Source organism: Capnocytophaga sp. oral taxon 878, assembly GCF_002999135.1.
Lineage (GTDB): Bacteria > Bacteroidota > Bacteroidia > Flavobacteriales > Flavobacteriaceae > Capnocytophaga.
Genome location: NZ_CP027229.1, coordinates 346,029 through 403,699, shown reverse-complemented (window position 1 = coordinate 403,699; position 57,671 = coordinate 346,029). Strand labels below are relative to the sequence as shown.

Annotated in this window: 47 protein-coding genes and 3 tRNA genes (2 of these 50 cut by a window edge); 27 read left to right on the top strand and 23 right to left on the bottom strand. The window is 36.7% G+C overall.

Features of this window, described 5'->3' with window-relative positions; translation table 11 throughout:
• The 7 genes from fumC to C4H12_RS01695 form a co-directional block, all read left to right on the top strand.
• Positions 1–390 carry the final stretch of a class II fumarate hydratase gene (gene fumC, locus C4H12_RS01725; RefSeq protein ID WP_106097388.1) on the top strand. The gene continues 1,008 nt to the left of window position 1, outside the view, so 390 of the gene's 1,398 nt are visible here — the last part of the coding sequence; the start codon falls outside the window, past its left edge; it ends in the stop codon at positions 388–390.
• A 60-nt stretch (positions 391–450) separates the two neighbouring features.
• On the top strand, positions 451–1,962 hold the full coding sequence (locus C4H12_RS01720) for a sulfatase (protein WP_106097387.1): 1,512 nt from the start codon (positions 451–453) through the stop codon (positions 1,960–1,962).
• A 74-nt stretch (positions 1,963–2,036) separates the two neighbouring features.
• The gene (locus tag C4H12_RS01715) at positions 2,037–4,763 is read left to right on the top strand and encodes a putative LPS assembly protein LptD (RefSeq protein ID WP_106097386.1); all 2,727 of its coding nucleotides are present in this window, start codon (positions 2,037–2,039) and stop codon (positions 4,761–4,763) included.
• Between the two features lie 18 nt (positions 4,764–4,781).
• Positions 4,782–6,773 (top strand): NAD-dependent DNA ligase LigA, encoded by a 1,992-nt coding sequence (ligA, locus tag C4H12_RS01710; protein WP_106097385.1) that lies wholly within the window; start codon positions 4,782–4,784, stop codon positions 6,771–6,773.
• A 74-nt stretch (positions 6,774–6,847) separates the two neighbouring features.
• Positions 6,848–7,969, top strand: coding sequence for an N-acetylmuramoyl-L-alanine amidase (locus C4H12_RS01705; RefSeq protein WP_106097384.1), 1,122 nt, complete (start codon positions 6,848–6,850; stop codon positions 7,967–7,969).
• A gap of 18 nt (positions 7,970–7,987) precedes the next feature.
• On the top strand, positions 7,988–8,938 hold the full coding sequence (locus tag C4H12_RS01700) for an MlaD family protein (RefSeq protein ID WP_106097383.1): 951 nt from the start codon (positions 7,988–7,990) through the stop codon (positions 8,936–8,938).
• Positions 8,939–8,954: 16 nt separating this feature from the next.
• Positions 8,955–10,268, top strand: coding sequence for a (Fe-S)-binding protein (locus tag C4H12_RS01695; protein ID WP_106097382.1), 1,314 nt, complete (start codon positions 8,955–8,957; stop codon positions 10,266–10,268).
• 77 nt (positions 10,269–10,345) lie between these two features.
• Here the strand turns inward: C4H12_RS01695 and C4H12_RS01690 are convergent, their stop codons facing one another.
• Positions 10,346–11,278, bottom strand: a complete 933-nt coding sequence (locus C4H12_RS01690) for a malate dehydrogenase (RefSeq protein ID WP_106097381.1) — start codon at positions 11,276–11,278, stop codon at positions 10,346–10,348.
• A gap of 741 nt (positions 11,279–12,019) precedes the next feature.
• On the opposite strand from C4H12_RS01690, the gene C4H12_RS01685 reads away from it, so the two are divergent.
• The 15 genes from C4H12_RS01685 to ybeY all read left to right on the top strand — a co-directional run bounded on the left by C4H12_RS01685 (position 12,020) and on the right by ybeY (position 27,671).
• Positions 12,020–12,358: a hypothetical protein gene (locus C4H12_RS01685; protein WP_106097380.1), complete on the top strand. Its 339-nt coding sequence runs from the start codon at positions 12,020–12,022 to the stop codon at positions 12,356–12,358.
• Between the two features lie 82 nt (positions 12,359–12,440).
• Positions 12,441–13,229, top strand: a complete 789-nt coding sequence (locus tag C4H12_RS01680; protein ID WP_217352118.1) for an ADP-ribosylglycohydrolase family protein — start codon at positions 12,441–12,443, stop codon at positions 13,227–13,229.
• A 159-nt stretch (positions 13,230–13,388) separates the two neighbouring features.
• A complete protein-coding gene (locus C4H12_RS01675; protein ID WP_106097379.1) occupies positions 13,389–14,072 on the top strand; it encodes a cell division ATP-binding protein FtsE in 684 nt (227 codons plus the stop codon).
• Between the two features lie 46 nt (positions 14,073–14,118).
• Positions 14,119–15,078 carry a D-2-hydroxyacid dehydrogenase gene (locus C4H12_RS01670; protein WP_106097378.1) on the top strand — a complete coding sequence of 320 codons (960 nt, stop codon included), beginning with the start codon at positions 14,119–14,121 and terminating at the stop codon, positions 15,076–15,078.
• 6 nt (positions 15,079–15,084) lie between these two features.
• Entirely contained in the window at positions 15,085–15,477 is a 393-nt protein-coding gene (locus tag C4H12_RS01665) for a DUF937 domain-containing protein (RefSeq protein ID WP_106097377.1), read from the top strand.
• A gap of 388 nt (positions 15,478–15,865) precedes the next feature.
• Positions 15,866–16,279, top strand: coding sequence for a nucleoside deaminase (locus C4H12_RS01660; RefSeq protein WP_106097376.1), 414 nt, complete (start codon positions 15,866–15,868; stop codon positions 16,277–16,279).
• Positions 16,276–18,189, top strand: a complete 1,914-nt coding sequence (locus tag C4H12_RS01655; RefSeq protein ID WP_106097375.1) for a hypothetical protein — start codon at positions 16,276–16,278, stop codon at positions 18,187–18,189. Before C4H12_RS01660 ends, C4H12_RS01655 begins: the two co-directional genes overlap by 4 nt.
• 573 nt (positions 18,190–18,762) lie before the next feature.
• A complete protein-coding gene (gene rsfS / locus C4H12_RS01650; RefSeq protein ID WP_106097374.1) occupies positions 18,763–19,134 on the top strand; it encodes a ribosome silencing factor in 372 nt (123 codons plus the stop codon).
• Between the two features lie 2 nt (positions 19,135–19,136).
• Positions 19,137–21,128: an ATP-dependent zinc metalloprotease FtsH gene (gene ftsH / locus C4H12_RS01645; protein WP_106097373.1), complete on the top strand. Its 1,992-nt coding sequence runs from the start codon at positions 19,137–19,139 to the stop codon at positions 21,126–21,128.
• Positions 21,128–22,108, top strand: a complete 981-nt coding sequence (locus tag C4H12_RS01640) for a polyprenyl synthetase family protein (protein ID WP_106097372.1) — start codon at positions 21,128–21,130, stop codon at positions 22,106–22,108. Before ftsH ends, C4H12_RS01640 begins: the two co-directional genes overlap by 1 nt.
• Before the next feature lie 147 nt (positions 22,109–22,255).
• Positions 22,256–22,891, top strand: a complete 636-nt coding sequence (locus C4H12_RS01635) for an HmuY family protein (protein WP_106097371.1) — start codon at positions 22,256–22,258, stop codon at positions 22,889–22,891.
• Between the two features lie 208 nt (positions 22,892–23,099).
• Positions 23,100–24,296: an HmuY family protein gene (locus tag C4H12_RS01630; RefSeq protein WP_106097370.1), complete on the top strand. Its 1,197-nt coding sequence runs from the start codon at positions 23,100–23,102 to the stop codon at positions 24,294–24,296.
• 8 nt (positions 24,297–24,304) lie between these two features.
• The gene (locus C4H12_RS01625; protein WP_106097369.1) at positions 24,305–24,919 is read left to right on the top strand and encodes an HmuY family protein; all 615 of its coding nucleotides are present in this window, start codon (positions 24,305–24,307) and stop codon (positions 24,917–24,919) included.
• A gap of 69 nt (positions 24,920–24,988) precedes the next feature.
• Positions 24,989–26,929: a TonB-dependent siderophore receptor gene (locus tag C4H12_RS01620; protein WP_106097368.1), complete on the top strand. Its 1,941-nt coding sequence runs from the start codon at positions 24,989–24,991 to the stop codon at positions 26,927–26,929.
• A gap of 310 nt (positions 26,930–27,239) precedes the next feature.
• Positions 27,240–27,671, top strand: a complete 432-nt coding sequence (ybeY, locus tag C4H12_RS01615) for an rRNA maturation RNase YbeY (RefSeq protein ID WP_106097367.1) — start codon at positions 27,240–27,242, stop codon at positions 27,669–27,671.
• Here the strand turns inward: ybeY and C4H12_RS01610 are convergent.
• From C4H12_RS01610 to C4H12_RS01595, 4 genes are read right to left on the bottom strand one after another with little or no spacing between them, the layout of a single operon-like run.
• On the bottom strand, positions 27,646–29,067 hold the full coding sequence (locus tag C4H12_RS01610) for an oligosaccharide flippase family protein (RefSeq protein ID WP_106097366.1): 1,422 nt from the start codon (positions 29,065–29,067) through the stop codon (positions 27,646–27,648). The genes ybeY and C4H12_RS01610 overlap by 26 nt on opposite strands.
• 12 nt (positions 29,068–29,079) lie before the next feature.
• Positions 29,080–30,444 (bottom strand): DNA repair protein RadA, encoded by a 1,365-nt coding sequence (gene radA, locus C4H12_RS01605; protein WP_106097365.1) that lies wholly within the window; start codon positions 30,442–30,444, stop codon positions 29,080–29,082.
• A gap of 41 nt (positions 30,445–30,485) precedes the next feature.
• Entirely contained in the window at positions 30,486–31,364 is an 879-nt protein-coding gene (gene rfbA, locus C4H12_RS01600; protein ID WP_106097364.1) for a glucose-1-phosphate thymidylyltransferase RfbA, read from the bottom strand.
• 11 nt (positions 31,365–31,375) lie between these two features.
• Positions 31,376–32,482, bottom strand: a complete 1,107-nt coding sequence (locus C4H12_RS01595; RefSeq protein ID WP_254424790.1) for a metallophosphoesterase — start codon at positions 32,480–32,482, stop codon at positions 31,376–31,378.
• A gap of 409 nt (positions 32,483–32,891) precedes the next feature.
• Between C4H12_RS01595 and lysA the strand changes: the two genes are divergently transcribed.
• A complete protein-coding gene (gene lysA, locus C4H12_RS01590; protein WP_106097362.1) occupies positions 32,892–34,088 on the top strand; it encodes a diaminopimelate decarboxylase in 1,197 nt (398 codons plus the stop codon).
• 83 nt (positions 34,089–34,171) lie between these two features.
• Here the strand turns inward: lysA and C4H12_RS01585 are convergent, their stop codons facing one another.
• The gene (locus C4H12_RS01585) at positions 34,172–34,654 is read right to left on the bottom strand and encodes an ABC transporter ATPase (protein ID WP_106097361.1); all 483 of its coding nucleotides are present in this window, start codon (positions 34,652–34,654) and stop codon (positions 34,172–34,174) included.
• 1 nt (position 34,655) lies between these two features.
• Positions 34,656–35,111, bottom strand: a complete 456-nt coding sequence (smpB, locus tag C4H12_RS01580; protein WP_106097360.1) for an SsrA-binding protein SmpB — start codon at positions 35,109–35,111, stop codon at positions 34,656–34,658.
• A gap of 79 nt (positions 35,112–35,190) precedes the next feature.
• On the opposite strand from smpB, the gene C4H12_RS01575 reads away from it, so the two are divergent.
• The gene (locus tag C4H12_RS01575; protein ID WP_106097359.1) at positions 35,191–35,802 is read left to right on the top strand and encodes a M15 family metallopeptidase; all 612 of its coding nucleotides are present in this window, start codon (positions 35,191–35,193) and stop codon (positions 35,800–35,802) included.
• Here C4H12_RS01575 and C4H12_RS01570 read toward each other — a convergent pair.
• Positions 35,799–36,842, bottom strand: a complete 1,044-nt coding sequence (locus tag C4H12_RS01570) for a glycoside hydrolase family 6 protein (protein WP_106097358.1) — start codon at positions 36,840–36,842, stop codon at positions 35,799–35,801. The genes C4H12_RS01575 and C4H12_RS01570 overlap by 4 nt on opposite strands.
• Positions 36,843–37,302: 460 nt before the next feature.
• Here C4H12_RS01570 and C4H12_RS01565 point away from each other — a divergent pair, with 460 nt between their 5' ends.
• Entirely contained in the window at positions 37,303–39,807 is a 2,505-nt protein-coding gene (locus C4H12_RS01565; protein ID WP_106097357.1) for a hypothetical protein, read from the top strand.
• A 1-nt stretch (position 39,808) separates the two neighbouring features.
• On the opposite strand, the gene C4H12_RS01560 is transcribed toward C4H12_RS01565, so the two are convergent.
• The 10 genes from C4H12_RS01560 to C4H12_RS01515 all read right to left on the bottom strand — a co-directional run bounded on the left by C4H12_RS01560 (position 39,809) and on the right by C4H12_RS01515 (position 50,910).
• Positions 39,809–40,090, bottom strand: coding sequence for an immunity 17 family protein (locus C4H12_RS01560; RefSeq protein WP_106097356.1), 282 nt, complete (start codon positions 40,088–40,090; stop codon positions 39,809–39,811).
• Between the two features lie 17 nt (positions 40,091–40,107).
• Positions 40,108–41,328 carry an aminotransferase class V-fold PLP-dependent enzyme gene (locus tag C4H12_RS01555; protein ID WP_106097355.1) on the bottom strand — a complete coding sequence of 407 codons (1,221 nt, stop codon included), beginning with the start codon at positions 41,326–41,328 and terminating at the stop codon, positions 40,108–40,110.
• Positions 41,329–41,459: 131 nt separating this feature from the next.
• The gene (carB, locus tag C4H12_RS01550; RefSeq protein ID WP_106097354.1) at positions 41,460–44,312 is read right to left on the bottom strand and encodes a carbamoyl-phosphate synthase large subunit; all 2,853 of its coding nucleotides are present in this window, start codon (positions 44,310–44,312) and stop codon (positions 41,460–41,462) included.
• A 222-nt stretch (positions 44,313–44,534) separates the two neighbouring features.
• A tRNA-Gly gene (locus C4H12_RS01545) sits at positions 44,535–44,607 on the bottom strand.
• Between the two features lie 268 nt (positions 44,608–44,875).
• Positions 44,876–44,961: transfer RNA gene (locus tag C4H12_RS01540), tRNA-Leu, on the bottom strand.
• A 23-nt stretch (positions 44,962–44,984) separates the two neighbouring features.
• Positions 44,985–45,057 (bottom strand) — tRNA-Gly (locus C4H12_RS01535).
• Positions 45,058–45,183: 126 nt separating this feature from the next.
• The gene (gene argS / locus C4H12_RS01530; protein WP_106097353.1) at positions 45,184–46,971 is read right to left on the bottom strand and encodes an arginine--tRNA ligase; all 1,788 of its coding nucleotides are present in this window, start codon (positions 46,969–46,971) and stop codon (positions 45,184–45,186) included.
• A gap of 3 nt (positions 46,972–46,974) precedes the next feature.
• The gene (gene bioD / locus C4H12_RS01525) at positions 46,975–47,586 is read right to left on the bottom strand and encodes a dethiobiotin synthase (RefSeq protein ID WP_106097352.1); all 612 of its coding nucleotides are present in this window, start codon (positions 47,584–47,586) and stop codon (positions 46,975–46,977) included.
• Between the two features lie 404 nt (positions 47,587–47,990).
• Entirely contained in the window at positions 47,991–49,820 is a 1,830-nt protein-coding gene (locus C4H12_RS01520) for an ABC transporter ATP-binding protein (RefSeq protein WP_106097351.1), read from the bottom strand.
• A gap of 7 nt (positions 49,821–49,827) precedes the next feature.
• Positions 49,828–50,910: an AMP-binding protein gene (locus C4H12_RS01515; RefSeq protein WP_106097350.1), complete on the bottom strand. Its 1,083-nt coding sequence runs from the start codon at positions 50,908–50,910 to the stop codon at positions 49,828–49,830.
• 193 nt (positions 50,911–51,103) lie between these two features.
• Here C4H12_RS01515 and C4H12_RS01510 point away from each other — a divergent pair, with 193 nt between their 5' ends.
• On the top strand, positions 51,104–51,592 hold the full coding sequence (locus C4H12_RS01510) for an Lrp/AsnC family transcriptional regulator (protein ID WP_106097349.1): 489 nt from the start codon (positions 51,104–51,106) through the stop codon (positions 51,590–51,592).
• A gap of 2 nt (positions 51,593–51,594) precedes the next feature.
• Positions 51,595–52,209 (top strand): deoxynucleoside kinase, encoded by a 615-nt coding sequence (locus C4H12_RS01505; RefSeq protein ID WP_106097348.1) that lies wholly within the window; start codon positions 51,595–51,597, stop codon positions 52,207–52,209.
• Positions 52,210–52,270: 61 nt separating this feature from the next.
• On the opposite strand, the gene C4H12_RS01500 is transcribed toward C4H12_RS01505, so the two are convergent.
• The 5 genes from C4H12_RS01500 to pepT all read right to left on the bottom strand — a co-directional run.
• Positions 52,271–53,125 carry an N-acetylglucosamine kinase gene (locus C4H12_RS01500; RefSeq protein WP_106097347.1) on the bottom strand — a complete coding sequence of 285 codons (855 nt, stop codon included), beginning with the start codon at positions 53,123–53,125 and terminating at the stop codon, positions 52,271–52,273.
• 80 nt (positions 53,126–53,205) lie between these two features.
• A complete protein-coding gene (gap, locus tag C4H12_RS01495) occupies positions 53,206–54,204 on the bottom strand; it encodes a type I glyceraldehyde-3-phosphate dehydrogenase (RefSeq protein WP_106097346.1) in 999 nt (332 codons plus the stop codon).
• 52 nt (positions 54,205–54,256) lie between these two features.
• A complete protein-coding gene (gene pfkA / locus C4H12_RS01490; protein WP_106097345.1) occupies positions 54,257–55,237 on the bottom strand; it encodes a 6-phosphofructokinase in 981 nt (326 codons plus the stop codon).
• 157 nt (positions 55,238–55,394) lie between these two features.
• Positions 55,395–56,588, bottom strand: a complete 1,194-nt coding sequence (locus C4H12_RS01485; RefSeq protein ID WP_106097344.1) for a pyridoxal phosphate-dependent aminotransferase — start codon at positions 56,586–56,588, stop codon at positions 55,395–55,397.
• Positions 56,589–56,668: 80 nt separating this feature from the next.
• Positions 56,669–57,671, bottom strand: partial view of a peptidase T gene (gene pepT, locus C4H12_RS01480; protein ID WP_106099392.1) — the 3' portion only. The gene runs 221 nt beyond the window's last position; the window shows 1,003 of its 1,224 coding nt (coding positions 222–1,224); its start codon lies off the right edge, out of view — the gene reads right to left on this strand; it ends in the stop codon at positions 56,669–56,671.

Below are 57,671 nucleotides of genomic sequence, written 5' to 3'. Positions count from 1 at the left end.
GTTGCTGCACAAGTAATGGGTAACGATGTTGCCATTTCAGTAGGAGGTACTCAAGGTCATTATGAACTAAACGTATTTAAACCTCTAATGGCTTCTAACTTCCTTAAATCAGCCGAACTTTTAGGCGACGCTTGTGTATCATTTGAAGAACACTGCGCAATCGGTATCGAGCCTAATTACAAACGCATTAAGGAATTGGTTGATAACTCTCTTATGTTAGTCACCGCTCTTAATACCAAAATTGGTTATTACAAAGCTGCCGAAATAGCACAAACCGCACACCGTAATGGTACTACGCTTAAAGAAGAAGCGGTTCGTTTGGGCTATGTAACTCCTGAAGACTTTGATAAATGGGTTCGCCCTGAAGATATGGTCGGAAGCCTTAAATAATTTTTTAGATAGAGGTAAGAGATAAAACTCTTACCTCTTATCTTTTTTACTTCTATAATTATGAAATCTGTTTTACTTACCCTATTGGCTATTTTTGGTCTCTACAGTTATAGCCAAACTACTACTTCTAATGCACAACGCCCCAATATAGTCGTTTTCATAGTTGATGATATGGGGTGGGAAGACACTTCTTTGCCTTTCTGGAAAGAACGCGTGCCTAATAATGATATTTATCACACTCCTAATATGGAGCGCTTAGCAGCACGAGGCATACAGTTCACTCAAGGGTATGCTGCCTCTGTTTGCTCTCCTAGCAGGGTTAGCTTGCTCACTGGTAGTAATGCAGCCCGGCATCGCGTTACCAACTGGACACGCCATTACAATACTCCTACCGATGTAGACGACCCTCAGCTTACCCCTCCTGATTGGAATGTAAATGGTATTTCTCCTGTTCCTAATGCTCCCTATGCCTACTACGCCAAAACTCTGCCTCAATTATTAAAAGAGGCTGGCTATTACACTATTTGCATAGGAAAAGCTCACTTTGGAGCTACCGAAACCTTAGGAGCCAACCCCTTGAACTTAGGTTTTGTAAAAAATATAGCAGGACACGCAGGCGGTGGTCTCGCTAGTTATTCAGGGCTTACTAACTTTGGTAACCGTACCGACGGGCAACCCACATCTTCTTTTGCTGTGCCCGATCTACAAAAGTATTGGGGTAAAGACATTTCAGTTACCGAGGCTCTTACTTTAGAAGCTCTTGATGTATTAGATGACCGCCCTAAAGACCAGCCTTTCTTTCTTTACCTATCACACTACGCTGTACACATCCCTATCGAAGAAGATAAACGTTTTATAGAAAAATACAAAGGACTGAACCCTACTGAGGCTCGTTATGCGAGTATGGTCGAAGCTATGGACAAAAGTTTAGGCGATGTAATGAGCTACTTGGAAGCACAAAAACTAATGGAAAATACTTTTATTCTTTTCCTATCAGATAATGGTGGGCTAAGTGCTGTCGGACGTGGCGGAACTCCTAATACGCATAACTACCCTTTGCAGGCTGGTAAAGGGTCAGCTTATGAGGGCGGAGTGCGTATTCCAATGATAGCAGCTTGGAAAGGACAAATAACACCCAATGAACGTACTGAACAACCTGTTATTATTGAAGATCTATTCCCTACTCTTTTAGATATTGCCCAAGTAAAAAACTACAAAGTGCCGCAAGTAGTAGATGGAAAGAGTTTTTTACCAACCTTAAAAGGAGAAAAAAAAGTGCAAGAACGCACTTTTTACTGGCACAGCCCTAATAATTGGTACACAGTTAGTGGCTCTGGATATGGAGCCAGCAGTGCTATTAGGCAAGGAGATTGGAAATTGGTATATATGCATGGTAGTAGGCAAAAGGAACTCTTCAATATAAAAAATGATATAGGCGAAAAACAGAACCTGATAGCCCAATATCCACGTAAGGCTAAACAACTAAGTAAAAAACTACGCCATTATCTACAAAAAGTAAAAGCTCAAATGCCTACAGATAAACAAATAGGAAAAGTTGTTCCTCTACCTTAAATAACAACATATTTGCTAATTGAGAAAAGTTTTGTATTTTTGTGCCCTAAAATAAAAGTATAAAAAGAAAGACTTTGCAACAACATAAACGACTCTTTATATTCATAGTCAGCATATTAGTTATCATTTTTTGCTCGTGGATTGCCGAAAGTTTTGCCTTTAAAAAGGCTGAATTTTGGTATGATATACCTTTTGGTGTACGCGACACTATTAAAAAAGATAGCCTTAAAAAGGAAAAACCTCTGCGCGGCAGACGCCCTAAGCCTGAAAAACCTAAGAAAAATATTGATACAATAAAGAAAAAAGATACTATCAAAAAAACTAATGGAGCCTTAGAAGATGTAGTAAAATATGAGGCTAAAGATAGTATTGTATTCAATAAAGCTGGAAATGAAATCATACTGTATAACCAAACTAATGTAAAATATACCGATATTGATATTAGTGCAGGTATTGATGTGATTAATTACCAAAAAGGAGAAGTTTATGCAGGGCGAGTAAAAGATAGTACTGGTGAATATAGCCAACATCCCATTTTCAAGCAAGGAAATGATGTGATAGAACCGGACTCTATCAGGTTTAACTACCGCAACCAAAAAGCCATTATCCGTAATGCATATACTAAGCAAGATGAAAACAATGTAAGAGGGCAAATCATTAAAAAGGAGAACGACTCTACCTATTTTATGAAAAATGCCATTATCACCACTGCCGAAGATTTAGATGACCCCGACTATTATATCAAGGTACGAAAAGCAAAATTTGTACCTAAAAAGAAGATTATTGCAGGCTTCAGTAATATGTACATAGTTGATATTCCTACCCCTTTAGCTATACCCTTTGCCTATTACCCTATGGTGTCAGGTCGCTCTTCAGGGCTAATATTCCCTACCTTTGGCGAGGTGAATAACCGTGGCTATTTCTTGCAAAATATAGGTTATTATTTTGTAATTAGTGACAACTTTGACCTTACCCTTACTGCCGATTATTACACCAATGGCAGTTATGGGCTTAGGGCTCAGTCAGCTTACCTAAAACGTTACAAATATTCAGGTAATTTCAATGTAGCTTTTGAAAATAACATTTATAGTATGAGGGGGCTGCCAGACTATTCAGGCAGTAAAATGTACAGCATACAATGGTCACATAGCAAAGATAGCAAATCAAGTCCCAACTCTAGTTTCTCAGCATCAGTTAACCTATCTAGCAATAGTAGATATTATCAAGAATCCTATAACCAATCCAATACTTCTAACTTTTTGAATAATACGATGATGTCATCTATCTCGTATTCCAAAACCTTTCCTGCATCACCTTCTGTGAATTTATCACTCTCTGCTTCTCACTCACAGAATACTAATACTAAAAGTATTGATATGACATTACCCTCAATGCGTGCTAGTGTGGAGCGTATATACCCTTTTGCTAAGGAAGGACAAACTAAAAAAGGACTTATCAAGAGTCTGAACTTGCAATATAGTATGCAGGCTGATAACCGCTTTGCTACGTATGATAGTCTCTTCTTTAGTAAGAAAATGTTTAATGAAGCTAAGAATGGAGTTCGCCACTCTATTCCAGTAAGTACCACTGCTAAGTTATTCAAGTATGTTACTTTAGGGCTCAACTCTTCTTTAAATGAAACATGGCAATTCAAAACAATACGTCGCAAAGACTTTAATAGTTCTATAGGCAAATCAGCTATTGATACTCTTAGTGGTTTTGACCGCTTTCTTACCTACAATGTAGGAGCTAGTTTAGGTACTACTGTATATGGTACTTTTAGATTTAAGAAAGGGGCTGCTATACAAGCCATCCGGCACGTAATGCGTCCTTCTGTAAGTTATGGGTATACTCCTTCATTTGACCAGTATTATGATTATTATATTTCAGATGCTTATGGTAATAGAAATCAGTATAGCCGCTTTGAAGGTGGTTTGTATGGCACACCTGGACTAAATGAATCGCAATCAATAGGCTTCTCTTTAGCCAATACTTTTGAGGCTAAAATGAAACAGAAAGATAGTACCGAAACAGAGCCTAAAAAAGTAATGCTCTTAAATAGCTTAAACTTTAGTACCAACTATAATGTAATTACTAAAGAATTAAGCCCTATAAATGTTACTGGAGGAACCGCTCTTTTCAATGGTAAGTTAGGTATCAATTTTGGAGCGACTCTAAACCCTTATGCTATTGATAACAATGGACGACAAATAGATAAATGGAATATGAACAATGGTGGTAGTTTATTCCGATTAACAAATGCGAACATATCTACTAATTATTCATTTTCTAACAAAGATAGATCTGAAAAAGGAAAAAAGAAAGAAAAACATACAGGTACAGTAGCAGGAGGTCGTACCGATGACCTCTTTGGTTCATCTAAACCTCTAAATGAAGTACAAGATTTAGATAAGAAAAAAGAGGAAGACGAAAATAAAGATGGTAAGCAACAGTTTTACCGAGCTACTATACCTTGGGACTTAACTTTAGCTCATTCACTTACCTATAGTAATCAGGCACGAGAAGGAAAAATCTCTAATAACTCTCTAATGTTTTCTGGTAATGTATCACTTACTCCCAAATGGCAAGTAGGTTTATCAAGCGGATATGACTTCGTAAACAAAGGTTTTACTTATACCCAACTGCGTTTTGAACGTGACCTAAGCAGTTTCAGAATGAGCTTCCAGTTCACCCCTTTTGGCTATCGTACCTCTTGGTATTTCTTTGTTGGTATCAAAGCTTCAATGCTTTCCGACCTGAAATGGGAGAAAAACAAAGAGCCTGATAGAGTATTACGCTAAACGATAGAAAATAATCTTATGAAAGAAAAAATACAACAACTACGTAACGAACTTAACCAACACAATTACAACTATTATGTGTTGGATAATCCTACTATTTCCGATTATGAGTTTGATCAAAAACTAAAAGAACTACAAGAGTTAGAACAAGCTCACCCAGAATATTATGATGAAACCTCTCCTACTGTACGTGTAGGTGGTACTATTACTAAAAATTTTCCTACTGTAGTACATGAATATCGTATGTATTCGCTAGATAACTCATACTCTAAAGATGATTTAGAAGATTGGGAACAGCGTATCATCAAAACTTTAGGTAGTGATCAAATTAATTTTACTTGTGAACTAAAATATGATGGAGCTTCTATCGACTTGTTATATGAAAATGGGAAGCTAAAACAAGCTACTACTCGTGGTGATGGCATTCAAGGTGATGATATTACTGCTAATGTACGTACTATTTGTTCAGTACCTTTGCAACTAAAAGGAGACTACCCCGAGCGTTTTTACATTCGTGGTGAAATAGTAATGCCTAAAAAGGCTTTTGAAACACTAAATGCTGAACGTGTTGCAGCAGGAGAAGACCCTTTTATGAATCCTCGTAACACAGCTAGCGGAAGTTTAAAATTACAAGATACAGCTGAAGTAGCCAAACGTGGTTTAGATTGCTTATTGTATTTTTTAGTAGGAAATACAGGTGTTAAAAGTCAGTTTGAGAGTTTGAAAAAAGCACGTGAATGGGGGTTTAAAGTACCTAGTATTTCTAAATTATGCCATTCTACTGCCGAAGTAATGGACTTTATCAATGAATGGGATACCAAACGCCACTCATTGCCTTACGAAACTGATGGAGTAGTGGTAAAAGTTGATAGTATTGCCCAACAAGAAGAGTTAGGTTATACTTCTAAATCTCCACGATGGGCAATGGCTTATAAATTTAAGGCCGAACAAGTAGATACTGTTTTAGAAAGTATATCATACCAAGTAGGACGTACAGGAGCTATTACTCCTGTAGCTAATCTTAAACCTGTATTATTGGCTGGCACTATTGTAAAACGAGCATCAATGCACAATGCCGACCAGATTGAAAAATTGGACATCCGCATAGGCGACTCAGTTTATGTAGAGAAAGGCGGAGAAATCATTCCTAAAATAGTAGGTGTAAACTTAGAAAAACGCGAAGCAAATGCTCTGCCAGTACAATATATTACTCATTGCCCTGAATGTAACACTGAATTAGTTCGTAATGAAGGGGAGGCCCAGCATTATTGTCCTAATAGTTATGAATGTCCACCTCAAATTACTGGCAAAATACAACACTTTATTTCTCGCAAGGCTATGGATATTCAGGGCTTAGGAGAGGAAACTGTTGAATTATTATTCCGTGCAGGCATTATTCACACTTATGCCGATCTTTATGAGGTAACTGTTTCTAAACTTCTTCCCTTAGAGCGTATGGCTCAAAAGAGTGCTGAAAATATAGTAAAAGGTATTCAACAATCTAAAGAAGTACCTTTTGAACGTGTTCTCTTTGCTTTAGGTATTAGATATGTAGGAGAAACTGTCGCTAAAAAACTAGCACGCCACTACAAAACTATTGAAGCGCTTCAAAATACTACTATTGAACAGTTAATAGAAGTAGATGAAATAGGTAATCAAATTGCTAGTAGTGTAGTAAGCTTCTTTGCCGACGAGTACAATCAGAAACTTATTGAACGTCTTAAAGGTTATGGCTTACAATTTTCTCTTAGCGAGCAGTCTACCGAAGGACAAACTGACACTTTAAAAGGACTTACTTTTGTAGTATCAGGTGTATTCCACCTATATTCACGTGATGAGCTTAAGGCTCTTATTGAACAACATGGGGGTAAGGTAGGCTCTTCTATCTCCTCTAAAACTAATTACGTAATAGTAGGTGATAATATGGGACCTAGCAAGAAAGAAAAAGCCGAAAGTTTAGGCGTAAAGATGATTAGTGAAGAAGAATTTCAATCGTTAATAATCAGTTAAATATATAATTTAGTTTGGTGCATTAGGGTAAAAGCCTTACCTTTGCCCCCTATTAAAACAAAAAATAAGATTTGATGAAACTTTTACATTATATACTTTTTGGGGTACTATATGTAGTGTCGGCAGTAGGATATGCTCAGAAAATACCTGTTTTCAAAGTGGTTTTAGATGCTGGACATGGAGGTAAAGACCCTGGTAAAGTAGTAAATAAAACTATTTACGAAAAAGATGTAGTTCTAAAAATAGCCTTATTAGTTGGTAAGAAATTAGAAGCCTATCCTGACATTAAAGTTATCTATACTCGTAAAACTGATGAACTTATTGACCTTTACGAACGTGGAGCTATTGCCAACAGGAATAAAGCTGATGTTTTTGTTTCTATCCATTGTAATGCCCACGAAACTCAAGTAGGAGGAGCTGAAACTTATGTTCTAGGGTTGAATGCCAATGAGCAGAACTTTGAAGTAGCTAAAGCTGAAAACTCCGTAATCTATATGGAAGATAACTATGAGAAGAAATATGCTAAATACAACATCAACTCCCCTGAATCTCTCATAGGCCTTTCTATTATGCAGGAAGAGTTTTTAGAGCAAAGTATTCAGTTAGCTAAAATAGTTCAAAATCAGCTTACTAGTGTAATGAAACGCTCTAATCGTGGTGTACGACAAGCTGGTTTTATTGTCTTACATCAAACCTATATGCCTAGTATTCTCATTGAAACTGCTTTTCTTACTAATAACGAGGAGCGCAAGTTTCTTACCTCAGCTAAAGGGCAAGATGAGTTTGCCGAAAATATTGCTACTGCCATCTTAGAATATAAAAAATGGGTACAAGGAAAAAGTAGTTATATCTCGCCTAACGAGAGTGTTTCTGTACAATCAGAAGGAGATAGAATACATCCTGAAAAACACACAACGAATAACCATACAACTAAAAATTTAAGTTATAAAATACAAATATCATCTAGCCCTAAGCGTTTAGAAGCTAAAAGTTTTAATTTTAAAGGGCTATCTCCTATTTCAGTTGAAAAGGATGGAAGTGTATATGTATATTACTATGGTAATGCTCTAAAACACCGAGAAGCTCTTGTATTACTTACTAATGCAAAAAAAAAAGGGTATAAAGATGCTTATATCACAGCTTTTTATCAAGGGAAACGCATTACTATCCAAAAAGCTAAACAGTTAGAAAAGTAAAATTATTAATAAGAACTAATGAAATTATCTAGAGAAATAAAAACAGCTATTATAGTAGTGGCAGGTATTGCTGCTTTTTATGTAGGCTTCAACTTTTTGAAGTCTAAATCATTATTTAATAAAACTAATACTTATTACGCTTATTTCCCTCATTCAGGAGGATTAAAAACTGGTACCCAAATCACTGTGAATGGAGTGAAAGTAGGTAGTGTAGAAACTGTTTCTTTAGAAGAAAAAACAGCCCAAATTAAGATAACTATGGAATGCTCTGACGATTTTACTTTCTCTAAAAATAGTACTGCTGAGCTTTACAATAGTTTGCTAGGAGGAGCCGGATTACAAATTATTCCTGCCTTTGATAATGCTCCTATTGCAGTGTCAGGTGATGTACTTGAGGCTCGTATTCAAGAGGATATGTTAGCTTCTATTTCTTCTTCTATCAAACCTACCCAAGAAAAGCTAAACCATCTATTAAACCAAGCTGATACTACCCTTACTGGTGTTAATAAAATATTAGACAATAAAACCACTACTGACCTTAAAAATGCTATTACTGAACTAAGTAATACTATGCGCAATCTTAATCAAGCATCTGTTACCCTTAATAATATGCTTATTGCAAATCAAGCTTCTTTGCACAATACTTTACAGAATGCTAATAAAATAAGTGGAGACCTTGCTAAAGTAACATCTGACCTTTCAGAAGCTGATATTAATAAAGTAATTACAAATGCTCAAAATACTCTCTCAAACCTAAACACTCTTTTATCTGAAATAGAAAATGGCAAAGGTACTGTAGGGAAACTGCTTAAAGATGATGCTCTTTACAACGATTTAGATAAATCGGCTAAGCAACTGGAACTCTTATTACAAGACTTCCGTTTAAACCCAAAACGCTATGTACACTTCTCTCTCTTTGGCAAAAAAGCTAAAGTATATGAACCTACAGACGAGCAAAAAGCTGAATAATAACATACTTCAATAAATGAGCCTTCTTCCTAACATCGTATTTGTGATACTTCTCTGTATAGGAGGAGGCTTTTTCGTTTATAACCTTCGCAAACTTATTCGTAATATACGATTAGGTAAACCTGAAAATACTTCTAATCATAAAAAAGAACGCTTAAAAAATATGCTGCGGGTAGCTTTAGGACAGCAAAAGATGTTGGTTCGTCCTATAGTAGCTGTATTACATATTGTAGTTTATGTAGGGTTCTTAATTATTAATATTGAGCTTTTAGAAATTATTACTGATGGCATTTTTGGCACTCATCGTGCTTTTGCGGGTTTGGGTGCTTCCTATAATTTTTTAATTGCTTCATTTGAAATACTTGCTTTTTTGGTTATTGTTTCAGTAGTAATCTTTTGGGTACGTAGAAATATATTGAAAATTGCTCGGTTCCAGAAAACAGAGCTTAAAGGGTGGGCTAAGCGTGATGCTAGCAACATTCTTTATGCTGAAATGCTAATGATGACTCTGTTTTTACTGATGAATGCTGCTGATGCTTGCTTACAAACTTTACAAGTACCTAACTATATACAAGCTGGGGCTTTTCCTATAAGCCAATGGCTACAACCTCTTCTACAAAATCTTCCAATAAATATTCTCATTATTATTGAACGCACTTGCTGGTGGTTACACATTATTGGAATATTATGCTTTTTAAACTATCTTTACTATTCTAAACATCTACATATTTTATTAGCCTTTCCGAATACATATTATGCCTCTGTGGGTCCTTTAGGAGCTACCCCTCTTAACCCTGATGTAACTAGAGAGGTTAAACTGATGTTAGACCCTAATGTTGATCCTTTTGCTACCTCACAGGACACACCTCCTCCTGATAAGTTTGGAGCTTCGGATGTGACAGACCTTACCTGGGTACAGCTAATGAATGCTTATAGTTGTACTGAGTGTGGGAGGTGTACTGATGAATGCCCTGCAAACCTTACTGGTAAAAAGCTTTCGCCGCGTGCTATTATGATGAAAACTCGTGACCGATTGGAAGAAGTGAGTCGTAATATTGATAAAAATGGTAGCACGTTTGAACCTGATGGTAAGCAACTTTTAGGTGATTATATAACTGCTGAAGAAGTGTGGGCTTGTACTACTTGCAATGCTTGTGCTGAAGCTTGCCCTATAAATATTAGTCCGTTGGGTATTATTATGCAAATGCGACAATATTTAGTAATGGAACAATCAAGTGCGCCTACTGAACTGAATACTATGATGACAAATATAGAGAACAACGGAGCCCCTTGGGCTTATAACCAAGCTGATAGAACTATTAATGATTAATTAATTGATTATTAGTTATAATATAAAAGGCTGCCTAAATAGGCAGCCTTTTTATTTATTAATGGTGAAATATAAACTTATATTACTCCTGCTAATGCTTTATTTACTTCACGTACAGCTTCGGTACTTTCGGCAAATTTAGCTTTTTCAGCATCGGTTAGTTTTACTTCTACGATTTTTTCGATACCATTTTTACCAATAATTACTGGTACTCCTACGCATACATCTTTTTGTCCGTATTCGCCTTCAAGTAATACTGAGCAAGGGAATAGTTTCTTTTGGTCGCAAGCAATAGCTTGTACTAAAGCTGATACTGCTGCTCCTGGTGCATACCAAGCTGAAGTACCTAACAATTTGGTAAGTGTAGCGCCTCCTACTTTGGTATCTTCTGCTACTTGGTTAAGGCGTTCGTCGCTTAGGAACTCGGTTACTGGTACACCGCGGTAGCTTGCTAAGCGGGTAAGTGGTAGCATACCGCTATCACTATGCGCTGCGATTACCATACCATCAACATCAGAGATTGGGCTATTTAGGGCTTCTGCCAAGCGGTATTTAAAGCGAGCGCTATCAAGAGCACCTCCCATACCTATAATGTGGTTTTTAGGTAATTTGGTAGCTTTGTGTACCAAATAAGCCATAGTATCCATAGGGTTACTCACTACGATTACGATTACATTAGGTGAGTATTTTACTAACTGTTCTACTACTGATTTTACGATATTGGCATTGGTACCGATAAGTTCTTCACGAGTCATACCTGGTTTGCGTGGAATACCTGATGTAATTACTGCTACATCGCTACCAGCGGTTTTGGAATAGTCGTTAGTAACCCCTGTGATACGGGTGTCGAATCCGTTAAGGGAAGCTGTTTGCATTAAGTCCATAGCTTTACCTTCTGCAAAGCCTTCTTTGATGTCGATTAGTACTACTTCGGAAGCAAAATCCTTAATAGCAATGTACTCTGCGCAACTTGCTCCTACGGCACCTGCGCCTACTACTGTAACTTTCATATAATTAATTTATTTTAAGATGATTGGTGTATTAGGCAACCAATCAATGGTTATTTTCAGGCTACAAAAGTACAAAATATTTATTAATTAGCAAAGAAGAATTATAATATTTTTTTGTTTAATAAAAAATAGGCTATTTTTCACTTTTAGCTTATATGAAGTAGTAAGTAAGCTCGAAAGTATCAATCTGAACTACATTGTATTGAAAAAAATAATGCAAATATATTTTTTGAGGCATAGTGCCTACAATAGTTACTATAAAAGATAAAAGTGAAAAATGAGTAATTTGTTGCGTTTTTCGCAAAAAAGGAGGTTTGAAAATAGACTACTGAGAATCAAGAAAGTAAGGTTTATCCTTCGTTTATAGTTCGTTTATCCTTCGTTCATCCTATATGCTTCCTAAGGTGAAAATAGGGTGAAAATAAAGTTAGCATTTGACACAAATAAATTGATTATCAGTATTTTATACATTCAAAGTAGAAAATAATTAGAGAAGAGATTGTATTGAAAAATTAGCAATAAAAAGCAAGAATTGATGAAAAATATTTAAAGCGATTATACAGAAAGTAAGGTGAATGGGAACTCTCTTTTCAATCCAAAAAAGTAAAGATAAAGGATTCATAATCTTGGTAATAATAACTGAATAGGAAAAGTAAATGAAGGGGTAAATTTTGGTGGTTAAACTTGCTTATTTGCTAATTATTTGTACTTTTGTACCTGCATTAAAAAACTAAATAAACGATGAAAAGATTATTGATTACCTTGACTGTTATGCTATTGAGCGTTGTGGGTATGGCGCAGCAGAAAGTTAGTGTTACTGATTTTAGTAGCTTGGGAGAGAAAGATGTTACCTTATTGGTGATTAACAAAAAAGACCACTTCTTGCTGAATACAACAGCCTTGAAGGAGGAATTAGGAACTTTGGCTATTGGTATTGAAAAAATTGAGGTATGGGAGGAGAATCGCAAAGATTTTGCTCTTTATCTCAAACAAGTAGATACTAAGAAGAAAGCTGTAAAAAGCATTGTTCTTATTGATATGAAAAAAGGGGCTGCAATACCTGAAAAATTCAAGAAATAAAGGCTTATAGTTTTAGGATTTTTATGAGTGTTGGGACTAAAAAGAAAACTTTGAGACAAGGTATAAACTAAACCATAAAAAGATGAAACAAAGCATTTTAGGTGCTATAGCGGGTGATGTAATAGGCTCGGTGTATGAATTTAACAATATACACACTACAAAGTTCCCGCTTTTTGGCAAAGAGACTACTTTTACTGATGATACAGTAATGACCATAGCTATTGCTGATGCGATATTGCACGATAAAGATTTTGGAGAGACTATGTTATATTACGGCAAGCAATATCCGCATAGAGGCTATGGAGAGCGTTTTGAAAGATGGTTGAGGGAGGACGCTCCTACAGCCCCTTACAATAGCTGGGGCAATGGTTCGGCAATGAGAGTAAGTCCGGTGGGTTTTGCTTATAATGACTTACCAACAGTACTGAAAAAAGCACAAGAAACGGCAGAAGTAACTCATAATCACCCTGAAGGTATTAAAGGAGCGCAAGCTACTGCTGTAGCTATTTTTTTAGCACGGACTGGTAGCAGTAAAGAGGCTATTAAGGAGCACATACAGCTCCTTTTTGGTTATGATTTGGAATTTAGCCTTGATAGCATTCGCGGTACTTATCAGTTCAATGAAAGTTGCCAAGAAACGGTACCGCAAGCTATAGTAGCGTTTTTGGAAAGCACTGATTATGAAAGTGCCATACGCTTGGCTATATCGATAGGAGGAGATAGTGATACCCTTGCGTGCATTACTGGGGGTATAGCTACTGCTTTTTATAAAAATATGCCTACTGAAATAGTTACTAAAGTGCGCTTGGATTATCTGCCTGAAAGTTTTTTAACGGTAATTGATGAGTTTGATTTGTTTTTTAGTAGTTAAGGTGCTGGGGTATATAAAACTTGGAGGAGGTTTTAATTTCTATTATTTCCAATACCCGAAAAATGTTAAAAATGTTAATTGTTGGTGATTAATTGTTAATTATTTTGTACCTTTGCGATAAATTATGAGTTTACCCAATGTAGCTTATTATCAGTATTAATGGAAACCCCTATATTACAGTTAAAAGACGTATCAATATATCAGAAAAACAATCTTATTCTTTCCAATGTAAATTTAGTGATTGGGAAAGGAGAATTGGTGTATCTTATCGGGAGAACGGGCTCGGGCAAAAGTTCTCTTATCAAATTGCTATATGGTGATTTGCCCCTTACAGAAGGACAGGGGAAGGTAGCTGGATTCAACCTTAAAAAGCTGAATGAGGACAAAATACCCCTATTGCGCCGGAAGTTAGGAATAGTATTTCAAGACTTTAAACTGCTTACAGACCGCACTGTATATGACAATCTTGCTTTTGTACTGAAAGCAACAGGCTGGACGGATAAAATAGAAATAAAGCAACGTATAGGCGAGGTGTTGGCTAAAGTGAAGATGGAGACAAAGGATTTTAAGTACCCTCACGAACTATCGGGAGGTGAGCAGCAACGAGTGGCTATAGCCCGTGCTCTGCTAAACAACCCTGAGTTAATATTGGCAGATGAACCTACAGGTAACTTAGATCCTGAAACTAGAGTGGAAATAATGCAGGTGCTACAAGAGATTAACAAATCGGGAAGGACAATATTAATGGCTACGCACGACTATGCGTTGATACTTAAATTCCCTTCTAAAACTCTTAAATGTGATGGAGAACATATTTTTGAAGTAGTACAAAGAGGGGTGTAATTAGGAGATTAGCAAATTAAATTAGACACAAAATTTTAAAAGAATAATGGCGATAAAAATACTTGCCAATGATGGCATATCGGAAGCTGGAAAAGAGGCTTTGGAAAAAGAAGGTTTTGAAGTACTTACTACCAAAGTAGCACAAAACCAACTTATTGACTATATCAATAAGAATGAAATTAATGCACTACTGGTGCGCTCGGCTACCCAAGTGCGCAAAGATATTATAGATGGATGCCCCACACTGAAACTTATAGGAAGAGGTGGCGTAGGAATGGATAATATTGATGTGGCATACGCCAAAAACAAAAATATACATGTTATTAACACTCCAGCTTCATCGGCTAACTCGGTAGCTGAATTGGTATTTGCTCATCTTTTCAGTGGAGTGCGCTTTTTGCACAACTCAAACCGCGATATGCCTTTGGAGGGTGATACCCAATTTAATGAACTAAAGAAAAGATATAACAATGGTACTGAACTGCGCGGAAAGACCTTAGGCATTATAGGATTTGGCAGAAGTGGACAAGCTGTAGCACGCATAGCTATTGGATTGGGTATGAGAATATTGGCTTATGACCCTAAAGTAAATGAAGCAGCTATTGAACTTTCATTTTTTGATGGGCAAACACTTAATTTCAACATAAAAACTGTTAGCAAGGAAGAAGTATTAAGCAAAGCTGACTTTATCACCTTAAACAACAGTCCGCAAGAGGGTGGTTATGTACTAGATGCACAAGAGTTTGCCTTAATGAAGGATGGTGTAGGAGTTATTAACTTGGCACGTGGTGGAGCCTTAAATGAGGTAGAGCTACTACACGCTATGGAACACCATAAGGTAGCTTTTGCAGGATTGGATGTATTTGAAAATGAGCCTGTACCTGCTATACAAGTACTTATGCACGACCAAGTATCACTTAGTCCGCATATAGGGGCAGCTACCGTTGAAGCACAAGACCGTATAGGTGATGAGCTGGCAGCACAAATTGTAAACTTATTTAAATAATATATTATGGCAGGAATTTTAGACTTTTTGGGAGGTGAAAACCTTCAGCAGTTAGTAAGCGGATTGAGCGAAAAAACAGGTATTGGTACCGATAAAGTGAGCTCAGTAATAGATTCGTTAAAATCAATGGTAGGTAATAGCGATGGCTCAGAGCTTATGAACAAACTTACTGGTGAGGAACAGAACAGCACCCTAAACGCTATTAGTGAGAAAACAGGGGTATCATTAAGTAATGTGACCGACATATTCCAAAACCTAACCCCTATGATTAGCCAGTTCTTTTCAGGTAAAGGTGGTAGTATAAGTGATATGCTTACCTCTTTCTTAGACAAGAACAAAGACGGCAGCGTAATGGACGACATTATGGGTGGCATAGGAAATTTATTTGGAAAAAAATAGTATTATTTCCTTTTTGAAGAAAAAACTAATTCTGTAGGAGGAAGGGTAAGTACTTCTAACACAGAATTTAACATTAAAATTACTTTGGCAAAGTTTTTGTGCTTTGTTAAAGTAATTTTTTTATTGCTCTTTTTTTACTAAAATTAAAGCTTTTGGCTATTTTTTCTTTAGTTACTTATAGAATGCTGATAATAAAAGAAAAACTTTGGGAAGGAAAACATTTTGATGGTTTATATCCAAAGTGTTTTTTAGATTCTACAAAGATTGGATTTTAGTAACTGAAAGCATATTCTTTCAGTGAAAATGAGTTAAAAGAGGAAGTAGAGTAATGGTAAGAGAATTTCAGAAATAAAACTTTTAAATTTTGACACAAGAGGATATTTATTATATGCAAAGAGCTTTGGAAGAAGCCCAATTGGCTTTTGACGAAGACGAAATACCTGTAGGGGCAATTATTACCATAGATAATAAGATTATTGCTCGTGCGCATAATCTTACAGAACGGCTAAATGATGTAACAGCACACGCTGAAATGCAGGCTATTACTATGGCTGCCCACTATTTAGGAGGTAAATACCTTACTGGCTGCACTATGTACCTCACATTGGAGCCTTGTGCTATGTGTGCAGGAGCCTTGTATTGGAGCCAGTTAAGTAGGTTGGTGTATGCTGCTGCCGATACCCACCGTGGCTATACTGCTATGGGAGGAAAATTACACCCTAAAACTGAAATTACTACAGGAGTTTTGGCCGAAGAAGCAACTTTACTACTTAAAGATTTTTTTCAGCAAAAAAGACGATGATAAGAGCTTTTGTGTTCATATTGTATTTCTTTTTGGCAATACCCTTAAGTTTTGCCCAAACAGTTGATACATTACAAACAAAAGATACTATTGTACGCCCTATAAAACCTGAACGGGTAGCTAAGAATAAAACTTTATATCAGCGTATACGTAATTACTTACGCTCACATAAAGTTACAAAAAACCTTGACCACCTGATAGTAGTAGAAGAACATACTGCTACAGGGACTACTACCTCTGCTACAGTTACTTCTACAATAATTACCACTTCGCCTAATCCCCTTAAAAAATCTTCTTATCAGGGGAAAATAATTAGAAACATTGTTATTACAACTCTTGACCCCTTTGGGTTTGATGAGAAAGACCTGAGCAAGCAGCCTAGCAATAGATGGGAACGCTATGGGAATGCTTTGCATATTAAAACACGTGAAGGAACCGTAAGAAGGCAATTGCTTTTTAAGCAAAATACTGCTTTGGACACTTTGCTACTGAGTGAAAGTGAGCGCCTACTGAGAAACCAACGCTATGTGCGTAGGGTAGTGATAGAGGCGGTTCCTACAAGTATGTTATCGGACTCGGTAGATGTGAAAGTGAATGTTCTGGATGCTTGGACAATGTACTTTGACGGTGACCTTACGGGTAGCCGTGGGTGGACTCGGCTGAGTGAAAGAAACCTTTTTGGCTTAGGACACGAGGCATCGGTTACGTACCAGCAGTCGTTTTCGGGGTTGGCTAATAATGGAAAAGGGTTTAGTTATGCATTGCGCAATATTCGAAATTCATACATAAATGTGCGTGCTGCTTACTACAATGATTATCATAACTATTTCAGCAAATCGATTCATATTAATCGTCCGTTGTATTCGCCTTTAGCACGATGGTCGGGTAACTTATCGTACTATGAAATGCGTGATATTCGTACGGAACGAGAGTTTAATGAGCCTATTGAAGCCCCTTCGCCTAACTATGAGCCTACTTACTTAAATAAATCATTTAATGCTTTTGGAAGCTGGGTTACGCCTCTGCAAAAATCTTATAACAATCATATTAACAGTTTTATAGTAGGGATAAACTTTCGCAACACTAGTTTCTACCGCAATAGTAGTGAAAGGCCTGACACTGATGCTTATTATGGCAATGAAAACATATTGCTCACGCAGTTCAGTTTGAACAGTAGTAGCTTTGCTAAAGATAGATATATTTTTAGAAATGGTGATATTGAAGATGTGAGCTTGGGGCATTCGGTATTTCTTACCTCGGGGATGGTATGGCGATATGGTAGGTTGTTGCCTTACTTATCGGTAGGTGGGTCTAACGCTTATTACAGTAAGAAGCGGTACTATTCGATAGGGTTGGAGATGGGTAGCTTTGTAGTGGATGGGGGCTTAAAGGAAATAGTTATTAGGGGTGATGCGACTCATTTTACAAGGCTTTTCAATATAGGAGGGTGGCATTTTAGAGAGTTTTTGAAAGCTTCGTTCTCTGTTGGTCTTAATGAGTTTGTATATCAGCCGAAAAGGATAAGCCTAAATGAACCTTATGGTATAGCGGGCTTTCATAGCGATATGTTGGAGGGTACGCGCAAGCTAATGATTACTTCGCAAACGCAGATTTATGCTCCTTTTCAGCTTATAGGTTTTCGTATTAGTCCGTTTTTATCGGCTGATTTGGGGTTTATTGGGCAGGGGCGTATTGTTTTGGCTAAACCTGATTTGTATTCGAAATTTTCAGTAGGGTTTTATATTACTAATGACTATCTGCCTTTTGGGGCGATACAGTTTTCATTTGCCTACTACCCTACTATACCTAATGTGGGTAAAAATATTTTCAAAATAACGGGAGATACTAATGATGATTTTAGGCTTAGAAGTTTTAGCCAGCGTATTCCGGGGGTTATTCCGTTTAGATAAGAAATAAGAGAGAAGAGTTCTTTTTGGAATGAAATATAAAAATCTGTTTTTGAGACATTTAAAACTGTGTCTTAAAAACAGATTTTTTTATGCTTTGTGCTTATTGTACAGGAAAAATGAGATATGATATTTTTCTGTTTTGGAGGTAAAAAATAGCAGTTTTTTCTGTTTTTCTTAGTTATTTTAGAGGAACTCGGGGTTTACATATCTTTCATCACATTTTCTTTTGGTGATATAGTGAGCTGCATTAGTTGACAAACTATCCTTCGTTTATAGTTCGTTTATCCTTCGTTATTCGTTCGTTCAGTCCTTATTGATGTTATATTTATTTTTTGGGGAGAATTTAAGATAGTTTTTTTGTGCTTAGGATTGCGTTAGTGATTGGGTATTGGGAGGTAAGGATTGGGTGAGGAAAAAGATTAAGCAGGGAGGGTATAAATGATGAAAAAGGGTGTGGTGAAGAGGAATAAAAATACTTTTTTGTTGTTTGTTAATTGTAAATTGATAATTATTTTGTATCTTTGCACGTTTTTTAATATGAATATTTTAATTAAACTGTAAAACATTAGAACATTGAATAAAGAATTATCTTCAAATCATCTGATTACTAATATCATAGCTGGTATTGAAAAGGTTAAAGGAGCCGACATCACTATACTCGATTTGCGTGAGGTAGAGAACACGGTGTGTGATTATTTTATCATTTGTAGTGGGGGATCTAATACCCAAGTAGCAGCTATTTCGGGCTCAATACAAAAAGTAGTAAGCCAAGCAGAAGGGCATCAGCACCCTTGGCACGTAGAGGGAGAAGCTAATGCTGAATGGATACTTATTGACTATGTAGATGTGGTGGTACACGTATTTCAAAACCGTATTCGTGAGCATTATGACCTTGAGGGGCTTTGGGGAGATGCTAAAATCATTAATATAGAAACTAAGTATTAAATATGGCAGAAAATAAGAAAAAAAATCGGTTTTCAGCTTATTGGCTTTATGCTGTTTTGCTGGCAATTCTGTTAGGATTTCAATATTATACGGGAGCTAACCTTTGGTGGCAGCCTAAAGAAATTCCGCAAGCTAAATTTGAGGAATACTTAAGTAATGGAGATGTATCAAAGATTATTATCCTTAATAAGAAAGAAGCTACTGTATACCTTACCCCTGATGCTCTTAAGAAAGAAGAGCACAAAGATGTGCGTCCTAATGGTAATGCTGTATCACAAAGCAGCAAAGCTGAACAAGTAGCCCAATATCGTTTTGAGTTGGGTGATTTGAGTAACTTTGAGAACCGTTTTGACCAGATAGTAAAAGAGAATAACCTTGATACGACCCGCGAAAACAAGAGTGAACAGAATGTATTTTCGGACTTATTGCTTTCTATTCTTCCTATAATTCTTATCATAGGAGCATGGATATATGTTATGCGCCGTATGGCTGGTGGCGGTGGCGGTAGTGGTATTTTTAGCATAGGGAAGAGTAAAGCACGTATGTTTGACGAGAAGAAAGAAATACGTGTTACTTTTCAAGATGTAGCAGGCTTGGAAGGAGCTAAAGAAGAGGTGCAAGAGATTGTAGATTTTCTTAAAAATCCGGATAAATATACTTCATTGGGAGGTAAGATACCACGAGGGGCTTTACTGGTAGGGCCTCCTGGTACTGGTAAAACACTTCTTGCTAAAGCTGTAGCAGGTGAAGCGCAAGTGCCTTTCTTCTCATTATCGGGTTCTGACTTTGTGGAGATGTTTGTAGGGGTAGGAGCCTCACGTGTGCGAGACCTTTTCAAACAAGCTAAAGAGAAAGCTCCTGCAATTATATTTATAGATGAGATTGATGCAATAGGCCGTGCACGTGGTAAAAATATGATGACTGGTGCTAACGATGAGCGTGAAAACACACTTAACCAGTTACTTACTGAGATGGATGGTTTTGGGACACACACTAATGTGATAGTATTGGCAGCAACGAACCGTGCAGATATTTTGGATAAAGCATTGATGCGCGCAGGTAGGTTTGACCGACAAATATATGTGGAACTACCTAACCTAACGGAACGCAAGCAAATATTTAATGTACACCTAAAACCTATAAAGACTGCTGAAACACTGGACATTGATTTTCTTGCGAAACAAACGCCAGGTTTCTCGGGAGCGGATATAGCTAATGTATGTAACGAAGCTGCCTTAATAGCTGCTCGTAAAGGTAAAACTGCTGTGAGCAAGCAAGAATTCTTGGATGCAGTAGATAGAATAGTAGGGGGCTTGGAAAAGAAAAGCAAAATACTTACTCCTGAAGAGCGCAAAGCAATAGCTTTTCACGAAGCAGGACACGCTACCGTAAGCTGGCTATTACAATATGCTGCTCCGCTGATAAAAGTTACTATTGTGCCACGAGGACAATCATTAGGAGCGGCATGGTACTTACCTGAAGAGCGACAAATAGTACGTACTGAGCAGATATTGGACGAGATGTGTGCTGCCCTTGGGGGACGTGCTGCTGAGAAAGTTATTTTTGATAAAATATCAACAGGAGCCCTTAGTGACCTTGAGAAGGTAACTAAGCAAGCACGTGCTATGGTTACTATCTACGGACTTAATGAAAAGATAGGTAACCTTACCTATTATGATTCATCACAAGCAGATTATAGTTTCACTAAGCCTTATAGCGAGCGCACTGCACACCTTATAGATGAAGAAATATCAAAAATTATTGAGGAACAGTATCAAAGAGCTATTACTATACTGAGTGAAAATAAGGAGAAACTTACTACTTTGGCGAACTTGTTATTAGAGCGAGAAGTAATATTCCGAGATGACTTAGAGAATATTTTTGGTAAACGCAAATATAAAGATGCTCATTCGGCCGAAGAGGATGATGAGGAAAAAGCGTTGGCAGCTATTAATAACAAGCCTACTGAAAATAATACCCCTGAGGTTGTGTAATGAAAATAACAGCTCAAATAAAAGAACCTATAAGGCAAGAGATGGAGCTTTTTGAAAAGAAGTTTCAAGGAGCTATGGCATCAAAGGTAGCACTGTTAAACCGTATTACTTATTATATAGTAAATAGGAAAGGTAAGCAGATGCGCCCAATGTTTGTGTTCTTGGTAGCTAAAATGTTATCGGGAGGGCAGGTAAATGACCGTACCTACCGCGGAGCTTCAGTTATTGAGCTTATTCACACTGCTACCCTTGTGCATGATGATGTGGTAGATGACAGTAATAAGAGACGAGGATTTTTCTCAATTAATGCTTTATGGAAAAATAAAATAGCTGTATTAGTAGGCGATTACCTACTTTCTAAGGGGTTATTACTCTCCATAGACAATGGTGATTTTGACTTATTGCGCATTATATCAGTAGCTGTACGTGAAATGAGTGAAGGTGAGCTGTTACAGATGGAAAAAGCGCGTAGGCTAGATATTGTAGAAGAGGTGTATTACGAGGTAATACGACAAAAAACGGCTACCCTTATAGCTGCTTGCTGTGCTATGGGAGCTTGCTCAGTACAGCCTGAAGAGAATGAACTTATTGAGAAAATGCGTCTTTTTGGTGAACACATAGGTATGGCTTTCCAAATAAAAGATGATCTTTTTGATTATACTGACGAAGCTATAGGAAAACCTACTGGTATTGATATTAAAGAGCAAAAAATGACCTTACCGCTTATTTATGTATTAAACACTTGTAGCAAAGAGGAAAAAGATTGGCTTATTAACTCGGTAAAAAATCATAATAAGGATAAAAAGCGTGTAAAAGAAGTAATAACCTTTGTAAAAAAGCACAAAGGATTAGAGTACGCTACTACTAAGATGAAAGAGTTTCAGCAAAAAGCCCTCAGTATTTTGGATGATTTTCCTTCTTCAGATTACAAAGAAGCTCTTACTTTAATGGTGAATTATGTGATTGACAGACATATTTAGAATTTTGAAATTCTAAATCTAACAAGGTAAAAGAAGACTGCTCCTAGATGGAGCAGTCTTCTTTTTTATATTTTTTCTAAACATTATTTTGTTTGTTTCTAAATAATATGTATCTTTGCAGCGTCGAATCAAAAAATAAACAATATTATGAGATTAAAATTTTTAGTTCGTGCCTTAGTAGCAGGAATGATGGCTCTTACAACTTCGTGTAGTAAGGATGACAAAAAAGATGAAGCTCCAGTAAAAAATGGTAAAGAAGCTACTGTTGATGCTTCTTCAGGAAATGAATGGAAATACTTTTCTTTTTCTTCTGGAAAAGAAGTATCGGTAGCGAGCCCTACTACCAGCTTAGATTGGGATATCGCTTTCAATCGTTACTATGTAAAATTAAATGGTGGTGCATCGGGAAGTGGTAAAGCCGAAGCTTTAAAAACTGATAAAACTCAGTGGAATGATGTAAAAGAAGCACCTACCACAGGCTACACCAAAGATGAAAAAGGTACTATGCAACTTGGTATACCCCCTAAACCTATAGAAGGCACCTTCTGTAAAATAATTTCAGGAGGAATGAAAGGTGAGAATAATACAGGCTATGTTACTTATAACCCCCAAGCAATGCAAAGTGGTGGAGGAAGCCCTTATGAAATTTACAAGTATGTATATGTTTTAAAAGCTGCAAATGGTGATTTTGTAAAAGTTCAATTCACGGACTATTTAAATGATAAAAATAAAGGAGGGCATCCTAAGTTTAACTATATAGTTAGTAAAAATGGTCTGTTCTGAAGCTAAAAAGTAGCTTTAGAAAAGTAGAGCAAATGCACGAAATTACTACAGAGGGGAAAGTAGAAAACTTCGTACGTTTGATTAAAAAAAACAGTCTAATCTATACAATCTATACAAAAACACTTTTTTATATTTTTTATAAATATTATTTTGTATATTTCTAAATAAGTTGTATCTTTGCGGCGTCAAATTAAAAACAAACGATATTATGAGATTAAAATTTTTAGCTCCTACCTTATTAGTAGGGATGATGGTACTTACAACTTCTTGTAAGAAAGATGAGGAACAGTCCCCTGCTTCAAATGTTAAAGAAGTAAAGGAATTGAACGCTTCATCACAAACTGAATGGACATACTTTTCTTTCTCGGAAGGGAAACAAGTAGCTGTTACTAACCCTCGTACGAGTAATAATTGGGACATAGCCTTCAATCGTTATAATGTAAAGACTAATGGAGGAACTTCGGGACTTGGTGGAGTGGAAGTAGTGAACACTGGCAGTAAAGATTTTGATGCTGTTACCCAATATCCGGGTGCTGGTTACCAAAAAGATGAAGAAGTTACAACCTATGGGAGGCCAAAAGAAGGGCAAAGCACCCCTACAGTTACAACTAATTCGGTTAATAAAGCTATTACAGGTACTGTAATGAATCCTGACCCTAAAGGTTTCTACAATTATGCTCCTCCTGCCCAAGGCAGTAATGCTCCTCATATTAATCTTACTAAATATGTGTATGTTATAAAAACAACAAAAGGCAGCTATGTGAAAATTCAAATTACTGAATATACCAATTCTAAAGGAGAAACAGGATATCTTACTTTTAAATATGACACACTTACTTCACAAGCTCCTGTAGAAAAAGTAAGCCTTACCTTCACTAAAGCAGCTGCTGAAATACAATTAGATGCCACTGCCGATTGGCAATACTTTTCATTAGCTACTGGTTCTGTAGTAAGTGCTACCCAAAGCAATACTACTTCTTGGGATATAGCTTTCAAGGAATACTATGTAAAACTTAATGGAGGAGTAAACGGAAAAGGAAAAGGTGAAGCTCTTAAAACTGAATCAAAAGATTTTGAAAGTGTAAAAGAAACTATTACAGTAGGTTTTGAAAAAGATAAAGAAGTAACCTTTAAAGCTATGGGAGGCAAAGAAACTAAAGAAAATGTTTCGCCAGTGCTTACAGGAGGTTTTGGCTCTACTACAGGAACTATAAACATCAACCCTGCTAATATGCAAAAATGGGGTAGTGTTTATGCTCCTAATAACTGGGTATATATTATCAAAACTGCTGATGGTAAATACGCTAAAGTACAAGTAACTGACTTCTACAAAGAAGTTAGTGGTAAAAAAACTGAAAATTTCCCTAAACTGAAATATCAGCTAAGCGATACGCAAAGTAAATAATAAAAGCTATGAAAATTAAGTTATTATTATCAGTTTTAGTTATAGCCTTTACTCTTACCTCTTGCAGCAAAGATGATGAAACTCCTAAATTACCTGCTAATGTTAAGAGTGTTTCCAACTTAGATGTAAATGGAAAGTGGGTTACCTTTTCTTTTGAAAATGGAGTAGCTACTACTGCTACCCCTACTGGTGATTGGGATATTGCTTTCAATAGTTATTGGGTAAAGCTTAATGGAGGCACATCGGGAAGCGGACAAGCAGCTGCTCTAAATACTCACAGTACTGATTTTGCTTCTATCAATAAAGCTCCTACTGAAGGATATACTAAAGATATTGTTATGGAAGTATTAATGGGGTATCCTAATACTCAAACAGTTACTACCTCACTATCAGCCCTTATGACTGGAGGTTTTGGTGTTACTGAGGGTACCATTCATATCGCTCCTGAAAATAAAGGAGCAGATAAATATCCAAGCGTGTATCGTCCTACTAAGTGGGTATATATTCTTAAAAGAGCTAATGGTAAATATGTAAAATTTCAACTTACAGATTGCTATAATGATAAAGCAAAAGCGATATATCTCACTTTTCAGTACCAACTATCAGAAGACGGTAATTTTTAATATTATTAATAATAGCTTTAAGGGGCTGTTCAGATATGGGCAGCCTCTTTTTTCTAAATTAAACTCTATATGCAAAAATCACTTATTATCACTTTGCTTACTACTCTTTTTGCTTGGCAAGGCTTTTCCCAAACCGATAATGACGATAAAAAGGTAGAACTATCGGAGGTAATAGTTACAGCTACTCGTGCCCAAAAGTACTTGAAAGATGTACCTATTACTGTTCAGGTTGTTACTGCTGATGATATTCGTAAATCACAAGCAAGTGACTTCCAATCATTTTTAGAAACAGAATTTGCAGGTATTAACTTTACTTACGATGGAGGAATGCCTAACATCAATATGCTGGGGTTTGGTGGTAAATATGTACTCTTTTTGGTAGATGGCGAACGTATGGCTGGTGAAACTTTTGACAATATAGACTATAACCGTATTGACTTAGATAATATTGAACGAATAGAGATTATTAAAGGAGCTACATCATCATTGTATGGCTCTAACGCCTTAGGAGGAGTGATTAATATTATTACTAAGAATGCTAAAAAAGCTTTTGAGGGCAGTGCAAGTTACTTATATGAAAGCTCTGAAAGCCATAAAACAAATATAGGAATAGGTAGCAAGCAAAAGTGGGGTAGTATTCGGGTTACTTCTTTCTATAACTTTCGTGAGCCTTATACTTTAAAAGATAGTGAGCCCTTGCGCTCATATAAAAATGGCAACTTGGTAGAAGCTGAAAAAGGAGAACTTAACATCGCTGGTTTTACTACTTATGGAGTAACACCTAAAGTTAGCTTAAACATTTCACCCAAAACTAATATTACAATTACCCCTAACTATTACTTCAGTGAGCGTAATCAGGGGACTGAAATTTCAAGAAAAGTAAGAGATCGCTACTACAATTACACAATGTCAGCTAAAGGAGAAACAGAGTTTTCTGAGAATAAAAAGCTAAGTTTATCAGCAGCTTTTGACCGATATGACAAATTCAACTATTATAGACTGATAAAAGAGCAAGAGAAGAATTACGAAAACACAATATGGCGTGCTGCTGCCCAATATAACCAACAAATATGGGAGAAGCATTCATTGGTAGGAGGTACTGAAGTTTTTTCTGACCAATTGTTAAGTTTCAGGTTTAACAATACGGGTACTGAAGCTAAAGAAACTGCCAAAAACTACACTCTTTTTACACAACAAGAATGGGCTATAACTCCTTCTTTTACTTTAGTTACTGGAGCACGTATTGATTATCATTCACTTTTTAAAGAACATTTGACTTATCGCCTATCAGGTATGTTTAAAGTAAATAAGTTCAGTTTTAGAGGAGGATATTCTAGTGGATTCAGATCACCTACTCTTAAAGAACTTTATACAAATTGGTTTCACCCTTGGGGTGGAGGATTCCAAATTATGGGGAACAAAGAGTTGAAGCCTGAAAGCAGTGATAACATCAATTTATCGGTAGATTTTGACAGTAAAAAACTTAATATTACAGCTATGACTCAGTTCTCATCGGTAAAAGATAAGATTTCTTATCGATGGACATCGGCTAGTGATACTATTCGTTATATTAATTTTAAAGGACATACTAAGATTATTAGTTCAGAAGTATCAGCTACTTATCGTCCTATTAAAGCATTAAGGCTAAAGAGTAGCTATGCTTATTACTATATCAGTAATAGTGCTGAAGAGAACCGCCCACATACATTTACTGTAAAAGCTGAGTATATTCCTAAGGCAGATGCGTTGTACATTCCTAATATAATATTTAGTGGTAAGTATGTGAGTGCTACTCGCATTAATGATATTAATACAAATAATGATAGAATATACGCTTATTATGAACCTTACAGTACTTGGCACTTGCAGTTACACAGCAAGCTACCGTACAATTTCACTCTTACAGCAGGTATCAATAACATTTTTGGTTATGTAACAAAAACAACAAGTTTTTATTCAAGTATTTCACCAGGGAGAACTTTTATTATAGGATTGAAGTATCAGATATAAAAATAAGATATTAATTTTTAGTTGCTAGAATAAAGAAAACTCTGACAACTAGATCTTTAATACAGAACTATTTTACGCCCCAAAAACTAAAAGAATTTAGTTTTTGGGGCGTTTTGTAGATATTAAAAATTCAAGAAAATCATATTTATTCTTAGGCCTAGATAAATTGTTATACAAAATAATTCTCTAGGATTTAAACGCGAAATTTCACTTGAAAGTGGAATTGACGTATATTAGTGTTTAGAAGTTATTCATTGCCAATTAAGAATTGTTTTGTATTTTTGCGGCAGATTTAAAACTAAAACTAAATATGGTATCTTTTTTTAATGAAACTCCGTTCACATTGCCTTATAAGAAGAATGAACTTAAATTATGGATAAAAGAAATAGCAAAATCAGAAGGAAAGAAAATAGGTGATATTAACTATATTTTTTGCAATGATGAGTATTTGCACAAAATTAATGTGCAGTATTTGCAGCACGATACACTTACAGATATTATTACTTTTGATTATACAGAAAGAAATACTTTAAATGCTGATATTTACATTTCCATAGAAAGAGTGAAGGAGAATGCCAGCATCTTTACTGTACCCTTTGAGCAGGAACTGCTACGAGTACTTTCGCATGGTATTTTACATCTATGTGGTTATAAGGATAAAACAGATGCCGATAGTACAATGATGCGTAGTAAAGAAGAAGAAAAAATCAAGTTATTTAGTTCTTCTTCAGCTTTAGCATAGATTTCAAATTGATAACAAAGCTAGCTAAAAAGGCATAAAAAAGCAAGAAGAAAAGCCCGACATAAACATTATTACCAAAGGCATAAAAATTCAAAAATGAGAAGCCTACACTGATACTAAGGAAGATTTTTATCTTCCTTTTTTTATAGGGTATAGGATAGTATTTTTGCCCGTAGTGATACGAAATGAACATCATTGTAGTATAGGTAATAAGTGTGGCAAGAGCAGCACCTTTGTAGCTAAATAAAGGTATTAAAGCAAAATTAAAAAACACAGTAAGCACCATACCTACAATGGATACAATTGCACCAAACATGGTGCGATCGGTTACTTTATACCATACAGAGAGGCTTTGGTAAATACCAGAACAGAAGTTAGCAAGAAGAATGATAGGTACTATCCAGAGGGCTTCCCAATATGAAGGATTGGGTATAAGGATCCGTTTAAAAAGATCTGTAAAAACTGTAATAAATAATAAGATAAAACCACCACACACAATGAAGTATTCAGTTATTTGTGCATAAGTTTTAGGAGCGTTTTTATCTTGAGCACTACTAAAGAAAAAAGGCTCTATGCCAAGTTTATAAGCTGACACAAAAAGATTCATAAATACACCCATTTTGTAACAAGCAGAGTAGACCCCAATAGTTTCGTCTGCCGTATCAGGAGGAAGAAGCATACGCAAAAATACACGATCAAACCCTTCATTTACTGAAAAGGCAATACCTGCTAAAAGCACAGGAAAGGCGTAGAGCATCATTTCTTTCCAAAGGTTATATGAAAACCTAAAACGTATTTTTAGATAGATAGGCAGTAAGGCTATGAAGGTAAATAAGCTAGCAATAACATTGGCTAAAAAGATATAATACACACCTCCTCCATCAGCTAGTTGATCCGCAGGGAGGTAATTCAGAAAGTAGATATTAAAAGCCATATTCACAACTGTATTACCTACTTTAAGAAAAGCGTAAAGATTAGCTTTACCCTTATTACGTAACCATGCAAAAGGTATTACTACTAAGCTATCAAGAACAAGAATATAAATACCAAATACTATGTATTGTACATCATAGTTAAGCCAAACTGCTATGGTATCTCTAAGAAGGTAAGCTGTAAGCAAAAATAGTAAAGAACTTACTGTAAGGGACGTGAGAGCAGTAGATTGTACTTTTGCCTTCTTTTCTCCTTTATTCATAAAACGGAAGAAAGCAGTTTCCATTCCATACGACAATAGAACATTACCCAAGATAAGATAGACAAACAAACCTGAATAGATACCAAAATCACCTGTGGGAAGCTTATCTACATAAAGTCTTGTAAGCAATAAAGTAATCACACGTGGTAGCACAGTGGCTATGCCATAAATAACGGTATCTTTTAGGAGTTTTTTTAGCATAAGGTATCTTTCTTATCCAAATAATTCTTGTATTGCATCTTCAATCTTAGCGACAGTCACAATGCGTATTTTAGTATTCTTAAGGGCTATCTTGTTGTATTTAGAAACAAATATAGTATTAAATCCAAGCTTTTCAGCTTCAGTAATACGCTGTTCTACACGCTGCACCGGACGTATTTCCCCTCCTAATCCTACTTCGCCAGCAAAACATACATCCTTTTCAATAGCAATATCTTCATTAGAGGATAGGATAGCCATAGCTACACCCAAATCTGTAGCGGGGTCGTCAATAGTAATACCACCAGTAATGTTCAGAAACACGTCCTTAGCCCCTAAGCGAAATCCTGCACGTTTTTCAAGTACTGCCAAAAGCATATTCAGCCGTTTAGCATTAAACCCTGTAGTACTGCGCTGGGGTGTACCATAAACAGCTGTACTCACCAAAGCCTGTATTTCAATCATTAGCGGACGCATACCTTCCAATGTAGCTGCTATAGAAGTACCACTAATAGTCTCATCTGTTTTAGAAATAAGTATTTCAGAAGGGTTATTTACCTCGCGAAGTCCATTGCTAAGCATCTCATAAATACCAAGCTCAGAAGTAGAGCCAAAGCGGTTTTTCAGAGATCGCAAGATACGATAGACATGGTTGCGATCACCTTCAAACTGCAGAACGGTATCCACCATATGCTCTAATATTTTAGGCCCTGCTATTTGCCCATCTTTAGTAATATGCCCAATAAGTATTACAGGAGTATGAGTTGTTTTAGCAAACTTAATCAATTCGGAAGTACATTCTCTAATTTGAGAAATACTCCCTGCTGATGCCTCTATATAATCGGATTGTAATGTTTGTATAGAATCTATGATTACAATTTCAGGCAAAAGTTCTTTTATTTGTTGAAAAATGTTTTGCGTTTTTGTCTCGGTAAGTATATAACAATTATCTAACTGATGTGGAATACGATCAGCACGCATTTTAATCTGTTTTTCACTCTCTTCTCCCGATACATATAACGTTTTATAAGGCAAATTGAGTGCTATTTGTAATAAAAGTGTACTCTTGCCTATCCCTGGTTCACCACCTAAAAGGGTTACCGATCCCGGTACTATCCCCCCGCCGAGCACATTGTTCAATTCATGGTTATTACTATTGAGGCGTGCCTCCTGTTGGGTATCAATTTGCGAAATAGGAATGTATTTAGAAGCTTTGTTTTTTATAGAACTCTCCTTTTCTTGCCAAGCAGGCGTACTATCTTTCTGCACTACTTCTTCCACAATGGTATTCCACTGCTTGCAACTGTAACACTGCCCTTGCCATTTGCTATATTGTGCGCCACAATTCTGACAGAAATAGGCTGTTTTTAGTTTTGCCATAATTTAAGTGTTAAGGATTAGGAATTAAGATTTATTATCCATTAATTGTTCTTTATCAATTGCAAAAGATATTGCCCATATTGGTTTTTGAGCATTGGCTTTGCCAGTTCTTGCAGTTTTTCAGCGGTAATCCAGCCCTTGCGGTAAGCTATTTCTTCCAAACAAGAAATTTTGAGCCCTTGACGTTTTTCTAAGGTCTCCACAAAGTTAGATGCTTCACTAAGTGAATCATGAGTACCCGTATCAAGCCACGCAAAACCGCGCCCTAAGAGTTGTACTTTTAGTTCACCATCATTCAGAAACTCTTGATTAACAGTAGTTATCTCTAGTTCACCACGAGTAGAAGGCCTGATATTCTTAGCAATCTCCACTACCTTATTAGGATAGAAATAAAGCCCCACCACAGCATAGTTAGATTTGGGCTGTGCTGGTTTTTCCTCAATGCTAAGCACATTACCTTCTTTATCAAACTCTGCTACGCCATAACGTTCTGGGTCTTTCACATAATAACCAAAAACAGTAGCTTTACGCTCTTTCTCTACATAATCTACTGCTTGAGTCAGCATTCGGGTAAAACTCTGCCCATAAAATATATTATCCCCCAATACCAAGCATACATCATCATCGCCTATAAACTTTTCTCCTATGATAAAAGCTTGTGCTAATCCATCAGGACTTGGTTGCTCAGCATAACTAAGACGAATACCAAAATCAGAGCCATCACCTAACAGGCGCTCAAAACCTGGTAAGTCCTGAGGCGTAGAAATCACTAATACATCCCTAATACCCGAAAGCATCAATACCGATAGAGGGTAGTAAATCATCGGTTTATCATAAATAGGAAGTAACTGCTTAGAAACTCCCTTTGTAATAGGGTAAAGGCGTGTGCCCGATCCTCCTGCTAATATAATTCCTTTCATTGATAACTTTTTTAATTATTAGTATCTCTAATCTCTGTCCTCTCCCCTTTCTCATTCACCTTGTACTCCTTACCTTTTTCTATTAGTACCCCTTGTATTACCCCTTGCGCATGTTCCACATCAAGGTCTATCACTCTTCTATTCATCAAGTAAGTTACTTCAGGGTATAATGTATGTCCTATCACAAACTTACCCACCTTCCATTTCTCCATAATTGTTTCTGCCTCAGTAGGGTCTATAGTTTGTTTACCCCAACCTCGGTACCACATAGGGCTTATCCCAAATTGATAAATAGTACTATACAAATTATCTTTCATTTGTTGGGCTTTTCTGTTGTCAAAGTAATAATCACGAGCTTTGCTATTCAATTCTTCTACCGATAGCCCTAAATTAGCCACTTCTACCGAAATACCAGCGTGTACAAACACATAATCACCTATGCGTTCCACTAAGTTTTTAGTACCCAGCCATCTTCCTAACTCAGTATGAGGTTTGTAAAGATTGTAATAATCCTCCTGTAGCAGTTTTTCATTCTCAAAATATTTCTTGCGCACATACCGGAAATCATCATTCATATTCATCAGGTCGTGGTTACCTAATATAAAATGCACCTTTCCTCCTACCCTTTCAGCTTGTTGTTCCAAATGATAAATAAGCCAAAGTGTTTGAGTTACCAACAAACCTCGGTCAAAAAAATCACCTACCGTAACCAAGTGTCCTTTGCCATAAGTCCATTCATATTTAGCATTCATCACCCCATTACCTATCAAGAACTGTTTAAAAGCCCCATACTGCCCCTCTATATCCGAAATAGCAATCAACTTTTCAGGCATTTCATATACCGATTCTTCATTTGTAAGTTCTTTTTTCAGCTTAAAAGTAAAAAAATCTTTATCATCCACATAGCATTTCAGCTTCCTACTGCAACTTTTAGGAGACTTTTCTTTCAAAACCAACTCAAAACCTCCCTTTCCCTTCACTATCTGCTTAGATACAACCTTATTTTTCACATAAAACACATACGGACCATCCCAATCCACTCCCGAAGTGTCTTTAGCAAGCCTTTCTTCCGATTTTTTAGGCTTATTTTGCGCCCCAACCTCTCCAACAGGAAACATTAAAAGGCAAACTAATAAAATCCTCAATAGGTAATTCATCATTGTTATGTTATTTATTGGCGCAAAGGTACAAATAATTTGCCAAGCAAGCAAATACAGCTATAATTAATTTAAAGCAAACATCCCATTCTTTATCCAACCTACCAACAAAAAACTTTCATATTACAAGTACCTTCAGCCTACCTTAGGAACCCCTCATAACATTACCCAAGTGCAAGTTTAAGATGAACGAACGATAAACGAAGGATAAACGAACTATAAACGAAGGATAGTTGGTAAAATAATACAGCCTCATCATATAACATAAAATAAACACATCAACTCTTCCCCCTATACCCTGAAAACTAACCCCCTAAAACTTGCTAATTGACAATTGTTTTGTACCTTTGCAGCCTAAAAGAACAAAAAGATGAACACAGACCAATTATTACATATAGCACACACCTACGGAAGCCCCGTTTATGTGTACGATGCTGAAAAAATAACCTCCCAATACCAGCGCCTCACCTCTGCCTTTGCTCCAGTACCCAAACTGCGCATCAATTATGCAATGAAAGCTTTATCAAATATCTCTATTTTAAAGCTAATGAAGCAATTAGGAGCCGGACTCGATACCGTTTCCATTCAAGAAGTACAGTTAGGACTACTAGCAGGTTTTGCTCCCGAACAGATCATCTTCACCCCCAATGGCGTATCAATGAGCGAAATCGAAGAAGCTATGCGCTTAGGTGTACAGCTTAATATCGACAACCTCTCATTCTTAGAACAGTTCGGCACACAGCACCCCGAAGTACCCGTATGCATTCGCATCAACCCACACGTAATGGCAGGAGGCAATAGCAACATTTCAGTAGGACATATCGATAGCAAATTTGGTATTAGCATCCACCAAATACCTCATATACTGCGTATTGTCGAAAACACCAAAATGCACATCAACGGCATACACATGCATACAGGTAGTGACATTTTAGATATCGACGTATTCCTCTATGCAGCCGAAATCTTGTTCGAAACAGCTAAACACTTCACCGAACTGCAATTCATCGATTTTGGTAGTGGCTTTAAAGTACCTTATAAAGAAGGAGATATACAAACTAATATTGAAGAATTAGGCGAACGCCTTAGCAATCGCTTTAATGAGTTTTGCAAAGAATACGGCCGCGAACTCACATTAGCCTTTGAACCTGGTAAGTTCTTAGTAAGTGAAGCCGGACGCTTCTTAGTAAAAGTAAATGTAGTAAAACAAACCACCTCTACCGTATTTGCAGGCATCGACTCTGGGTTTAACCACCTCATCCGCCCTATGTTCTACGGGGCTACCCACTATATTGAGAACATCTCCAACCCCGAAGGAAAGAAACGTTTTTACTCGGTAGTAGGTTATATTTGCGAAACAGATACCTTTGCTTCCAACCGACAAATAGCCGAAATTACCGAAGGCGATATATTGTGTTTCCACAATGCAGGAGCCTACTGTTACACTATGGCAAGCAATTACAATTCACGCCTACGCCCTGCCGAAGTGCTATGGCAAAACGGCGAAGCCAAACTCATCCGAAAAGCCGAAACCTTTGATGATTTAGTTAGAAATCAAATATTTTAACAGATTTATAAAAAATAAATTAGCAGATTAGTAAACACTCACATTTACTAATCTGCTAATTTGCTAATTTACTAATTTGCTAATTATAAAAACCTATTGTGCCAGCTTTCTTCCAAAGGCACTTCCCAGTTCTCTTCATATTCCAATTTAGTATTCACCAAGTTGTTAAACACTATTGTCTGTGCCGATACAGCCTTATCTTTCACCATCTTCTTAAAGTCGGAAAGGTTTTTATAAGCTATATATTCACCTTGGCGGTAACTCACATTCATCCTATCCAGTAAGGTAACGTTATACTGAGTTTCTAACTCCTGAATAAAGCGCGCCAATGTATCTAATGAGCAGCCTCCTACACCATGAGCATCAGGAGAAGCTCCTATTACTATAAAGCGATTGTAACGCAGTTCAAAAGCCGATAGCAAGTCCTTACCATGAACCTTCCAACGGTTTATAAAATCTTGCAACTGTGTATTTAGTTGCGCTTGTTCTTCTTCCGTAAAACTACGGTTGCATTGGTATACCCACACACGGGCATCATCTGGTAGTTGTTTAAAATCTGTATACATTCTATTTTTTCATCAATCGGTCTAAGTTGCGTTTGTTATCGCGGTCTTTAATTGTTTCTCGTTTATCATACAATTTCTTACCTCGTACTAAGGCTATATCTACCTTTGCTAGCCCTTTATCATTAACAAAAAGCCGAAGAGGCACTATGGTAAGCCCTGTATTTTTCACCTCTTTATTGAGTTTGCGCAACTCTTTTTTCTGCAATAATAGTTTGCGCTCACTCTTGGGGCGATGGTTGTAATAAGTGCCAAAATCATAAAGCTCAACAGTTGAGTTAATCATAAAAAGTTCACCTTTTTCATTGAACTCACAAAAGCTCTCGGCTATAGAGGCTTTACCCATACGTATTGATTTAATTTCGGTGCCTACCAGCACTATGCCCGCAGTATAACGGGTGAGTATTTCATATTCAAACTTTGCTCGTTTGTTAAGTATTTGTATTGTTTTCTGAATCATAAAGCAAAAGTAGTCTTTTTTTCTGACATAACAAGCTTTTGTTTAAAAGTTTTTCGTACTTTTGCAGAAAATCAGTTTTATGAAACGTATTTTACTACTTTTAGTACTGTGCTTCACTCCTACCCTATGGGCACAACAGTCTGACTTTGTTTTACTAAAAAGTCTTTCATCCAACTTTGTATTTGATATGAAATACGCCACCCCCGATAACTTCCTAAAACAGGCTGTGTATGAGTGTGGCGATTGTTATTTGCGCAAAAGTACTGCCGAGGCACTGGTAAAAGCCAATGCCGAATTCTTAAAGTTAGGCTATCGGATTAAGTTATTTGATTGCTACCGACCGCTTGCTGTTCAGAAGAAAATGTGGAAGATACTACCAGGCACTCATTATGTGGCTAATCCTGCGAAAGGGTCTAAGCACAATCGGGGTGCTGCTGTAGATCTTACTTTGGTAGATAAGGATGGTAATGAGCTAGATATGGGTACTCCTTTTGATTTTTTTGGCAAGGAAGCACATCACACTTGCACTACCCTACCTAAAAAAGTACTTGAAAACCGTAAACTCCTAAAAGATATACTGAACAAATATAACTTCAAATCTATCTACTCGGAGTGGTGGCACTATGAGTATCGCCCTGAAATGCAATCAAAAGTAGAGGATTTTCAGTGGGAGTGCAAGGGTGAACACTAAAGATCGTTTGGCACTTCTAATATTTCAATACTTTTTACTCTAATAGCATTATTAATAAGGGCACGAGTATATTCTGGATAAGGCGAGCCTGCAGCAGGAGCGCCCATATTGCATTCGCCATCGGAGCCTCCCCCACCGTTTATCCACAGGTATGCATCGGCGTGAGGAGCGGTAGTGCGGGTAGTGCTACGAGGTCCTAAAGCGGCATTAAAATTATTACACGAATTATAGGGTGCATTCTCATTTTGGTGTTTAGGCCTATTGATACCACTTCTTCCTGTATCAATCACATAACGTGCTTTGAGCCCTTTGGTGGCTAAGAAATCTACAAACTTTTCAGCCCCTACTTGTTCTTCTTGTGTACCTCCTAAGCCTGAGACATTTAGCGCAAAACCTTGCATATACTCTAGCCCACCATCTATCACAGCAGTAGCTACAGCTTCGGGGTGAGCTGTAACCAATACCGAATTACCTGCATGTAGGTAGGTTACTACATTAGGATTGTTATTTTTGAGAGTTTTCCCTACATAAGTAAGTAATTCAGCCCTTTCATTGTATTGTGGTGTGCCTTTCTTATGGTTACAATAGTTAATAGCATCGGGTTCTACAATCACTACTGCACGGCGCTGCCCAATAATAGTACTTACACGATCAATCCAGGCTCGATATGAAGCAGCTGTAGGATGTCCGCCCTTAGATAAGAAGCCACAATCACGATTGGGGATGCCATAGATAACTACGATAGGTGTTTTTTGAGAGCGTTCAGCCCCATCGATAAAGGCTTTGAGGTAGGTGTCATTTTTTTCAGGGGTAGGAGAAATCCCATCAAACCAGCCTCCGCACGGAGTGCCATACACTTGATAGTAGATTTTTTTCAACTCGGCAGTAGGTTGTTTTTTAACTACTGCCAGCCGAGAAGGGTCGGTATAGAAATCCCAATCATAAGGGGTTTTAGGCTGAGTGGGGGGTGTTTTTTCTTCAGCTTTTTGGCAAGCTATTATCAGTAATAGCCCTGCGATTAAAGAGAGTAATTTCTTCATAATTTTATTTTTTTATCTTATACATACTTTTTATTGCCACAAAGGTACAAAATATTTTTGAACTGATAAGATTTCTTACTTCTTTTTATAATACTTGGCTGTGCCAGCTGAAGAGCTATCCTTCGTTTATAGTTCGTTTATCCTTCGTTATTCGTTCGTTCATTGTAGAAGATAGTTTTTTCTGTCGGGAATATTAGTTAGGGATTTTTTATATGGTTCATCTATATTGTTTCAAGTTATTGAAAGGCTTTATTAGAGTAAACTTGTATTGGAATTGGCTTCTGCTTTATGTTTTTCATTCTTTTAGCTGTGGGTATTGCTTATTTTATAGTGAATAACATAGTACTTCCTTTGAGTAAAAAAAGAATATTTTTAGACTTGAAGAGTACTTTTTTAATTCGAGATAGTGCTTATTTCAAAAAAAAGTAGTAATTTCGCCCATTCTTACAACACATTTCGAATGAAAAGAACTTTATTATATAGCACTTTTATAGGGGTTTGCACATTGCTTATTATTGCTTGCACTCCCAATGCCAATACGTATTACAACCGACAAATGCAGCCCATTGTAACCAAGTACAATGTACTATTTAATGGCGAAGAGGCGTATGCAAAGGGACTGAATGAACTACGCGAAAAATACCAAGATAACTTTGGTGAGATATTGCCTGTAGAGCCTATAGGTATGACTGGGAAAGTGCAGTTAGACGGTATAGGTAACCCAGACTTTGAACGGGCTGAAGAGAAGGCTATCAAAACCATTCAGCGTCACTCAATGGTTTTTAATGGGGTGCAACGCAACTATAAGATTGATGATGCTTATATGCTTTTGGGGCAAGCACGTTATTACGATGAGCGTTTTTTCCCAGCTTTAGAGGCTTTTAACCACATGCTTACCAACTACGGTATGAGTGAACGCATACCCGAAGCAGCCGTATGGGCACAGAAAACAAATCTTCGTTTGGGAAAAGATAAAGTAGCTATTGAGAAACTTACTGAGTTTTTGCGTGAAAATCCTAAAATACGCCGAAACGACAAAGCTGAAGCCTATGCTACCTTAGGACAAGCATATATCAACCAGGAACAATATCCCTTGGCAGCCGATGCTCTTTATAATGCAGGTAAATACACTCGCAATAAGGCTTTGCGTGGTAGGTATTACTTTATTGCTGCTCAACTATATGAAAAACAACACCAAAGAGATTCTGCTGAAGTGGCTTTTGACAAGGTAGTAAAACAAAATTGGAAAATTCCGCGCAAGTTATGGGTAGAAGCTCAAGCTGGGAAAGCGCGGAATAAAACTTTTACACCTGAAGAAAAAGCTGAATTCTTAGCCTATTTGCGTAAGTTAGAAAATCGATATGAGCACAAAAACTACCTCGACGTATTGTATTACACTCATGCCGAACTGCTAAGAGAACAACAAAAACGGTTGGCTACTGATTTTTATCGCCAATCATTACTTAACAACAAAGAGAATACTCCGTTAAAAGCTAAGGCTCATACACGCCTTTCTGAGTTGTTTTTTGATCAAAAAGATTATATAGGGGCGTATCAACACCTAGACAGCACCCTTACCTACACACCCGAAAACACTTTTGAACACTTATATGTACGTAGAAAAAGAGATAATCTGGCTAAAATAGCTGAGTTAGAGTATACTGTTAAGAAAAATGATAGCGTACTAAAAGTAGTGCTTTTACCCGAAAACGAACGTCGCGCTTTCTACCAAAAACATATTGATTCAATACAACAAGCTAAAGCTTTACGTGTCCAAAATCAAAAAAACAACCCTATTACCAATGCAGGTATGGGCTTTACAACTCCTGATATTACTACACAAAAGGGAGGAAAATTTTACTTCTATAACCCATTGAGTGTAGCGTATGGCAAACAACAATTTCAACAATATTGGGGTGATCGTAAATTAGAAGATAACTGGCGGTGGTCAAGCATAGGTAGTGGTACTGTAGCTAAACTTACCGCTTCGGCTACTACGACACAAATAGCAGAGCAAAATATAGATACTCCTGATACTTACTTGGCTCAACTACCTAAAACAGCTGCTGAAATAGCCCAACTTGCCACTGACCGCAACGAGGCTCTTTATCAATTAGGTGTACTTTACAGAGCTAAGTTTAAAGAAAATGAATTAGCTATACAACGATTAGAACGTGTATTAGCCCAACAACCTACTGCAGATATAGAAGCTGCTGCCCTCTATGAACTACAAAAAAACTATACTGACATCCGTAATCCTAAAGCTGAAACTATTAAAAGTAGATTATTAGCCAACTACCCCTCTACTGATTATGCAAAACTCTTGCAAGGAGGTGAAACCTCTCAGCACGAACGCAACAAATTAGCTCAAGTTTTTGTTGATAGTTTAACAGCTAAATATAAAAGAGGGGAAATAGCAGAAACAGCACATTTATTACAGCAAGAAGGATTACAATATCATGAAACAACAGCTGCTCCTACTATTGCTCTGTTACAAGCTAAAACCACTGCACGCTTAGAAGGGCTTGCTCCTTACCAAGCGCAGTTACAATTGATAGTAACCAACTATCCAGCTACTACCGAAAGTGAAGAAGCTAAAAACTTATTGGAAGAACTAAAAGATATAGAAAAAGAAGAATATATAGCCGATGATAAGGCTACTCAATGGAAAGTGGTTATCATAGGTACTACACCTGAAATACGCGAGAATTTAAAAGAAGAATTTACTGAAAAACTAAAAGCTATTTCAGAATCACTTTCTCTCTCCACCGATCTATACAATATAAATGAAACTTGGTGGGTTATACACAAAATACGTGATGGGTATTCTGCACAAAGTATTATAAGTGAACTAAAAGGGTTCTTAGAAAAAAACCAATTACAAGCCTACCCTATAGCTACTGAAAATTATCGCTTAGTACAAATACGAAAAGAGAAGGAAAAGATGCTGCAAACTACCAATTGAGTTATCCTTTACAAGTAAAAGCTATATATGATAGGTAAAGTCCTATTACAATAAAGAGAACACCACCTAAAACTCCTATCATACGAGCTGCTTTTCGCCCCAAATAGCGACTTATTTGCCCCATTGTCCAGTTATTTTGGTAGTGCTCATCTGGTTCATATAACCAATCCCAATCTTTTATAGCTCCTATAATAAGACAAATACCAAAACCTGCTAGTAATAGGGCTATTACACCTCCTGCTATATAAGGATTTTGTTTAATCCACTCTTTAAATGTTCCCATAGTATTTCAAATTATAATTAGCTCAGCATTGCCTGAGCTTTTTTTATACCTTCTATTAAGACATCTATCTCTTCAAAAGTGTTATACACAGCAAAACTAATACGCACCGTGCCCGGTATGTTATAAAAGTCCATAATAGGTTGGGCGCAATGGTGCCCCGTACGTACAGCAATCCCCATCTGATCGAGAATAACCCCAACATCATAAGGATGAATACCCTGCAAATTAAATGATATAACTGCGGTACGTTGTGCCAAATCTGGATTGCCATAAAGAGTAATACCATTTATACCTTGCAGCTTAGCTATAGCATATTCCAATAACTGATGCTCATAAGCTGCTATAGCCTCCATCCCTAACTGGTGTATATAGTCAAGAGCAGCAGCAAAAGCTATCCCTCCACAAATATTAGGCGTACCAGCTTCAAACTTATAAGGCAGGTCGGCATAAGTACTTTGCTCAAAACACACCTCTTTAATCATTTCCCCTCCTCCTTGGTAAGGAGGCAGCTGCAATAACAATTCTTCTTTGCCGTATAAAGCTCCTACTCCTGTAGGACCATACATTTTATGAGCCGATACAGCGTAAAAATCTACATCAAGAGCTTGAACATTCGGTTGTAAGTGTGGAGCAGCTTGCGCTCCATCTACTAAAACCACAGCCCCCACAGCGTGAGCTTTATCAATAATTTCTTTTACAGGGTGAATATTGCCTAAAGCGTTTGATACGTGTTGTACACACACAACTTTAGTACGCTTATTTAGCAAATTGCTATAGACTTCCATATCCAAAATACCTTGCTCGTTCATTGGTATTACTTTCAGGGTAGCGCCACTCCGTTGGCAAGCCAACTGCCAAGGCACTATATTACTATGATGTTCAGAAGCCGAAATAATTACTTCATCACCCGTTTGCATTAAGGTACCATAGCCATTAGCCACTAAGTTGATACCATGAGTAGTACCCGCTGTAAAAATAATTTCAGAAGACTTTTGGGCGTTGAAGTGATGTTGTACTTTCTGCCTTGCATGCTCATAAGCATCAGTAGCCTCCTGACTGAGAGTATGCACCCCTCTGTGGATATTAGCATTTTGGTAAGTATAGTAACGTACAATAGCCTCTACTACCTGAGTAGGTGTTTGAGAAGTAGCCCCATTATCAAAGTAGATAAGAGGACGTTTGTGAATAGTACGTGAAAGTATAGGAAAATCGGCACGTATTTCGCTGATGGATTTCATTAAGTTTGTTATTTATTTTGCAAAGATAATAATTAATAGTCAATTAGCAAATTGAGAGTTGCTTTGAAACAGTAAAAAATGCCATGCACTTTAGAGCGCATAGCATTTTTTACTATTAAATTTTCTATCTGTTATTTACTCAAGTACATCTTCCTCCTTGTATAAATATCGTAGAAAGCATCGTCTTTGAGACTATCTATAAACAAGATGCTTTCACCGGTAGATTTCATTTCAGGACCGAGCTTCTTATCTACGTTTGGGAATTTGTTGAACGAGAACACAGGTTGCTTAATGGCAAAGCCCTCTAAGTGCGGATGAAAATGGAAGTCTGTTAGCTTCTTCTCACCAAGCATGATCTTAGTGGCATAATTCACATAAGGTTCCTTATAAGCCTTGGAGATAAATGGTACCGTACGCGAAGCACGTGGGTTCGCCTCAATGATATACACGACATCGTCTTTTACGGCAAACTGTACATTGATAAGCCCCACGGTGTTGAGTGCCAAGGCTATCTTTTGGGTATGGTCTTTTATCTGTTGAATCACAAACTCACCTAAATTAAACGGTGGCAAGGTAGCATTACTATCCCCCGAGTGAATACCACAGGGTTCAATATGCTCCATAATACCTATAATGTACACGTTTTCGCCATCGCAAATAGCATCGGCTTCAGCTTCAATAGCTCCATCTAAATAGTTATCTAAAAGAAGCTTGTTATTAGGTATTTTGCGCAAGAGGTCTACCACGTGGGCTTCTAACTCTTCTTTATTAATAACAATCTTCATTCCTTGTCCTCCTAACACGTATGACGGACGTACCAAAAGCGGGAAGTCAAGCTCATCAGAGAGTTTTAGAGCCTCATCAGCAGTTTCGGCTACCCCAAAGCGTGGGTAAGGGATATTGTTCTCTTTAAGAAGGGTAGAGAAGCTACCTCTATCCTCTGCCAAATCCAGAGATTGGAAACTGGTACCTATAATTTTAACGCCGTATTTATCTAACTTTTCAGCCAATTTCAGCGCTGTTTGTCCACCGAGTTGTACTATCACTCCTTCTGGCTTTTCGTGCTGAATAATATCATAGATATACTCCCAGAACACAGGCTCAAAATAAAGTTTATCGGCAGTATCAAAGTCAGTAGAAACAGTTTCAGGGTTACAGTTAATCATTATGGTTTCATAATCACATTCTTTAGCTGCCAACACCCCGTGTACACAGCAGTAGTCAAACTCAATACCTTGCCCTATGCGGTTAGGTCCTGAGCCAAGCACTACTATTTTCTTACGTGGGGTAACAATACTATCGTTTTGCACATACTCTTTGCCTTCTGGAGTAGTAATTGGAGCTTCAAAAGTAGAATAGTAGTAAGGAGTTTGTGCCTTGAACTCGGCAGCACAAGTGTCTACTAATTTGAAGACTCTACGAATGTTAAGCTCTTCACGTTTTTTATGTACCTCACTCTCCCAACAGCCTACCATATAAGCTATTTGTCGGTCGGCGAAACCTTTTTGTTTAGTTTCAAAAAGAAGTTCTTTAGGCAGGGTATCTATTTTATAGGTAGAGATAAGTTTTTCAAGAGAATAAAGTTCTTCATACTGCTTTAAGAACCACATATCAATCTTAGTAATTTCGTGTATACGACTTAGCGGGATACCCATTTGCACCGCATCATATATCACAAATACTCTATCCCAGCTGGGATAAGTAAGTTTTTCAATAATCTGCTCGTAATTCTTATAGCCTTTACCATCGGCACCTAAACCATTACGCTTAATTTCAAGCGATTGGGTAGCTTTCTGCAACGCTTCTTGGAAAGAACGCCCTATACCCATTACCTCTCCTACCGATTTCATTTGCAAACCTATAGTACGGTCAGAGCCTTCAAACTTATCAAAATTCCAACGCGGTATCTTTACAATTACATAGTCTAAAGTAGGTTCAAAGAACGCTGAAGTAGACTTAGTAATTTGGTTTTGCAACTCATCTAAATGGTAACCAATAGCCAGCTTTGTAGCAATCTTAGCAATAGGATAGCCTGTAGCCTTAGAAGCCAAAGCCGAAGAGCGCGATACACGTGGGTTGATTTCAATAGCGATAATATCTTCTTTCTCATCGGGTGATACGGCAAACTGCACATTACAACCTCCGGCGAAATCACCTATACTGCGCATCATCTTAATTGCCATATCGCGCATACGTTGGAAGGTGCGGTCGGAAAGAGTCATTGCAGGGGCTACAGTAATAGAATCACCTGTATGAATGCCCATAGGATCCATATTCTCAATAGTACAGATAATTGCCACATTGTCATTCTTGTCGCGCAAGAGTTCTAACTCATATTCCTTCCATCCTAAAAGCGCTTTGTCGATAAGCACCTCGTGAATAGGCGATGCTTCCAACCCACGATTTAATAAATTATCAAAATCCTCTTTCTTATAAACGATAGAAGCACCTGTACCTCCAAGTGTAAATGAAGGGCGTATTACAAGTGGGAATCCAAAGCGTTGTGCTATTTCTTTACCTTTAAGGAAAGAAGTAGCTGTTTCGGAGGGTGCCATAGGGATACCAATTTGGTCAAGCAGTATGCGGAACTTTTCGCGGTCTTCCGTAATTTGTATCGCATCGATATCTACCCCTATAATTTCTACTCCAAAGTCTTTCCAAATACCTTTTTCATCAGCCTCAATACAGAGGTTAAGAGCTGTTTGCCCCCCCATAGTAGGGAGTACAGCATCTATTTCGGGATGAGCTTTTAGGATTTCCACCAATGATTTAGTGGTAAGAGGTTTAAGGTAGACCACATCAGCCATTGATGGGTCAGTCATAATAGTAGCGGGGTTGGAGTTGATAAGTACGGTTTTGATACCGTCTTCACGCAAGGAGCGCAATGATTGTGAGCCTGAGTAGTCAAATTCGCAGGCTTGTCCAATAATAATAGGACCTGAACCGATAATAAGTACGCAATGTAAGTCGTTTCTTCTTGGCATTTTATATAGATATTGCTGTGTTTATTTCATAAAAAAATAGCTACATTTTTCAAAAGAAAAATATAGCTATTATAATAATAAAGAATATTGTTGCCCTGCGTATCTCTTATGAGTACCGCCTTTAAGGACACTAGGGAGCGTTTTCTGAATAATATTCTTTAGAGTCTTCATTTAATATGTATGAAAGATACAAAAATAATTATCAATTATTAATGAATTAAGAGCGAAAAACGGGTCTCGAACCCGCGACCTCAACCTTGGGAAGGTTGCGCTCTACCAACTGAGCTATTTTCGCTTATCTTGTCTGTAGCAAATTCACAGCTGATTTATTTCTTGTTTGCGGTGCAAAGGTACAACAAATTTTAATTCCTACAAAATTATATTTTAAATTCAAGTTAAAAATATTATATGCAAAGGCTATTTCTCAACTACCATACACTACTCTTCACCTTTTCTATATGCTTTTTTCATTGAAGGAATGCTATTACTTCCTATATCTAAATACAGTTTAATATAAAACAAAAAAATCACTACTCTCATTAAGAAAGTAGTGATTCCCTTCGTACTCGGAGCGGGACTTGAACCCGCACAGGCATTACTGCCCACTGGATTTTAAGTCCAGCGTGTCTACCGATTCCACCATCCGAGCCTTTATGATAGACATAAAAAAAGAGCGAAAAACGGGGTTCGAACCCGCGACCTCAACCTTGGCAAGGTTGCGCTCTACCAACTGAGCTATTTTCGCTTATCTTGTTTCAATAAATCTGCAGCTGATTTATTTCTCATTTGCGGTGCAAAGGTACAACAAATTTCAATTCCTGCAAATTTTTAAACAACTTTTTTTTAACTTTTTTTACATCATTTCCATAACTCACATTCTATCAGGCACTTGTATGCCTAACATTTTTAATGCTACTGCTATAATTTCTGCAATTTTCTTACTCAAAGCCACTCTAAAATGACGTTTTCTATCCTCTTCTTCACCCAAAATGGAGATATTTTGGTAGAATGAATTAAAGTCTTTTACCAAATCATACACATAATTAGCTATCACTGCAGGACTGTAATTATCTGCTGCATCTTGTACTACTGAAGGGAAAAGAGTAATACTTTTTAGCAAAATCTTTTCTTTCTCATGTAAGTTTTCAGGCATTACTCCTGTTGTTACAGCTCCTATTTCAGCATATTTTCGCAAAATTGATTGAATCCGGGCGTATGTATATTGTATAAATGGTCCTGTATTACCTTGAAAATCTATTGATTCTTTAGGATCAAAAAGAATACGTTTCTTGGGGTCTACCTTTAGAATATAGTATTTAAGAGCTCCAAGACCTATAGTGTGGTACAAAGCTTCTTTTTGGGCTTCAGTATAACCATCAAGTTTTCCCAGTTCCTGCGAAATTTCCTTAGCTGTTTGCTCCATTTCAGCAATAAGGTCATCAGCATCTACTACTGTACCTTCTCTACTTTTCATCTTACCACTAGGCAAATCAACCATACCATAGCTAAGATGATAAAGATGCGATGCCCAATCATACCCCAACTTTTTAAGAATTAAAAACAAAACCTTAAAGTGGTAATCCTGCTCATTACCTACTGTGTACACCATCCCTTTTACATCAGGATAATCACTCACACGTTGGGTTGCAGTCCCCATATCTTGAGTTATATATACCGAAGTACCATCCGCACGAAGCACAAGTTTCTCATCCAGTCCATCTGCTGTAAGGTCACACCAAACCGATCCATCATCCTTTTTGAAAAATACTCCCTTTTGCAAACCAAGTTCTACAATATCTTTGCCTAACAAGTAAGTATTGCTCTCGTAGTAATATGAATCAAAATCTACCCCCAAATTCTTATAAGTAACAGCAAAACCTTCATACACCCATTCGTTCATTTGTTTCCAAAGTTCTATCACTTCAGGCTTACCTGCTTCCCATTGTCTAAGCATCTCTTGGGCAGCCACAAAGATAGGCGCTTGTTTCTCAGCCTCTTCCTTAGTCTTCCCTTGTTCTACAAGCTCCTGTATCTCAGCTTTGTATGCTTTATCAAAAGCCACATAATAGTTCCCCACCAGTTTATCTCCCTTTAAACCAGTACTTTCTGGTGTTTCACCATTACCAAAACGCTGCCAAGCCACCATCGATTTGCATATATGTATCCCTCTATCATTGATAATCTGCGTTTTATACACCTTATGCCCTGCCGCTTTTAGTATCTCAGCTACCGAATATCCTAAAAGATTATTACGAATATGCCCCAAATGCAGTGGTTTATTAGTATTAGGCGATGAGTATTCCACCAAAATAGCCTCCTTACTATTAGGAGTTGCTAGCCCAAATTGAGAATTATCCTTTATCTCCGACAGAAAATTAAGGTAATAACTATCCGCAATTACAAGATTCAAAAAGCCCTTAATCACATTGTAATCAGTAACCAGCTCCGGAAGCCTTACTTTGAGGTACTCTCCTATCTGCTCTCCCAGCTGCACAGGGTTAGCCTTGATATGGCGTAACAAAGGAAACACCACAAGAGTTACATCGCCTACAAACTCCTTTTTAGTTTGTTGCAATTCAACAGTATCTAAGCTCACGTTATAAAGTTCGTGCGCTGCTTGTACAATATGTTGTTTTAGGATTTCGTTTAAATTCTGCATAGATTACAATTTATTCACTTTAGAAGCATATTCTAATATAACATTTTTGTCAAAATAAGGTTCCTCATCAATATGTAGTAGCACAGGCAACCCCGTATGGTGCAATATCACCTCTTCGGTCGAAGGAGTTGGCACTCCACTAAAAACAATACTATGCACCTGCAAACCTCTGTTTTTAAGTGTTTCGTAGGTTAGCAAAGTATGATTAATACTACCCAAGTAATGACGTGACACTAGCACAACCTTATCTGTTGGCCGAATAAGATCAAGCACCATATCATCCTCATTCAAAGGAACATACAAACCTCCTGCCGCTTCAATAATTAAAGTATTATCAGTTTTTGGCCGTACAATCTTATTCAATTCAATCCGCACATTGTCTAACTGTGCCGATAAATGCGGACTGGCAGGAGTATGCAGTCCATAGCTATTAGGATGAAACACCGTGCGCGTATTACTAATAAGGCGTTTTATTTTATCAGTATCAGAGTTTTCCAAGTCGCCAGACTGTATTGGTTTCCAATAATCAGCCCGAAATGCCTCAGTAAGAATCGCTGAGGTAATGGTTTTACCAACTTCGGTAGAAATACCTACCACAAAATAAGTATCTTTCATTTTTGGTTTGTCTATTTTTCAAAATGCAAAATTATAAAATAATTATTGAATGGGCAAACAGTGAAAAAGAAAAATAGGTCAAACCCAACAAATCCAATCACACCCCCAATCAGATTTTTTCTCTATTAAAAGCATCTTAAAACCACCTTATAGGATGAACGAACGAATAACGAAGGATAAACGAACTATAAACGAAGGATAGTTGGTCAACTGTAGCAATGAAAGTAAACACCCTCCAAGCCTCTACAAAACAACCCAAAAACAGAAAATATTCCTTTTATTTATAGAAAAAACAGAAAAACACATTTCCATTCAAACCCCAACACCCAAAAACTCTATAAAAAAATGCCAAAGGTTATAACAATAACCTTTGGCATTTTAGCTTGTTAATTGTAAATTATAAATTATTGTTTTTCGAAAGACTGCATTTCAACCAATCGTTTATACATACCTTGTTGTTGAATAAGCTCAGTATGAGTACCTTGTTCTATAATACGTCCTTTTTGCATTACAACTATCAAGTCAGCATTTTGTATAGTCGATAAGCGGTGAGCAATAACTACCGAAGTACGATTCTTCATCATATTCTCCAAAGCACTCTGTACCAACCTTTCACTTTCAGTATCAAGAGCCGAAGTAGCCTCATCCAGCACCATTATAGGAGGATTTTTTAGCACTGCACGAGCTATACTCAAGCGCTGTTTTTGTCCACCACTAAGCTTGCTTCCTGCATCTCCTATATTAGTATCAAAACCATTAGGAAGATCCTTAATAAACTCATAAGCATTAGCAATCTTAGCAGCTGCTATCAGCTCTTCAGCAGTAGCATCAGGTTTACCTATAAGCAAGTTATTTTTAATAGTATCGTTAAACAGAATAGAATCTTGTGATACAACCCCTATAAGTTTACGCAGCGAAGCTGTTTGCATATCACGCACATTCACACCATCAATACACACCTCTCCCTTATTCACATCATAAAAGCGTGTGATAAGATTTGCAATAGTACTCTTACCACTCCCCGACTGCCCTACCAAAGCCACCGTTTTGCCTTTAGGAATACTAAGGGTAAAATCCGTAAGTACAGGCTGTTCCTCATAAGCAAAAGTAATATTATTAAGCGTAATTTCTTGGTTGAAATTAGCCATCACTACAGGATTTTCTCTCTCTTTAATAGGATTCTCGTAATCCAATATCTCCAAAATACGCTCAGCAGCAGCATTCCCTTTGCGCATATCGTATGAAGCCTTGCTTATTGCTTTAGCAGGAGTAAGAATATTGTATGCCAAGCCCATAAAAGCAATAAATTGAGTACCTTCCAAAGTTTTATCAACCAACACCAATGAGCCACCAAACCAAAGAAGAATAGCAATCATCAAGATACCAAGAAACTCACTAGTAGGCGAGCCCAAGTTTTGTCTATTCATCACCTTATTACTAAGCTGATTAAAGGTATTGCTAGAATCTCCAAACTTTTTAGAAAAAATAGCCTCAGCATTAAAAGCTTTTATTACACGCAAACCTCCAATAGTCTCCTCAATAAGCGACAGAAAGCGCCCTTGCTCTTGCTGTACTGCTACCGAATTCTTTTTAAGTGATTTACCTATTTTAGAAATTACCATTGCCGCAATAGGAATAAAAACAAAGGTAAAGATAGTAAGCTTCACACTAATACCCAACATCACCAAAATAGAGAAAATAATAGTAAGAGGCTCACGAATAAAAGTCTCCAATCCCGAAAGTAGGGAGTATTGCACTTCATTCACATCACCTACCATACGCGACATTATGTCCCCTTTGCGCTGTTCAGAAAAAAAAGCTATAGGCTGAGTTATAATCTTTTTATATAAACTATCACGCAAATCACGCAGTACACCATTTCGCAAATGAGTAATAAAATAAGAGGCAAAGTAGCTAAATAAGTTCTTCAGCAAAAAAAGTGAAATAACCATAGCTATCACTATTCCCAATGCCCAAATTGTATTTTCACCTGCCAACTCTCCTACTTTGTAGTTTAAATAAGCTTTACTGTAGCTACCCAAATCTACCAAATTACCCGAATAAATAGGCTTTTCAGCAATGGGCTTAGCAGTACCAAAAAGCACATCAAGCATAGGTATAAGTGCTATAAACGATAGAGCGCTGAATAGTGAATACAGAATATTAAAAAAAACATTCAGCAGCGCCTGTCGCTTATAAGGCAATATATAAGGAATAAACCTTTTGAGTTTCATAAATGGATTATTGTTTATATTTCTTTACAGTATCGTCACGCTTTACTTTCTGATTGTCAGTATATACAAATTCAGGAACAAAGTAAATTTCTCGTGGCACCTCGTATTTAAGCATATCTTTATCCATATAAATATCATGAGCAAGTGTAGGATAATCTTCTTCTGTACCTTGCACATAAAGTACAGCACGTTGTCCTAACTCATCATCAGCTTCTTTAGTAATAAAGTAATCTCCCTTAATATATTTTTTAATTTTGCGCTCTACACTTTCAGGAAATACCTTAAATCCACCAGAGTTAATGATATTATCAAACCTACCAAGCCATTCAAACTCAGTTCGTGAGATAAGGTTTACCATATCATTAGTAACCACAGGATGCTCAGCAATAAGAGGAGCTTCAATTACCAAACAATGACGATCATCTTGCGAAAAAGCCACATTAGGCATTGCTTTATAACTAGTTTCAGGCTCTTCTGTATGATTTACACGGCGCATAGCAATATGTGAGATAGTCTCAGTCATTCCATAAGAAGAATATACTTCTGTAGATACATTTTGAAGTTTAGCTTCCAATTCACCATCAATAGAAGCTCCACCTAAAATAACCTTCTTCACACGAGGTAAATCAGTTAGTGATTTCGCTGCTTGCAATGGAATCATTGCACAAAAATCATAGTCTTTACTAGTAAGTGATAGTGGCATTGATGAAGGACGAATAATATCAATATGCAAACCAAGTACTATTGCACGAATAAGCATCATCTTACCAGCAATAAAATCAGTTGGCAAGCAAAGAAGAGCACGGTTTTTAGGTGATAAGCCAAGATATTCTCCTGTTGCCAAGGCAGAATTAACCATACTTTGTTTTTTAAGCTTAATCTGCTTAGGAATTCCTGTCGAGCCAGAGGTAGTAGCCTCTATATAATCACGGTCATCTAACCAATCTAACAAAAAACGACCTACCGATTTTCGATAAGGTAATCCGTCTTTTACATAAGCAACAGCCAATACAACAAGGCGCTCTCTATCGATAGGAAAGCCGTTAATTCTAAAATCTTTATGGACAAATTTGTAGTCTATTTCATTCATTTTGAAATGTTTTTTTAATGATAATGGGGCAAAACTACAATAATAAAACGAAATAAGCAAAAATCAAAAACACTTTATCCATTTATCTTATTGATTATTAAGTACTTAAACCTTACAAGAAAAAATATTTTCTAAAAACACCTACTATATCAAAAATATTTTCTAATTTTACGCCCAATAAGTTGAGAAGAATATGTATATGTTAGATCAAACAGATTTTTTGTTGTTAGACGAGCTACAGCGAGATAGCAAGCAATCAATCAAAAAATTAGCAGAGAAAGTTAAACTTTCTATCACTCCGGTACACGAACGGGTGAAACGATTGGAAACCTTAGGCGTTATCCAGCGTTATACTGCCATCGTAACCCCAAAAGCTTTAGGAAAAAAACTGATAGCTTATTGCCAAGTAAAATTACTTAGACATAATGGTGAGTTATTTGATGAGTTTGAAAGATATATCAGTACGCTCGATGAAGTGTTAGAAGCCTCATATATGGCTGGCCCATACGATTTCCTTTTGAAATTAGTACTAAATGATATGGAAGAGTATCAGAATTTCGTAGTACATAAAATTTCAAAATTAGAAATCATCTCTAACATACAAAGCTCATTTGTTATACAAGAAATTAAAAATACATCTATCATTAAATGTCTGCCAGACGACAATAAAAAACTATTATAAAAATGCACATAGCTATAGCAGGAAATATAGGTGCGGGCAAAACTACTCTTACAGCACTATTAGCTAAACATTATCAATGGGAAGCTCATTTTGAAGATGTGGTCGATAATCCATATTTAGACGATTTTTACCACCAAATGGAGCGCTGGAGTTTTAACCTACAAATTTACTTTTTAAATAGTAGATTTAGACAAATATTAGACTTCAGAGAAAAAGGAAATGATATTATTCAAGACCGTACCATTTATGAAGATGCTCATATTTTTGCCCCCAACCTACATGAAATGGGATTAATGAGCTCTCGTGATTTTAATAATTACCAATCACTTTTCGCCCTTATGGAGCGACTTATATCTCCTCCCGACTTACTCATCTACTTAAAGAGCACTGTACCCAATTTAGTAAACCAAATACAAAAGCGTGGTCGTGATTATGAAAACTCTATTTCTATTGACTATCTTAACCGACTAAACCAACGCTATGAACAATGGATAAAAGAATACAATAAAGGAAAATTACTTATTATAGAAGTAGATAACATCAACTTTGTAGATAACCCTGAAGATTTAGGCGATATTATCAACAAGATAGATAGTTTGCTTTATGGCTTATTTTAAAACAAAAAAAGACTCGCACAAATTAATTTGTGCGAGCCTTTTTTATTAGCTTAATCTCTTCTTAGAAGAATTTATTTATATGGAAAGCTACTAAACCATCAATTGGTTTTCTAAGTACAGTACCCAATTTGAGGTTGTTTTCAGCTAATACTTCTTCCAAAATATCTTGAAGGAAGAAAGCTATACTACCCACAAAATTGATAGGCACTTCATAGCGAGCTTCATATTGTGAAATCCAATGGTCAACAAATAATTGCATTCCTTTTTTCACCATATCACGGCAGTACTCATGATTTTTATTTTCTACCACGAATTTAGCAAAAGTAGCCAAATAACTATTAGGATTAGGCATTTTGTATAAGTGGTTTTTAATCACATCTGAGCTCAATTCATATTGATTTTCAAACTTCTGCACAAGGTCTGCTGGCATTTTCTTAAAGAAATAATCAATAAGCAAACGTTTACCATAGAAGTTACCACTAGACTCATCCATTAATATATAACCTAATGAATCTACTGCTTGGTATAATTCCTCACCATCCCAATATGAGCAGTTAGCTCCTGTACCTAAAATACAAACAATAGCCTTATCGCTAGGTTTAGTTGTTGCAAATACAGCAGCATAAGTATCTTCTTTTACTTGTATTTTAGCATTTTTAAAGATAGTTGCCAAGCTGCGTTCTACAAAATAACGGATACGATCAGTACCACAACCAGCTCCATAGAAATAAATTTCAGCTACACTATTTCTATTTTCAAAAAGTTGGTAATTTGTAGTGATACGTTCTACAAGAATTTCTTCTGTAAGTACTTCAGGATTTAATCCTAAAGTTTGGGTGAAGAATACTTTTTCACCCTTACTATTTAAAGCTGTCCAGTCGGCTTTAGTAGCGCCACTATCAACAATTAAAATCATATTGTTTCGGATTTATTTAGTTGTTATACAATAAAAAAGGGTGAGAGCACCTTATATAGGTACCTCACCCTTTTAATAAATTATAATTTAGCTACATGTTGTGCTAAATCAACTAATTTGTTAGAATAACCAGTTTCGTTATCGTACCAAGAAACCACTTTAAAGAAGTTAGCACTTAAACCAATACCTGCTTTAGCATCAAAGATTGAAGTATTTTTACAACCTACAAAATCTTGAGATACTACAAGATCTTCAGTATATCCAAGAATACCTTTTAATTCACCTTCTGAAGCTTTTTTCATAGCTGCATTAATTTCATCAAGAGTAGTTGCTTTTTTAGTACGGAAAGTTAAGTCAACTACTGAAACATCAGCAGTAGGCACACGGAAAGCCATACCTGTAAGTTTTCCATTTAGTTCAGGAATTACTTTTCCTACAGCTTTAGCAGCACCTGTAGTAGAAGGAATGATGTTGCAAAGTGCAGAACGACCACCTCTCCAGTCTTTTCTAGAAGGACCATCTACTGTTAATTGAGTAGCAGTAGTAGCGTGAACAGTAGTCATCAAAGCTTCTTCAATACCAAAGTTATCATGTAATACTTTAGCTATAGGAGCCAAACAGTTTGTTGTACAAGAAGCATTAGATACAATATTATCTGTAGCTTTTACTGATTTATGATTTACACCCATTACAAACATAGGAGCATCTGCTGAAGGAGCTGAGATTACTACTTTTTTAGCACCAGCGTTAATATGTGCTTGAGCTTTTTCTAAAGTAGTAAAAATACCAGTACATTCAGCTACTACATCTGCATGTACTTCATTCCATTTAAGATTGTTAGGATCTTTTTCAGCTGTGATACGTACTACTTTACCATCAACTACAAGGTGTCCATTTTCTACTTTCACGTCTCCTTTAAAAGTACCGTGAACTGAATCGTATTTTAAAAGGTAAGCGATGTAATCTACATCCAAAAGGTCATTAATCCCAACGATTTCAACGTCGGCTCTTTCATAAGCAGCACGGAATACCAAACGTCCAATACGTCCGAAACCGTTAATTCCAATTTTTACTGACATAATTCTCTTTTAATTTAATTAATTTGTTATTCTATTTTTTATTTACTATCCATTATGTAGCCATAATTTCAGCTACACGAAGGAGTTCAGTATCTATTTTAGAGTTCCCTTTGATTGCTTTTTCAAGCGGTGTAAGTTCCATTTTAGTATTTCTAATCCCTACCATATAGTTTGATTTACCTTCTAATAGAGATTCTACTGCTTTTACGCCCATACGACTTGCTAACACTCTGTCAAAACAAGAAGGAGCTCCTCCACGTTGCATGTGTCCTAATACAGATACACGTACATCGTAATCAGGATGGTGATGTTCTACATATTCTTTTAGTTCAAAAACATTTTTACCTATTTTATCTCCTTCAGCTACTACTACTAAACTTGAAGTTTTACCAGTACTACGGCTTTTTTCTAATGAATGTAATAGTTTTTCAAGTCCTATATTTTCTTCAGGAATAAGAATTTCTTCTGCTCCTGCTCCAATACCTGAGTTTAGTGCTATATGGCCTGCATCACGCCCCATTACTTCAATAAAAAATAAGCGATTATGAGAACTTGCTGTATCTCTAATTTTATCAATCGCATCAATTACTGTATTAAGAGCTGTATCATATCCTAAAGTAAAGTCACTTCCATATATATCATTATCAATAGTACCGGGAATTCCTATTACAGGGAAACCAAACTCTTTATTGAAAAGAAGTGCTCCAGTAAAAGAACCATCACCTCCAATAACTATTAATGAATCAACTCCTGCTGCTTTGAGATTTTCATAAGCTACTTTACGACCTTCAGGAGTTTTAAAATCTTTAGAGCGAGCTGACTTTAGTATGGTACCTCCTCTGTTGATAATATCACGAACGCTACGGGCATTCATTTCTTCAAAATCGCCTTCTATCATTCCCTGATAACCGCGATACACTCCTACCACTCCTATATTATGGTAAGCACAAGTACGCACCACCGCACGGATGGCTGCATTCATTCCAGGAGCGTCTCCTCCTGATGTTAATACTGCTATTTTTTTAACTGACATTGTCTATTTGTAATTTTTCGCCTCAAAAGTACGAATTATTTTTGAAATAACAATAATTTTATTCTTTTTTTTTAATTGCTAAAAATATAACTAATTAATTATTAGCACTTAGTATATTAAAAAGTGCTATTACCTTTTACAACTCTAATATTAAATTTCAGTTCTTATTGTATTGTTTAAGAGCCTCTCTCAAGATACTAATAGCCCTTACTATTTTTTCTTCTTTAAGCACATAAGCAATACGCACTTGATTATAACCTAACCCCTTTGTAGCATAAAAACCTTCTGCAGGCGCTAACATTACAGTTTCATTATTTAAAGCGTATTTATCCAACAACCAGATACAAAAATCTTCAGCATTTTTGACAGGTAATTCAGCTATGCAATAAAACGCTCCTTTAGGCATTGACACACGTACACCTTCTACCTTTTGCAATTCTTCTATTAGTACTTTTCTACGTTTAGTATATTCATCAATTACTTCAGTAAAGTATGTTTCAGGCACATCAAAAGCACGTTCTGCAGCTATTTGTGAGTAAGTAGGAGGTGAAAGGCGAGCTTGAGCAAACTTTAAGACTGACTTTAGTACCTGCTTATTCTTAGATACTACCCAACCTATACGAGCTCCACACATACTAAAACGTTTTGAAACTGAATCTATCATTATAGCATTTTGTTCAATACCTTGTACCTGCATAATAGAATAATGAGAGGCTCCATCATATACAAACTCACGATACACCTCATCAAAAATCAAAAACAAGTCGTGCTTTTTAGCAATAGCTGCTAACTGTAAAATTTCTTCTTTAGAGTATAAGTAGCCTGTTGGATTACCAGGATTACAAATTAGAAAAGCCTTAGTTTTTGAAGTAATTTTTTTTTCAAATTCTTCAATAGGTGGTAGTGCAAAATTATTATCAAAAGAAGAGGTAATAGGCACACAAACAGCATCAAAAGCTTCTGAAAAACTAATATAATTAGCATAATAAGGCTCTGGAATAATAATTTCATCATCCGCATTGGCTACAGTTGCAACTACATAGATAAGAGCTTCTGAACCTCCACAAGTAATGATAAGGTCATCTTTATCTATACTAATATCATGTTTAGCATAGTATCCCACTACTTTTTCACGCAATGAATCAACGCCTTGACTTTTGGTATATTCCAATACTTCAGGAGTAAAATCCTTCACTGCTTGAACAGCTATTTCAGGAGTTTTTATATCAGGTTGACCTATATTTAAATGATAAATAGTTTTACCTTCCTTAACCGCTTTTTCAGCATAAGGGGTCAGTTTTCTAATAGGTGATAAAGGTAATATTTCAGCTCTATGTGATATCTTAGGCATTTCTTTATAAATTAATAATTAATGGTAAATAACAAATTAGCAGATTAATAACTTCATTTGTTCATTAATCTGCTAATTTATTATTTTTGGGCTACCAATTCTGCTATTCTTACAATTACCTCAGTAGCTTTTTCTAGATTTTCTACTGGGACAAACTCATATTTACCATGGAAATTATGTCCACCAGCAAATATATTAGGACAAGGTAAGCCCATAAAGCTAAGCTGAGAGCCATCTGTACCGCCACGGATAGGTTTGGTAATAGGTGTAATACCCAATTCTTTCATCGCACGTTCAGCTACTTCTACAATGTGCATTACAGGTTTAATTTTTTCACCCATATTGTAGTATTGGTCCTTTATTTCAGCTACTGCCACATTAGGCATTTGCTTGTTTAGATCATCTACAATTTGTTGTACTATGGCCTTGCGTTTGTTAAAGACATCTCGGTCGTGATCGCGAATAATAAGCTGTACTACCGTATTTTCTACATCTCCAGAAATATCAGTAATATGATAGAATCCTTCGCGACCTTCGGTACGTGCTGGAATTTCATCGGCTGGGAGAGCATTGATAAACTGAGTAGCCACGAGCATTGAGTTCACCATTTTATTTTTAGCAGTACCAGGGTGTACGCTTTTTCCTTTGAAGTGAATTTTAGCACCAGCTGCGTTAAAACTCTCATATTCAAGTTCTCCTATTTGTCCACCATCCATTGTATAAGCCCAATCTGCTGCGAATTTTTTCACATCGAATTTATGAGCTCCACGACCTATTTCCTCATCTGGGGTAAAGCCTACTCTAATTTTTCCATGTTTAATTTCAGGATGTTGTACGAGGTATTCCATAGCTGTTACAATTTCAGCTATACCTGCCTTATCATCAGCACCCAAAAGGGTAGTTCCATCAGTTGTAATAATGGTATTGCCTTTGTAGAGTAACAAATCCTCAAAGTAAGAAGGTGATAATACGATATTTTGTTCTTTGTTGAGGACTATATCCCCCCCATCATAATTTTCTATAAATTGTGGATTTACGTTTTCACCAGAGAAGTCAGGAGAGGTATCAAAGTGAGAAATAAAA

Excerpts from the sequence above, each read along its gene's own strand:
- pfkA (WP_106097345.1), bottom strand. The coding sequence starts at position 55,237 with ATGTCAGTTAAAAAAATAGCAGTATTAACATCAGGAGGAGACGCTCCT.
- C4H12_RS01720 (WP_106097387.1), top strand. The coding sequence starts at position 451 with ATGAAATCTGTTTTACTTACCCTATTGGCTATTTTTGGTCTCTACAGT.
- C4H12_RS01595 (WP_254424790.1), bottom strand. The coding sequence starts at position 32,482 with ATGTTTCCTGTTGGAGAGGTTGGGGCGCAAAATAAGCCTAAAAAATCG.
- C4H12_RS01680 (WP_217352118.1), top strand. The coding sequence starts at position 12,441 with ATGAAACAAAGCATTTTAGGTGCTATAGCGGGTGATGTAATAGGCTCG.
- C4H12_RS01500 (WP_106097347.1), bottom strand. The coding sequence starts at position 53,125 with ATGATTTTAATTGTTGATAGTGGCGCTACTAAAGCCGACTGGACAGCT.
- C4H12_RS01510 (WP_106097349.1), top strand. The coding sequence starts at position 51,104 with ATGTATATGTTAGATCAAACAGATTTTTTGTTGTTAGACGAGCTACAG.
- C4H12_RS01670 (WP_106097378.1), top strand. The coding sequence starts at position 14,119 with ATGGCGATAAAAATACTTGCCAATGATGGCATATCGGAAGCTGGAAAA.
- C4H12_RS01665 (WP_106097377.1), top strand. The coding sequence starts at position 15,085 with ATGGCAGGAATTTTAGACTTTTTGGGAGGTGAAAACCTTCAGCAGTTA.
- carB (WP_106097354.1), bottom strand. The coding sequence starts at position 44,312 with ATGCCAAGAAGAAACGACTTACATTGCGTACTTATTATCGGTTCAGGT.
- C4H12_RS01700 (WP_106097383.1), top strand. The coding sequence starts at position 7,988 with ATGAAATTATCTAGAGAAATAAAAACAGCTATTATAGTAGTGGCAGGT.
- C4H12_RS01485 (WP_106097344.1), bottom strand. The coding sequence starts at position 56,588 with ATGCCTAAGATATCACATAGAGCTGAAATATTACCTTTATCACCTATT.
- C4H12_RS01675 (WP_106097379.1), top strand. The coding sequence starts at position 13,389 with ATGGAAACCCCTATATTACAGTTAAAAGACGTATCAATATATCAGAAA.
- C4H12_RS01705 (WP_106097384.1), top strand. The coding sequence starts at position 6,848 with ATGAAACTTTTACATTATATACTTTTTGGGGTACTATATGTAGTGTCG.
- C4H12_RS01585 (WP_106097361.1), bottom strand. The coding sequence starts at position 34,654 with ATGTATACAGATTTTAAACAACTACCAGATGATGCCCGTGTGTGGGTA.
- lysA (WP_106097362.1), top strand. The coding sequence starts at position 32,892 with ATGAACACAGACCAATTATTACATATAGCACACACCTACGGAAGCCCC.
- C4H12_RS01560 (WP_106097356.1), bottom strand. The coding sequence starts at position 40,090 with ATGGGAACATTTAAAGAGTGGATTAAACAAAATCCTTATATAGCAGGA.
- C4H12_RS01635 (WP_106097371.1), top strand. The coding sequence starts at position 22,256 with ATGAGATTAAAATTTTTAGTTCGTGCCTTAGTAGCAGGAATGATGGCT.
- C4H12_RS01575 (WP_106097359.1), top strand. The coding sequence starts at position 35,191 with ATGAAACGTATTTTACTACTTTTAGTACTGTGCTTCACTCCTACCCTA.
- C4H12_RS01570 (WP_106097358.1), bottom strand. The coding sequence starts at position 36,842 with ATGAAGAAATTACTCTCTTTAATCGCAGGGCTATTACTGATAATAGCT.
- C4H12_RS01640 (WP_106097372.1), top strand. The coding sequence starts at position 21,128 with ATGAAAATAACAGCTCAAATAAAAGAACCTATAAGGCAAGAGATGGAG.
- C4H12_RS01505 (WP_106097348.1), top strand. The coding sequence starts at position 51,595 with ATGCACATAGCTATAGCAGGAAATATAGGTGCGGGCAAAACTACTCTT.
- C4H12_RS01655 (WP_106097375.1), top strand. The coding sequence starts at position 16,276 with ATGATAAGAGCTTTTGTGTTCATATTGTATTTCTTTTTGGCAATACCC.
- C4H12_RS01690 (WP_106097381.1), bottom strand. The coding sequence starts at position 11,278 with ATGAAAGTTACAGTAGTAGGCGCAGGTGCCGTAGGAGCAAGTTGCGCA.
- C4H12_RS01555 (WP_106097355.1), bottom strand. The coding sequence starts at position 41,328 with ATGAAATCCATCAGCGAAATACGTGCCGATTTTCCTATACTTTCACGT.
- ftsH (WP_106097373.1), top strand. The coding sequence starts at position 19,137 with ATGGCAGAAAATAAGAAAAAAAATCGGTTTTCAGCTTATTGGCTTTAT.
- gap (WP_106097346.1), bottom strand. The coding sequence starts at position 54,204 with ATGTCAGTAAAAATTGGAATTAACGGTTTCGGACGTATTGGACGTTTG.
- argS (WP_106097353.1), bottom strand. The coding sequence starts at position 46,971 with ATGCAGAATTTAAACGAAATCCTAAAACAACATATTGTACAAGCAGCG.
- smpB (WP_106097360.1), bottom strand. The coding sequence starts at position 35,111 with ATGATTCAGAAAACAATACAAATACTTAACAAACGAGCAAAGTTTGAA.
- ligA (WP_106097385.1), top strand. The coding sequence starts at position 4,782 with ATGAAAGAAAAAATACAACAACTACGTAACGAACTTAACCAACACAAT.
- C4H12_RS01660 (WP_106097376.1), top strand. The coding sequence starts at position 15,866 with ATGCAAAGAGCTTTGGAAGAAGCCCAATTGGCTTTTGACGAAGACGAA.
- bioD (WP_106097352.1), bottom strand. The coding sequence starts at position 47,586 with ATGAAAGATACTTATTTTGTGGTAGGTATTTCTACCGAAGTTGGTAAA.
- C4H12_RS01620 (WP_106097368.1), top strand. The coding sequence starts at position 24,989 with ATGCAAAAATCACTTATTATCACTTTGCTTACTACTCTTTTTGCTTGG.
- rfbA (WP_106097364.1), bottom strand. The coding sequence starts at position 31,364 with ATGAAAGGAATTATATTAGCAGGAGGATCGGGCACACGCCTTTACCCT.
- C4H12_RS01625 (WP_106097369.1), top strand. The coding sequence starts at position 24,305 with ATGAAAATTAAGTTATTATTATCAGTTTTAGTTATAGCCTTTACTCTT.
- C4H12_RS01565 (WP_106097357.1), top strand. The coding sequence starts at position 37,303 with ATGAAAAGAACTTTATTATATAGCACTTTTATAGGGGTTTGCACATTG.
- C4H12_RS01695 (WP_106097382.1), top strand. The coding sequence starts at position 8,955 with ATGAGCCTTCTTCCTAACATCGTATTTGTGATACTTCTCTGTATAGGA.
- C4H12_RS01685 (WP_106097380.1), top strand. The coding sequence starts at position 12,020 with ATGAAAAGATTATTGATTACCTTGACTGTTATGCTATTGAGCGTTGTG.
- C4H12_RS01520 (WP_106097351.1), bottom strand. The coding sequence starts at position 49,820 with ATGAAACTCAAAAGGTTTATTCCTTATATATTGCCTTATAAGCGACAG.
- C4H12_RS01610 (WP_106097366.1), bottom strand. The coding sequence starts at position 29,067 with ATGCTAAAAAAACTCCTAAAAGATACCGTTATTTATGGCATAGCCACT.
- C4H12_RS01515 (WP_106097350.1), bottom strand. The coding sequence starts at position 50,910 with ATGAATGAAATAGACTACAAATTTGTCCATAAAGATTTTAGAATTAAC.
- radA (WP_106097365.1), bottom strand. The coding sequence starts at position 30,444 with ATGGCAAAACTAAAAACAGCCTATTTCTGTCAGAATTGTGGCGCACAA.
- C4H12_RS01630 (WP_106097370.1), top strand. The coding sequence starts at position 23,100 with ATGAGATTAAAATTTTTAGCTCCTACCTTATTAGTAGGGATGATGGTA.
- ybeY (WP_106097367.1), top strand. The coding sequence starts at position 27,240 with ATGGTATCTTTTTTTAATGAAACTCCGTTCACATTGCCTTATAAGAAG.